At 66.4% G+C, this 57,039-nt stretch carries 47 protein-coding genes and 1 pseudogene (1 of these 48 only partly in view); 33 read left to right on the top strand and 15 right to left on the bottom strand.

All coding sequences use genetic code 11. From position 1 onward, the window contains the following. The 3 genes from ACMZ6R_RS06865 to ACMZ6R_RS06855 all read left to right on the top strand — a co-directional run. Window positions 1–905: the 3' portion of an ATP-binding protein gene (locus tag ACMZ6R_RS06865; protein WP_416110172.1), read on the top strand. Its footprint begins 1,051 nt before the window's first position; 905 of the gene's 1,956 nt are visible here — the last part of the coding sequence; the start codon falls outside the window, past its left edge; the stop codon is at window positions 903–905. Further along, window positions 902–1,114, top strand: coding sequence for a DinB family protein (locus tag ACMZ6R_RS06860; protein ID WP_416110171.1), 213 nt, complete (start codon window positions 902–904; stop codon window positions 1,112–1,114). Before ACMZ6R_RS06865 ends, ACMZ6R_RS06860 begins: the two co-directional genes overlap by 4 nt. A 72-nt stretch (window positions 1,115–1,186) precedes the next feature. Then, the gene (locus ACMZ6R_RS06855; RefSeq protein WP_416110170.1) at window positions 1,187–1,798 is read left to right on the top strand and encodes a LysE family translocator; all 612 of its coding nucleotides are present in this window, start codon (window positions 1,187–1,189) and stop codon (window positions 1,796–1,798) included. A 113-nt stretch (window positions 1,799–1,911) separates the two neighbouring features. Here the strand turns inward: ACMZ6R_RS06855 and ACMZ6R_RS06850 are convergent, their stop codons facing one another. The 4 genes from ACMZ6R_RS06850 to ACMZ6R_RS06835 form a co-directional block, all read right to left on the bottom strand. Continuing rightward, window positions 1,912–3,183 carry a glycosyltransferase family protein gene (locus ACMZ6R_RS06850; protein WP_416110169.1) on the bottom strand — a complete coding sequence of 424 codons (1,272 nt, stop codon included), beginning with the start codon at window positions 3,181–3,183 and terminating at the stop codon, window positions 1,912–1,914. An 8-nt stretch (window positions 3,184–3,191) separates the two neighbouring features. Continuing rightward, complete coding sequence (locus ACMZ6R_RS06845; RefSeq protein ID WP_416110168.1) at window positions 3,192–4,706, bottom strand: sigma-54 dependent transcriptional regulator; 1,515 nt, start codon at window positions 4,704–4,706, stop codon at window positions 3,192–3,194. 78 nt (window positions 4,707–4,784) lie between these two features. Next, the gene (locus ACMZ6R_RS06840; protein WP_416110167.1) at window positions 4,785–5,951 is read right to left on the bottom strand and encodes a glycosyltransferase; all 1,167 of its coding nucleotides are present in this window, start codon (window positions 5,949–5,951) and stop codon (window positions 4,785–4,787) included. Between the two features lie 14 nt (window positions 5,952–5,965). Continuing rightward, window positions 5,966–6,964 carry a polysaccharide deacetylase family protein gene (locus ACMZ6R_RS06835; protein ID WP_416110166.1) on the bottom strand — a complete coding sequence of 333 codons (999 nt, stop codon included), beginning with the start codon at window positions 6,962–6,964 and terminating at the stop codon, window positions 5,966–5,968. Window positions 6,965–7,156: 192 nt separating this feature from the next. Here ACMZ6R_RS06835 and ACMZ6R_RS06830 point away from each other — a divergent pair, with 192 nt between their 5' ends. After that, the gene (locus ACMZ6R_RS06830; protein WP_416110165.1) at window positions 7,157–7,612 is read left to right on the top strand and encodes a hypothetical protein; all 456 of its coding nucleotides are present in this window, start codon (window positions 7,157–7,159) and stop codon (window positions 7,610–7,612) included. On the opposite strand, the gene ACMZ6R_RS06825 is transcribed toward ACMZ6R_RS06830, so the two are convergent. From ACMZ6R_RS06825 to ACMZ6R_RS06810, 4 genes are read right to left on the bottom strand one after another with little or no spacing between them, the layout of a single operon-like run. Beyond that, complete coding sequence (locus ACMZ6R_RS06825) at window positions 7,606–9,630, bottom strand: O-antigen ligase family protein (protein WP_416110164.1); 2,025 nt, start codon at window positions 9,628–9,630, stop codon at window positions 7,606–7,608. The genes ACMZ6R_RS06830 and ACMZ6R_RS06825 overlap by 7 nt on opposite strands. Before the next feature lie 11 nt (window positions 9,631–9,641). Next, window positions 9,642–10,574: a hypothetical protein gene (locus ACMZ6R_RS06820; RefSeq protein WP_416110163.1), complete on the bottom strand. Its 933-nt coding sequence runs from the start codon at window positions 10,572–10,574 to the stop codon at window positions 9,642–9,644. Continuing rightward, on the bottom strand, window positions 10,575–11,336 hold the full coding sequence (locus tag ACMZ6R_RS06815) for an acetolactate decarboxylase (RefSeq protein WP_416110162.1): 762 nt from the start codon (window positions 11,334–11,336) through the stop codon (window positions 10,575–10,577). An 11-nt stretch (window positions 11,337–11,347) separates the two neighbouring features. Continuing rightward, a complete protein-coding gene (locus ACMZ6R_RS06810) occupies window positions 11,348–12,121 on the bottom strand; it encodes an ABC transporter ATP-binding protein (RefSeq protein ID WP_416110161.1) in 774 nt (257 codons plus the stop codon). Between the two features lie 211 nt (window positions 12,122–12,332). On the opposite strand from ACMZ6R_RS06810, the gene ACMZ6R_RS06805 reads away from it, so the two are divergent. Beyond that, window positions 12,333–13,445 carry an N-acetylneuraminate synthase family protein gene (locus ACMZ6R_RS06805; RefSeq protein WP_416110160.1) on the top strand — a complete coding sequence of 371 codons (1,113 nt, stop codon included), beginning with the start codon at window positions 12,333–12,335 and terminating at the stop codon, window positions 13,443–13,445. 105 nt (window positions 13,446–13,550) lie between these two features. Here the strand turns inward: ACMZ6R_RS06805 and ACMZ6R_RS06800 are convergent, their stop codons facing one another. Continuing rightward, window positions 13,551–15,917 (bottom strand): bifunctional diguanylate cyclase/phosphodiesterase, encoded by a 2,367-nt coding sequence (locus ACMZ6R_RS06800; protein ID WP_416110159.1) that lies wholly within the window; start codon window positions 15,915–15,917, stop codon window positions 13,551–13,553. 301 nt (window positions 15,918–16,218) lie between these two features. On the opposite strand from ACMZ6R_RS06800, the gene ACMZ6R_RS06795 reads away from it, so the two are divergent. The 13 genes and pseudogenes from ACMZ6R_RS06795 to ACMZ6R_RS06735 all read left to right on the top strand — a co-directional run bounded on the left by ACMZ6R_RS06795 (window position 16,219) and on the right by ACMZ6R_RS06735 (window position 31,742). Then, entirely contained in the window at window positions 16,219–16,638 is a 420-nt protein-coding gene (locus tag ACMZ6R_RS06795) for an NADH-quinone oxidoreductase subunit A (RefSeq protein ID WP_416110158.1), read from the top strand. After that, window positions 16,608–19,007: pseudogene (locus ACMZ6R_RS06790) on the top strand (NADH-quinone oxidoreductase subunit B/C/D); the annotation flags it as partial. The gene ACMZ6R_RS06795 and the pseudogene ACMZ6R_RS06790, both read left to right, overlap by 31 nt. A gap of 339 nt (window positions 19,008–19,346) precedes the next feature. Further along, window positions 19,347–19,844, top strand: a complete 498-nt coding sequence (nuoE, locus tag ACMZ6R_RS06785; protein WP_416110157.1) for an NADH-quinone oxidoreductase subunit NuoE — start codon at window positions 19,347–19,349, stop codon at window positions 19,842–19,844. Next, window positions 19,835–21,199 (top strand): complex I 51 kDa subunit family protein, encoded by a 1,365-nt coding sequence (locus ACMZ6R_RS06780; protein WP_416110156.1) that lies wholly within the window; start codon window positions 19,835–19,837, stop codon window positions 21,197–21,199. The genes nuoE and ACMZ6R_RS06780 overlap by 10 nt, the downstream gene beginning before the upstream one ends. Beyond that, window positions 21,187–23,526, top strand: a complete 2,340-nt coding sequence (nuoG, locus tag ACMZ6R_RS06775; protein WP_416110155.1) for an NADH-quinone oxidoreductase subunit NuoG — start codon at window positions 21,187–21,189, stop codon at window positions 23,524–23,526. Before ACMZ6R_RS06780 ends, nuoG begins: the two co-directional genes overlap by 13 nt. Window positions 23,527–23,529: 3 nt before the next feature. Next, window positions 23,530–24,522, top strand: coding sequence for an NADH-quinone oxidoreductase subunit NuoH (nuoH, locus tag ACMZ6R_RS06770; protein ID WP_416110154.1), 993 nt, complete (start codon window positions 23,530–23,532; stop codon window positions 24,520–24,522). A 12-nt stretch (window positions 24,523–24,534) separates the two neighbouring features. Continuing rightward, the gene (gene nuoI, locus ACMZ6R_RS06765) at window positions 24,535–25,098 is read left to right on the top strand and encodes an NADH-quinone oxidoreductase subunit NuoI (protein ID WP_416110153.1); all 564 of its coding nucleotides are present in this window, start codon (window positions 24,535–24,537) and stop codon (window positions 25,096–25,098) included. A 9-nt stretch (window positions 25,099–25,107) separates the two neighbouring features. Continuing rightward, the gene (locus tag ACMZ6R_RS06760; protein ID WP_416110152.1) at window positions 25,108–25,629 is read left to right on the top strand and encodes an NADH-quinone oxidoreductase subunit J; all 522 of its coding nucleotides are present in this window, start codon (window positions 25,108–25,110) and stop codon (window positions 25,627–25,629) included. Next, window positions 25,626–25,934: an NADH-quinone oxidoreductase subunit NuoK gene (gene nuoK, locus ACMZ6R_RS06755; RefSeq protein ID WP_416110151.1), complete on the top strand. Its 309-nt coding sequence runs from the start codon at window positions 25,626–25,628 to the stop codon at window positions 25,932–25,934. Before ACMZ6R_RS06760 ends, nuoK begins: the two co-directional genes overlap by 4 nt. Then, complete coding sequence (locus tag ACMZ6R_RS06750) at window positions 25,934–27,805, top strand: NADH-quinone oxidoreductase subunit L (protein WP_416110150.1); 1,872 nt, start codon at window positions 25,934–25,936, stop codon at window positions 27,803–27,805. Before nuoK ends, ACMZ6R_RS06750 begins: the two co-directional genes overlap by 1 nt. Before the next feature lie 12 nt (window positions 27,806–27,817). Beyond that, entirely contained in the window at window positions 27,818–29,356 is a 1,539-nt protein-coding gene (locus tag ACMZ6R_RS06745; protein ID WP_416110149.1) for a complex I subunit 4 family protein, read from the top strand. A gap of 18 nt (window positions 29,357–29,374) precedes the next feature. Beyond that, a complete protein-coding gene (locus ACMZ6R_RS06740; RefSeq protein WP_416110148.1) occupies window positions 29,375–30,775 on the top strand; it encodes an NADH-quinone oxidoreductase subunit N in 1,401 nt (466 codons plus the stop codon). Window positions 30,776–30,821: 46 nt separating this feature from the next. Beyond that, window positions 30,822–31,742, top strand: coding sequence for a class I SAM-dependent methyltransferase (locus ACMZ6R_RS06735; protein WP_416110147.1), 921 nt, complete (start codon window positions 30,822–30,824; stop codon window positions 31,740–31,742). A 216-nt stretch (window positions 31,743–31,958) separates the two neighbouring features. Here ACMZ6R_RS06735 and ACMZ6R_RS06730 read toward each other — a convergent pair whose 3' ends face one another. Beyond that, on the bottom strand, window positions 31,959–32,597 hold the full coding sequence (locus tag ACMZ6R_RS06730; protein WP_416110146.1) for a hypothetical protein: 639 nt from the start codon (window positions 32,595–32,597) through the stop codon (window positions 31,959–31,961). Between the two features lie 210 nt (window positions 32,598–32,807). Further along, complete coding sequence (locus tag ACMZ6R_RS06725) at window positions 32,808–35,072, bottom strand: Rossmann fold nucleotide-binding protein (protein WP_416110145.1); 2,265 nt, start codon at window positions 35,070–35,072, stop codon at window positions 32,808–32,810. Window positions 35,073–35,277: 205 nt separating this feature from the next. Between ACMZ6R_RS06725 and ACMZ6R_RS06720 the strand changes: the two genes are divergently transcribed. Next, on the top strand, window positions 35,278–36,498 hold the full coding sequence (locus ACMZ6R_RS06720; protein WP_416110144.1) for an HDOD domain-containing protein: 1,221 nt from the start codon (window positions 35,278–35,280) through the stop codon (window positions 36,496–36,498). A 58-nt stretch (window positions 36,499–36,556) separates the two neighbouring features. Further along, a complete protein-coding gene (locus tag ACMZ6R_RS06715) occupies window positions 36,557–38,248 on the top strand; it encodes a bifunctional sulfate adenylyltransferase/adenylylsulfate kinase (protein WP_416110143.1) in 1,692 nt (563 codons plus the stop codon). A 447-nt stretch (window positions 38,249–38,695) separates the two neighbouring features. Here the strand turns inward: ACMZ6R_RS06715 and ACMZ6R_RS06710 are convergent, their stop codons facing one another. Next, on the bottom strand, window positions 38,696–39,214 hold the full coding sequence (locus ACMZ6R_RS06710) for a hypothetical protein (protein ID WP_416110142.1): 519 nt from the start codon (window positions 39,212–39,214) through the stop codon (window positions 38,696–38,698). After that, window positions 39,211–39,978, bottom strand: coding sequence for a hypothetical protein (locus ACMZ6R_RS06705; RefSeq protein ID WP_416110141.1), 768 nt, complete (start codon window positions 39,976–39,978; stop codon window positions 39,211–39,213). Before ACMZ6R_RS06705 ends, ACMZ6R_RS06710 begins: the two co-directional genes overlap by 4 nt. Before the next feature lie 749 nt (window positions 39,979–40,727). On the opposite strand from ACMZ6R_RS06705, the gene ACMZ6R_RS06700 reads away from it, so the two are divergent. The 9 genes from ACMZ6R_RS06700 (at window position 40,728) to ACMZ6R_RS06660 (ending at window position 49,139) form a co-directional block, all read left to right on the top strand. After that, a complete protein-coding gene (locus ACMZ6R_RS06700) occupies window positions 40,728–41,507 on the top strand; it encodes a response regulator (RefSeq protein WP_416110140.1) in 780 nt (259 codons plus the stop codon). A gap of 164 nt (window positions 41,508–41,671) precedes the next feature. Then, on the top strand, window positions 41,672–42,775 hold the full coding sequence (gene msrB, locus ACMZ6R_RS06695) for a peptide-methionine (R)-S-oxide reductase MsrB (RefSeq protein ID WP_416110139.1): 1,104 nt from the start codon (window positions 41,672–41,674) through the stop codon (window positions 42,773–42,775). 223 nt (window positions 42,776–42,998) lie between these two features. Beyond that, window positions 42,999–44,822: an ATP-binding protein gene (locus ACMZ6R_RS06690; RefSeq protein WP_416110138.1), complete on the top strand. Its 1,824-nt coding sequence runs from the start codon at window positions 42,999–43,001 to the stop codon at window positions 44,820–44,822. Between the two features lie 72 nt (window positions 44,823–44,894). Then, complete coding sequence (locus tag ACMZ6R_RS06685; RefSeq protein WP_416110137.1) at window positions 44,895–46,547, top strand: sensor histidine kinase; 1,653 nt, start codon at window positions 44,895–44,897, stop codon at window positions 46,545–46,547. 125 nt (window positions 46,548–46,672) lie between these two features. Further along, on the top strand, window positions 46,673–47,068 hold the full coding sequence (locus tag ACMZ6R_RS06680; protein WP_416110136.1) for a response regulator: 396 nt from the start codon (window positions 46,673–46,675) through the stop codon (window positions 47,066–47,068). Window positions 47,069–47,102: 34 nt separating this feature from the next. Next, window positions 47,103–47,969 carry a sensor histidine kinase gene (locus ACMZ6R_RS06675; RefSeq protein WP_416110135.1) on the top strand — a complete coding sequence of 289 codons (867 nt, stop codon included), beginning with the start codon at window positions 47,103–47,105 and terminating at the stop codon, window positions 47,967–47,969. Window positions 47,970–48,000: 31 nt separating this feature from the next. Continuing rightward, window positions 48,001–48,390, top strand: a complete 390-nt coding sequence (locus ACMZ6R_RS06670; RefSeq protein ID WP_416110134.1) for a response regulator — start codon at window positions 48,001–48,003, stop codon at window positions 48,388–48,390. Window positions 48,391–48,501: 111 nt separating this feature from the next. Further along, a complete protein-coding gene (locus ACMZ6R_RS06665) occupies window positions 48,502–48,783 on the top strand; it encodes a type II toxin-antitoxin system RelE/ParE family toxin (protein ID WP_416110133.1) in 282 nt (93 codons plus the stop codon). A gap of 44 nt (window positions 48,784–48,827) precedes the next feature. Further along, complete coding sequence (locus tag ACMZ6R_RS06660) at window positions 48,828–49,139, top strand: HigA family addiction module antitoxin (protein WP_416110132.1); 312 nt, start codon at window positions 48,828–48,830, stop codon at window positions 49,137–49,139. Between the two features lie 516 nt (window positions 49,140–49,655). On the opposite strand, the gene ACMZ6R_RS06655 is transcribed toward ACMZ6R_RS06660, so the two are convergent. Continuing rightward, window positions 49,656–50,648, bottom strand: coding sequence for an NAD(P)H-dependent glycerol-3-phosphate dehydrogenase (locus ACMZ6R_RS06655; RefSeq protein WP_416110131.1), 993 nt, complete (start codon window positions 50,646–50,648; stop codon window positions 49,656–49,658). 199 nt (window positions 50,649–50,847) lie between these two features. Here ACMZ6R_RS06655 and ACMZ6R_RS06650 point away from each other — a divergent pair, with 199 nt between their 5' ends. After that, window positions 50,848–51,336, top strand: a complete 489-nt coding sequence (locus ACMZ6R_RS06650; RefSeq protein WP_416110130.1) for an Lrp/AsnC family transcriptional regulator — start codon at window positions 50,848–50,850, stop codon at window positions 51,334–51,336. Here the strand turns inward: ACMZ6R_RS06650 and ACMZ6R_RS06645 are convergent. Beyond that, the gene (locus ACMZ6R_RS06645; protein ID WP_416110129.1) at window positions 51,333–52,166 is read right to left on the bottom strand and encodes an enoyl-CoA hydratase/isomerase family protein; all 834 of its coding nucleotides are present in this window, start codon (window positions 52,164–52,166) and stop codon (window positions 51,333–51,335) included. The two genes, ACMZ6R_RS06650 and ACMZ6R_RS06645, sit on opposite strands and share 4 nt — an antisense overlap. 225 nt (window positions 52,167–52,391) lie before the next feature. On the opposite strand from ACMZ6R_RS06645, the gene ACMZ6R_RS06640 reads away from it, so the two are divergent. From ACMZ6R_RS06640 to ACMZ6R_RS06630, 3 genes are read left to right on the top strand one after another with little or no spacing between them, the layout of a single operon-like run. Next, the gene (locus tag ACMZ6R_RS06640; RefSeq protein ID WP_416110128.1) at window positions 52,392–55,109 is read left to right on the top strand and encodes a GNAT family N-acetyltransferase; all 2,718 of its coding nucleotides are present in this window, start codon (window positions 52,392–52,394) and stop codon (window positions 55,107–55,109) included. 4 nt (window positions 55,110–55,113) lie between these two features. Beyond that, window positions 55,114–56,334: a hypothetical protein gene (locus ACMZ6R_RS06635; RefSeq protein WP_416110127.1), complete on the top strand. Its 1,221-nt coding sequence runs from the start codon at window positions 55,114–55,116 to the stop codon at window positions 56,332–56,334. Window positions 56,335–56,353: 19 nt separating this feature from the next. After that, complete coding sequence (locus ACMZ6R_RS06630) at window positions 56,354–56,758, top strand: hypothetical protein (protein ID WP_416110126.1); 405 nt, start codon at window positions 56,354–56,356, stop codon at window positions 56,756–56,758. The last annotated feature ends 281 nt before the right edge of the window (window positions 56,759–57,039 follow it).

Genomic DNA, 57,039 nt, shown 5'->3' with positions numbered 1-57,039 from the left:
CGGCCCGGAAAAAAGGGCTGTCCCTGTCCTTTTCCGTAGCCCCCGGCCTTCCGGACGATCTCCAGGGCGACGCGGTCCGGATCAGGCAGATTCTGTTCAACCTCATCGGCAACGCCATCAAATTCACCACCCAGGGCACAGTCTCCCTGGCCGTCGAACCCATACGGGTCGAGGAACGACGCATCCGCCTGCTGTTCACCGTGGCCGACACCGGCATCGGCATCCCGGAAACGCTCATGGCCCGTATCTGCGAACCCTTCACCCAGGCCCGTCCGGACACGCTCCCTCCCACCCAGGGCGTGGGGCTGGGGCTTTCCATCGTGAAAAAGCTCACCCGCCTCATGGACGGCGAAATCACGCTCGAAAGCCGAGAAGGCCATGGCACGACCGTTTCCCTGTCCCTGCCGCTGGAACTCCCGCAGCAACCGGAAACGGCCGTGCCCCGGGACGCGCCCCGCCCCGCCGGAACACCCGCACCCGGGCTGCGGATTCTCCTGGCCGAAGACGACCGAATAAGCGCCCTCGCCTGCCGGCATATCCTGGAACACCTGGGGCATGTGGTGGTGACGGCCGAGGACGGCCGGCAGGCACTGGACCTGTTCGCCAAGGAGGATTTCGACCTCGTCTTCATGGACATCCAGATGCCGATCCTTGACGGCGTGCGGGCAACGCAGGAAATTCGGGACCGCGACGCCTACGGCGACAAGGCGGACACGCCTATCGTGGCCATGACGGCCTATGCCATGGATGGCGACGGGCAGCGCTTCCTGGCCGCCGGAATGGACGGCTACATCGCCAAGCCCGTGGAAAAGGAAGTGCTGAAGGAAACCATCGCCCGCGTGCTGCGGGAAGCGGGGACGGGCCGTCGCCGGACCGCGCCCGCCGCTAAGGAGCCGCACCCGTGAAAGATATTTTCGTGACCCTTTCCCGCTACAACCGCTGGGCCAATGCACGACTGTACGCCGAGTTGGCCAAGCCACTGGCCCTGTGCCTGGCCCACTTCTTCAACCACCAGACGCATCACCGCGGCCAGATCCACGGTTTGCTCGGCGTCTGCGGCATCAAGGCGGCGGACATCGACCTGTTCGGCTACACGCGGGAATCCCGGGAGTGACGCCACGTTTGCGGCAACGCCTCAAGACCACTGCGCCTTGCCCCGTGGTTGAAAACCAGATAGCCCTTTGACATGTTTGCATTCTTTCTCAAAGGCGTGGCCATCGGGGCCATTATCGCCATGCCCTTCGGCCCGGTCGGCATGCTGTGTCTTGGCCGGGCCATCACCATGGGGCTGCGGGTGGGCCTGCTCTCCGGCGTGGGCGCGGCTGCGGCGGACGCCTTTTACGGCGCCGTCGCCGCTTTCGGCCTGACCTTCGTGTCGGATTTCCTGGCCGCGCATGCCCAGGTGCTCCAGGCCGGGGGCGGACTTTTCCTGATGGGCATGGGGCTGCGCCTGGCCCTGTCCAAGGCCCCGCCCCGGCCGGCGGAAACGCCCCCCAAAAAGCGCTATGCCGGAGCGTTCGCCTCCATCTTCCTGCTGACGCTGACCAACCCTTTGACCGTGGTCGCCTTTCTGGCCATTTTCGCCGGATTCGGCCTGGGCCAGGTCAATGCCCACGCCAGCGAGGCCGCGATGGTGGTGGCCGGCGTTTTCTGCGGCTCCATGATCTGGTGGGCGGCCATCGCCTTCGGCGGCAAGCTGCTGCGGTTGCGGCTCCTGGCCCACATGCGCACCATCAAACGCGTCTCGGGCTGGCTGATCGCCGTCTTCGGCCTCTGGGCGGTCTTTTTCGCGCATTAGGATGGAGGAGCGAGAGGAGAAGAACGTGCGAGAGGGGAACCCTTTTTGAAAAAAGGGTTCCCCTCTCGCGCTCTCCCCTCCCAAAAACTTTTAACGGTGACGGGCTGTTACCGTTATGAGTCTTTGGAAAGGGGGTCCGGGGGGAGAACCTTTCTGCAAGAAAGGTTTCCCCCCGGCTCTTCGCCCGCGCGGCGCAGGCCTTGGCGAAAGCAGGCCAGGCGTTCGGAAATGACGGTCAGGCCGGTAAAAGGGAAACCCGCCATGGCCGCCTTGTAGGGCTCCGGCGCGTCGAGGAGCCGGGTGAGCTTCTCGCGCAGGGTCTCGGGCGAGAGGCTGTCCCAGGACAGGTATTCGAGCAGCCCGCGAGCGCTCAGGACCTCGGCCCGGATGCGCTGCTCCAGGCGCGGCACCTCCCGGGGCACGACCAGCGATGGCTTGCCCTGGCACAAAATCTCGCAGGTGGTGTTGTAGCCGCCCATGGTCACCACCACGTCGGCCAGGCCGATCAGCGTCTCCATGCGGCGGTAGAAGTGGTAGAATCGGGCCCGCAACCGGCCGGCCCGCTTGGCCACGTTTTCCCGCTCGGGGCGCGGCATGAAGGGCCCGGTCACGAAAATCACCCGGTGGGCCGGGGCGTTGCCGGCTTCCAGCATCGAGAGATACGCGTCCATGAGCGGAAAGCCGTCCCCGCCGCCGCCGGTGGTGACCACCACCAGCCGGTCGTGGCTGGAAAGCCGCTCCTCGCGTCTGGTGCGGGCCATGGCCTGGCTCGTGGGCACATGGCGCGGGATGTAGCCGGTAAAGACCATCTTGCGGCTGATACTCTCCGGGATGGCATATTCAGCGATGGGATCGTAGAGGTCCCGGTCCCCGTAGACCCAGATTTCCGAATAATACTGGTCGAGCACCTCGTAGACGCCTTTCTCGCGCCACTCCCGGGTGGTGGAGGCGGCGTCGTCCATGATGTCGCGAAGCCCGAGGATGGTACGCGTACGCGGCATGCAGCGCTTGAGCCACTTGAGCGTCGGCATCACCTCGCGCCGCAGTCCCATGGGCGCCTTGTCCACGATGAAAAGATGGGGCTGAAAGGCCTTGGCCGTGGCCACGATGATGTTGCGCCGGATGTTTAAGGCATGGCGGGCGTTGATCTTGATCGAAAGGGGCAGGTATTCCTCGTTGGTCTTTTTGATCATGCCCGGAATGCGCACGAAGTCCACGCCTTCGGGCGTCTCGTAGCGGCCGGCCAGGGGCGAGCCGGTGAGGATCAGGATATTGACCCCGCGCTGGCGCAGGTGCTCGGCGATGGCCATGGTTCGCCGCAGATGCCCCAGACCGTAGGTGTCGTGGGAATACATCAGGATATTGTAGGTGGTGGGGGCGCCCATCGGAAACGTCAGGGAACTTCGATGCCGAGCTTGCGGTATTCGTTTAATTTGTTGCGCAGCGTGCGCACGGAAATGCCGAGCAGTTGGGCGGCCTGGGTGCGGTTGCCCTCGGTGCGGTCCAGGCTTTTGATGATCATGTGGCGTTCCATGACATCAAGCGGCATCAATTCGCCCACGCCGGCCGCCGGCGTCTGGTCGAACAGGCGGGAGGCCTCGGCGAAACTGTCGTCCCTCCCGGCTCCCCCGGCCGCGCCTTCGCCCCCGGGTGCGCCGGAAGCGTTTTCGGATGCGTTCCCGGGCGTGTCCCCGCAGGCCTCGCCGGTGCCGTCCTGCCAGCCGTCGCTGTCGCCGTCGAGCAGGAAATGGGACTTGTGGATGGGGCCGGCGCCGGCCAGCAGCACGGCCCGCTCCATGAGATTTTGCAGTTCGCGCACGTTGCCCGGCCAGTCGTAGGAGAGAAGCCACTCCTTGGCGTCGGCGGCAAAAGCCAGCGGGGGCAGTTCGTAGGACTTGCGGAACTTGTCCACGAAAAAGGCGGCGAGCCTGGGCACGTCCTGGCCGCGTTCCCGCAGCGGCGGGAGCTTGAGCGGGATGACGTTCAGGCGGTAATAGAGGTCCTGGCGAAATTTCCCTTCGGCCACGGCGTCTTCCATGCGCCGGTTGGTGGTGGCCAACACCCGCACGTCCACGTGCACCGTCTCGGTGCCGCCGACCCGGTCGAACTCGCTTTCCTGCAACACGCGCAAGAGCTTGGCCTGGAGCCCGAGGTCCATCTCGGAAATCTCGTCGAGGAGCAGCGTGCCGCCCGAGGCCATCTCGAACTTGCCGAGCTTGCGGGCGATGGCTCCGGTAAATGAGCCCTTTTCGTGGCCGAACAGCTCGGATTCGAGCAGATGTTCGGGCAGGGCGGCGCAGTTGATGGCGATAAAGGGGCCTTCGGCCCGGTCGGAGTTGGCGTGCAGGTAGCGGGCGAACATCTCCTTGCCGGTGCCGGATTCGCCGGAAATGAGCACCGTGGCCTTGGACCGGGCCACCTGCCGGGCCAGGGCCAGGACCCGGAGGATGGCCGGGTGTTCGCCGACGATGGCGAAGCCCTTGCCGGAGGGCGCGGCTCCCGCGCCGTGGCGGGCGGACGCGGCTTCCGGGGCCGGTGTCGGTTCGAGCGGCTCGGCCTTCTCCGGCATGACGGCCTGGATTTTCTCCCAGGTCAGCGGTTCGAGCCAGTAGTCCCTGGCCCCGAGTTCCAGGCAGCGGGCGGCCTCGGCGGCGGTGCCCCGGTCGGTGAAAACGATGACCGGCGGAAACGCCTCGTCCTTTTGCCCGGCGGCAAGCAAGGCCTCGGCGGTGTAGATGCCTATCTTGGCTTGGGAAAAGACGAGGCAGGGCGACGACTTGCGGATGGAGGCCAGGGCGGCGGCCAGGGAATCGGCGATGCCTGCGGCGATGCCCGCTTCCTTGAAATACGGGAAGAATTGGGTCACCGCCTGGGCCGGGGCGACAAAAAGTATCGTCTTTTCCGCCATCGGCGACCTATTAGCCCGAAGTCAAACGATTTTCAATCAATTCGGGAACAATTCCCCCCAATCGTCGCAAAGCGGGCCTCAGGCCAACCCGCATTCCTTCAGGAGCCCGGTGAGGACCTTGTCGCTGTCGAAATAGTCGCCGGCGATCTCCCGGGCCGCTTTGCCCGCCCGGAGGGGGTCGGCCTCCACCGCCCGAAGCGCCGCCACGGCGGAATCGGGCCCTTCGAAGGGGAAAAGCCCCTCCCCCACCGGCAGGTAGTCGCCAAAGCCCGTGTCCTCCACCACCGCCGGCCGGCCGGCCGCCAGATACGTGGCCGTGCGGTCGGAAAACCAGCCGCTTTTGAGCACCACGTTCTGGTCCTTGGCGATGGTGAACTCGCCCCGCGAGCCCCGGATGTAGTCGCGGTATACGTCGGGATCGCGCGAAACGTCCAGGGCGTCGCGCACGATCCAGCCGGCGTTGGCGTAGCGCCAGGCGTCGTCGCACATGCCGCCCATGGCCATGCCGAGAGGAATGTCGCGCAGCGTGGTCGGCAAATCGAGAATGGCCTCGTACTTCACGTTCTTGCGCCAGGAAAGCCTGCGCCCGGCGATCTCCACGTCCCGGTCCTTGGCCTCCCAGGTGCCGATGGTGGTAAAGCTGTCGCCGGAACCGACGCCCACCGGCCAGTCGTCGAGGACCACCGGCGGCAGAAGCGGCTTCCAGTCCACGCCCGAAAGCGGCACTTCCGTCCGGCCGGTGGGCAGGTTGTAGCCGTAGGTGAAGCAGACGTCGTGGGCGGCGTAATAGTCGCGGGTCCAGGGGTCGCGCTCCACCTTGACCTGGGTGAAGACCGGGTCGGTGTCGATAATGGCCTTGACCGGGGCCTGGAAGTACTCTTCCTTGAAGGGCGCGATGCCCGAGATGTTGAGAAAAAAGTCGGCTTCGCGCAGATGGCGGTCCAGGGTGGCCCGGTCCATGCCGTAGAGCTTGTCCTCGATCTCGCTGACATAGGCCCAGCACCCGGCCAGCCCCGCCCGGCGAAACAGGCGGTCCACGGTGGCGCGGCCGCGCACGGACTCGCACACCGGATAGCCGAGCACCGGATCGAAGGGGTAGGCCCAGTTGGACGTATCTTCGAGGAAGACCACCTCATGACCGAGGCGGCGTAAGCCGGAGAGGAAATGCAACATCATCCACAACTGGCCGCCCAGGGGAAATCCAATGGCAAAACCGGCGACCAGGATGCGCAGGGGGCGTTTCACCTGTACGTCCTTTTTTAAATGCGGGGCGTTCCCTTGCCCGCGAACCAGAGTTTGACGCCCTGGTCGACGGTGACCACGGGCACGGCCTGTTTTTTGAGAAATTCCGCCAGTTCGGCCAGTTTGCCCGCATCCCAGGGCTCCCAGCCCAGATCCGAACCGATGCCGTGCATGCAGAAGATGACCCAGGCGTCCTCGCGTATGGCGTGCTGTTTGACCAGGGCGATGAGGGATTCCGCCGTGTCGTCCGCGTGCACGGTATAGCGCTTGAGCCAGAAGCGGTCGGTCGACCCCTTGCGGTTGCAGTCGTCCCCGCCGTCGGCCACCTGGGAATAGAACTTTTTGGAGAGCGCGCTCATCTCCGGGGTCCAGTAGTTGTGCGGGGTGATGTAGGTCGTCACGGCAAAGCCCATACCGGTAAGCACGGCCTTGGACTGGTCCATCTCCCTTTCGTAGGAGATGGCCAGAATCCGCTGCTTTGCGACATCGGCCGGCTCGAAGGGATGCACGAGGACCTCGCCGATGAGTTCGTCGTAATAATAGCTGCCCGGCTCGGACCGCACGAGCGCGTCATTGGCGTGTTCCCGCAGCAGCCGCCCGTTCTCCACCAGACCGGCCAGTTCCTCGTACTTGTACTTGGCTTCGTACACGGCGCGCTGGCCGCGCACGGGCTTTAAGAGCAGGCATTTTTCCTGGGAGTAGAACTTGGGGATGTCGATGGGCCGCTTGTGGGTCAGGCTGTGGGAGGCCACTTCCCAGCCGGCCTTGGCCAGATCGCGAATCTGCGCCACGGTCATGAAGTCCGGGTCGCCCCGGCCCACCCGATTGGCGATGATGCCGACGGTTGCCGGCAGGCCGAGCTTTTCGAGGACCGGAAAGGCATACTGGTAGACGCTTTCCAGGCCGTCGTCGAACACGATCGAGACCATGCCCGCCCGGGCCGGGGCAGGCGGCAAGGACAGCAGGGCGACAAAAAACAACAGGCCGGCGACGCGGAAGAAGGCGGTATGTTTCATGGCTGGTCCAGACGGCGTAAAAGTCCTGACGCTTGGAAATCGCGGCATTCCTATCCCAAAAGCGCCAAAAGTCAATGCGCCGCCGGCCGACCCTCCGGAGCCCCGGCGCTTTGACGCCCGGGCAAAAACTGGTATGTGGCGCTTGCCGCCTGGAGCACGTCCGCTGGCGGCCCCTTTGTCAACGGAGTCCGCATGCGTACACAACTGTCATCTTCCTGCGCCCTGTGCCTGGCCATGCTCCTGGCCGCCGCGCCCCCGGTTCTCGGCGCGTCCAGGCACTTTCGCGCCTCCTACGAGCACTTCAACGAATACGCCACCAAGGCCGCCGACCTCTACTTCAAGGCGTCCCAGACCGGCGAGAAGAACATCCTGTCCCACCTGACCGCCGTTTCCGCCATCTACGCCGAAAAAGCCTACGTGATCCTGAATCTGGCCGATGTCCTCGAGCACATGGCCGCCAAGCGCGACCGGACATACGTCAAGGCCCGGCTCGACGACGTGCGCAAGGTGATCCTGGCCGGCATTCCCCAGGACATCAAGCTGTTGGGCGATCTGGTGGAAAACCAGGACAACGAGCAGGTGCGCGCGATCGGCAACCTGGTGGTCAACGAAATGCGGGTGTTCGAGCGCAATACCGACAATCAGTGATCGCCGGGGACGCCGACCGCCAGGCCGAGACGCCTGGGATCGGGCGCGCCGGAGACCGCCTGGGGCAAATACGTCCGGGCGGGCGCCAGGAAGAGCGGCACGGCCCGGCCGCCGCCCGCCTCGGGCACGGGCAGGGTCAACGTCACCGGCCGGCTGTCGAGGCGGACCGTGGCCCACAGCCCGGCCGGCGAAAAAAACGTCGCTTCGGTCGGTGACACGGCCGCAAGGGACAGCGTCAGGCTGCCGGTTCCCGGCGGCACGAGCAGCACAGCGTCCCCGGCGCTCCAGCGAAAGGTCCGCCCCCGTCCCTGCTCGGGCGGATAAAACCCCTCGAAAACGACCTTGTCTCCGGGCGGCAGCCAGTCGTAGAGCCCCAGGCGCGCCGCCGTGCCGCCAAGCCCGATATCCAGGCCGTAGGCCAGGATGCCGCACAGGGCCACGCCCGTGGCCGCCGCCCCGACCCAGCCCGTCCTGTCCGCCCGGCCGGCCCGGCCCTGGCGCGCCGCCCTGACCTCCAGGGCCATGGCCCGGGCCAGGGGAATGAAAAGCAGGAACAAGATCGCCGGCACGTAAAACATTTCCTGAAAAAACGCATAGATATGGAACGCAGCCAGGGAAAGCAGCATGGCCGCGTCCGGCAGGCTGGCATAGTCGCGCGCCCGCCGCCACAGCACCCAGCCCGCCCGGCCGGCCATGGCCAGCCAGACGAACAGCCCAGCCACGCCGAGCCCGGCCACAAGCTGGACGTACAGGCTGTGCGGCGTCTCGAACACCTCGGCCCTGGCGTCGCCGTACCGGTTGAGCCAGGCCCCGGGCGTGGCCAGAAGCACCGGATAGTGCCGGGCGTAGCTCGCAAAGCCCATGCCGAAGACCGGCCGCTCGGCCGCGATCAGAAGCCCGGAGCGAAAAAGCGCCGGACGCGGCGAATCGGTGAAATTGTCCACACGCTGGGCCAAAAGCGCATTGATGGGCCGGCTTACGGCCGAAAGCTCCCGGCCCGCGCCCCATAACGCGATGCCCACCACCAGCGCCCCGGCCACGGCCAGGGTCGGCAGATGCCCATAGGGCCGGCGGAAATGCACAAAGCGGTTCTCGCGAAAATAGAGCCAGCCGGCCGCGAAAAAGGTCAGGCTGCCGGCGATCCAGCCGGCCCGGGCGAGTGTCAGGACCATTGCCGCGCCGCAAAGGGCCAGTCCCAACGCGGCCAATCCGCGCCGCCGCCAGCCGGAGCCCGCCAGCAGCGTGAGCAGATACGGCGCGGCCACGGCGGCGTATTCGGCAAACCAGCCCGGATTGGCGAAAAGCGAGGTGAACCGGTAGTGCAGCAGATAATGGTCGCCCTGGAAATGCTCGTGGAGGCCAAAGACGATGGCGGTAAGAAGCCCGCCCACCAGCCCCCGGATCAGGCAGCCGAAGCGGTCCGGAAAATCGAGCCGGGCAAGTTCCCCGGCCAGCACGGCGAAAATGGCCAGCCGCCAGGCCCCGGCCAGGGCGTAGCCCGGCGCGTCGGCCGGGGAAAAGGCCATGGCCGCGAAAAAACCGCCCGGCCCGAAAAGGGACAGCTCCTGCCAAAACCTGGCCCAGGGCAACAGCAGCGTGGAGCCAAGGGCCAGGGCGGCCAAGGCGGCCAACAGCGCGCCCGTGGGACCGGCGCGGCCAGGCGTCGCGGCATCCCGGCCGGCGTTTCGCCAGCAAAAGGCCAGGGCCGCCACATCCGCCAGCAGGCCGAAGGCCACGCCCGGATAGACGTAGGCCTGGGCCCCGAAAAGAAACGGGGAAAAACCGAGCAACGTCAGTCCGAAGGCGAGGCCACGCCGGGAGACGGCCATGGCCAGCCCCCACAGCCACAAAAAGGCCACAAGTCCCGCGGCCGACCAGCCGGCCCGGGCGAGCGGCAGGGAGGTAAGCAGGGCGTGCGGGGCCACGAGCAGCACGCCGGCGAAAAATCCGGCCCCGGAGACGGCCCGGGAAAAGGGGGATGCGCCCTGGGCGGCGGCAACGGGGGAAGAAGCGTCCATGCGCCGGGCCCCTACTTCGGGCAGAAGGCGTTGGGGACGGCCGCCTGGATGTCGTCGCCGTCGCCGGCCAGCCCGTTTTGCCCGGCCGTGGCGAAGGTATCGGGCAGGCAGGGGAAATCCGGGCTTTCGCCTTCGTTTTCATTGAGCAGATAGGGCGCGCCCCAGGGATCGCGCGCGAACCGGGCCAACTCCTTGTCCGAGGCGCCGGCGGCATGGCCGATGCGGTCAAGCGCTTCGCGCCACTGCCGCACACACTTGTCGCCGTCCGGGACGGTGCGCAGGTCGCGGCCCTGGCAGCCGCAGCGGGAACAGTTGCGACCGGTTACCGCCCAGAGGGGCCGGCCCGTGGCGGTCTTGGCCCGCACGGCCAGCCTGGACAACGCGGCCAGGGCTTCAGTCGCCGCCGTGCGCTGATGCTCCAAGGTCAGGCCGGCGATAAAGGCGCGGCGTTTCTTGGCCACGGCGTCGCCAAAAAGGATCGCCCCGGCCAGGACAAGCACCAGCACGACCAGGGACAGTCTGGCCCGGCGCATGGCCCGGGCGGTGAAGCGGTCGGCGTCCGTACGCCAGGGACCGGCGATACGGCTGGCCAGCTCTTTTTCCAGGAACGTCAGCCGCGCCCGCGCCTTGGCGGCGAAAGCGGCCAGATCGGCGGCGGCGGGCAATGGCCCGAGCATGGCCCGGGCCTCGGCCAGGGGCAGGCCGGCATCCCGGGTCAGAATATCCCCGGCCGCGTCCAGGTCCTCGGCCAAAAGCGCGGCCACCAGGGCGGCGTCGCGCCGGTCGTCGGTTTCGAGCAGGGCGGAAAGGCCGTCCAGCCGCAGTCTGGCCCGGGAGAGGTACTCCCCGGCCATGGAGCGGGCGGCCAGTATCCCGGCATCGCGGGCGGCCGGAGCCGGACGACGTTCGCCGGGCATGAAAAAGGCGAAAAGATCCCAGGCCATCTATTCGGCTCCGGCCTCCGGCCGAGGCGCGTCGGGACACGGAGCGGGATGCTCCGGGAAAATAACGGTCATGGCGTCGATGCGGTCGCCGCGCGCCTTGACGGCCTCGGCCCGGGCCGCCAGCACATGGCCGCCGTGCCGCCGGTCGGCGGTCAGGAAATGGAAATGCCAGCCCGTGGGCGAAAGCGCCTGCATCCCCGGGGGGGTGTAGATGCCGACCAGCGTGCCCTGGACGTTTTCCATGGGGAAGCTGGCCTGGCCCCTGATGGCCGTGGCCAGGGGCGGCCAGGGCTTGGCCTGGGCCCGCACGCTTCTGGTCGTGATGGCGGAAAAAAGCCCGTCCGCCCGGACCGCGTACTGGCGGGCCGGGTCGGGCAGCCGGGAAGTCAGGGCGGCGGCGATCGCTTTGAGGTCCAGGCCGTCCAGCCGGCCGCAATCGAGGCTGCCCCGGGAAAAGACCACCTGGGCAAAGGGCGTCCTGCGGCCGGGAGCGACGGGCCGGGCCACGCCGTCGCTCGTCACCTGGTAAAACCCGCCGTCCACGGCCACCATCTCGCCGTCGAGGTTTTCGAAGGTGCCAAGCCCGAAATCGCCGTGGCGGGCCAGGGTGGCGAAGGTCTCCCGGCCTTCGTAGTCCCCGGCGGACAGGGAGGCGATGGTGCCGACCTGGTACAGGACGGCGGCAAGGGCCGGGACCGAAAGAACAAGCCAGAGGGCGGCGGCAAGAATCGCCACGCGCCGACAGTGCGCACCGTTTCGCATAAAGCCCCCTGTCAGCCGGCTTGGGCGATCCGCTCCGCCTCTTCCGGTTCCGGCTCGCCGGCCAGGAACCGACGCACCACCGGATCGTCGCAGGCGGTGATGGCCTGGGGAGAACCCTCCCAGACGATACGGCCGCCGTCGAGCATGGCCACATGGCCGGCCACCTCGAACACGTCGGGGATGTCGTGGCTGACCAGGATGGCCGTAAACCCGAATTGTCGCCGGGACTGGTCGATGAGCGCCAGGACCGAGGCCTTGCGGATGGGATCGAGACCGGTGGTCGGTTCGTCGAAAAGGATCAGCCGGGGCTCGGTAACCAGCGCCCGGGCCAGGGCGACGCGTTTTTGCATGCCGCCGGAAATCTGGGACGGATATTTGCCGAGGATGCCGGTAAGTTCCAGCCGCCCGGCCATGGCCCGCACCCGCTCCCCGGTTTCCGTTTCGGACAGCCGGGCGGTTTCCCGAAGCGGCAAGGCGATGTTGTCGTAGACGGTCATGGAATCGAACAGGGCCATGTTCTGGAACATGTAGCTGCACCGCCGGCGGAATTCCCGCTGGTCGGCATGGCTGGCCGCGGCCAGGGGCGCGCCGTTAAAAAGGATGTCGCCGCTGTCGGGGGCAAGCAGGCCGATGATGTGCTTTAAAAGCACGCTCTTGCCCTCGCCCGACTTGCCGATGACCGCCGTGACTTCCCCTTCGGGCACGGTCATGTCCACGCCGCAAAGCACGGGTTGTCCGGCGAAGGCCTTTTTGAGGCCGCGTATTTCGATGAAGGGTTTTGTCATGGCGTTTTTTTGCGTCCGTTTAGCGAAATCGAAGCATCTTGAACGCAAACGCGGCCAAAGGCAAGAACCCCCGGCACGGCACGAGGATTGCAAAATTCATGGCCGGGCGGCAATTTCCGCCGTTTCACAGGCCCGGCTTGTGCTGTCCTCGTTTCGAGGCTAGCATCACAAGGCGCGGCGCGTTCGCCGCCGCTTGGGAGACAAACGCTTCATGCCCACCGCCGCACCGCTTATCCGCCTCCGTTCCGGCCAGCTGATCGGCCCGGGCTGTCCCGCCTTTCTGGTGGCCGAAATCGGCAACAACCACCAGGGCTGCCTGGATATGGCCCGGGAGATGGTCCGCGCCGCGGCCGCCAGCGGTGCCTGCGCCGTCAAATTTCAAAAACGCGACATGGCCGCCCTTTTCACCAAGGCCGGATTGGACGCACCATACAACGGCAAAAACAGCTTCGGTGCGACCTACGGCCGCCACCGGGCCGCGCTGGAACTCTCCGGCGAAGCCCTCGCCGAACTCAAGGCCCTGGCCGAATCGCTGGGCCTCACCTTTTTCGCCTCGGCCTGGGACGCGCCCAGCCTGGCCCTCTTGGTGGATCTCGGCGTGGAACTGCTGAAGATCCCGTCGGCCGACCTCGTCAACCTGCCGCTTTTGCGCCTGGCCGGCGCGACCGGCCTGCCCGTGATCCTGTCCACCGGCATGAGCGGCCTGCCCGAGGTGGACGCGGCCGTGGCCGAACTGCGCCGCTACCACGACCGCATCGTGCTGCTGCACTGCAACAGCTCCTACCCCTGCCCCGACGAGCAGGTGGGGCTGCCGCTGATCGATGCCCTGCGCCGCCGCTACGGCCTGCCGGTGGGCTATTCCGGCCACGAGCGCGGCCTTGGCCCGACGATCGCCGCCACGGCCTTCGCCCCGGCGGTCATCGAGCGCCATTTCACCCTGGACAAGACGCTGCCGGGCACCGACCACCAGGCGTCGCTGTCGCCTGCGGAGTTCGCGGCCATGGCCGCCATGGTGCGCGAGGCCGAGGCGGCCATGCGCGTCTTGCGCAAGCGCGTTTTCCCCGGCGAGGCGGGCGCGGCCGCCAAACTGCGCAAGTCCGTGGTCTTTTCCCGAGACCTGCCGGCCGGACACGTGCTCGCTCCCGAGGACCTGACCGTCAAATGCCCGGGCACCGGGCTGTCGCCGCTTCTGCTCGACGCCGTGGCCGGCTGCCTGCTCACCTGCCCGGCGCGCCAGGACGACATGGTGTCCTGGGACATGCTGGCCACCAGGGAAACCACCGAAGCGCCGCGTTCCTTGAAGGCCGCCCAACCCGGCCTGTAGCCGCAGCCGCCGGACGCGACCGTCAGACGCGCCCGCGCCCCCAAGGCGGCGGCCGCCCGGAAAACGCAGTCGCCCGTCCTCCGACGGTGGAGCGGCCAAAGCCAATCAGATCGTATCGTGTGGGGGCGGACAGACGGCCCTTTCGGCCTCCTGCCCCGGCGCATCAGGCAGCCCCAGGGGAGCGCGGCGGTCGCGCACGAAGGAATTGCCGGACTGGGACTTGGCGTATTTTTTCACCGCCGCCGCCCGCAGCCCCAGTTCGTCCATGGTCACGGGCACGGCAAAGGCGCAGTCGATGACGCCCATGGAGATGGTGAGCAGGTCGAACCGGCCCACCCGGCCGTCGCGGCCCTGGCCCTCGATGTAGCCGCGTTCGCGGTCCTCGGCGCTGTAGAGGGCCGAGGAGGCGGCGGCGAAGGATTGGGCCACGGCCCGGCAGATCGGTTCCGCCGAAGGGCCGTCGCACAGGATGATGAAATCGTCCCCGCCGACGTGGCCCAGGAAATCGTCCTGGCCGCCATGGGCGCACAGCGCCTCGCCAAGGATGCGGGCCGTCAGCAGGATGGCCTTGTCCCCATCCTTGAAGCCGTAGACGTCGTTGAAGACCTTGAAGTTGTCGAGATCGGCGTAGACGAAGCAGGTCGGCCGGCCGGCGGCGGCGCGCCGTGCTATCTCGCGCTCGATGGCCACGTTGCCGGGAAGGCCGGTCAGCGGATTGGCCCCCTTGGCCATCTCCACCTGGACGCTGGCCAGGGCGTCGAGGATTTTTTGCACCGATACCAGCCCGGACAGCCGGCCCCGGCAGGTGACCAGGATCGGATCGTACAGTTTGTCCCGATCCCGGGCCATGGCCGCCTGGGCCGCCACCTCCACCGGCGTGTCCCACTCCACGGCCAGGGGCGAGGGGTCCATGATGCGGCCCACGTCGCGGCGCAGGAACAGGGACAGCCCGTACTGGGAGCTCAAGAGCTTATCCAGGTGCTGGCCCATGATGAGCCCCTCGGGCCGGCCGGCCTGGGTCACCACCACGGCGTGCACGGATTCGTTGCCGTCGAAAAAGTGTTTGACCTCGCCAATGGTGGCATTTCGTTCCACTTGATGGGGCCGCTCGGCCAGATCGTTGATGGGCGAGGAACATTTGAGCCCGTCGGCGGCCCGGTTCGCGCCGCGCACAATGGCCAGACGCGGCCCCTCGGAAAGGGGCGTGGGCGTTTCCGCCGGCCGGCCCAGGAAAAAGCCCTGGCCGAAATGCGCGCCGAGCCGGATCAGGCAGGCCAGCTCCGCCTCGGTCTCGATGCCCTCGGCCACGATGCGGCAGCCGACCTTTTCCGAAAAAGTGAGCAGCGTCTCCATGAGCGCCCGTTTGACCGGATTGGCGTCGATGCCGCGCACCAGCGACATGTCGATCTTCATGAAATCCGGCTGGATCTCGGCGATGGAGACGAGCCCGGAATAGCCCGTGCCCACGTCGTCCACGGCCACGCCGTAGCCGGCGTCGCGGTAATGGGCCAGCGTCCGATGAAACAGGTTGAAATCCTTCACGCTGTGGCGTTCGGTGATCTCCAGCACCACGTCGTGGGGCTCCATGCCGTACTTGTCCAGCAGCCGCCGCGTCTCGCCGGGGGTGAACTGGGGATCGAGCAGGGTGCGGGGATGGACGTTGCAGAAGAGCTTGGCCCCGGGCTCGCGTTTGGCGAATCCCCGGATGGCCGCCTCCCGGCAGATTTTCTCCAGGGCGAAGATCGCCCCGGCCTCCTCGGCCACGTCAAAGAGCATGGCCGGGGATTCCAGCGTGCTTTCCCGGGGTCCCCGGGCCAGCGCCTCCCAGGCGAAGACCGAACCGGCCCGCAGGTTGACGATGGGCTGGAAAACGGCCCGCACCCGGCGCAGCTCGAGAATCTCGCGAAATTCGCGCAAAGCGGGGGCCAGCGCGCCGCCTCCGCCGGCCCGGCGCGAGGCCTCGGCCACGGCCGCGGCCAAGGCCATGTCGAGCCCGACCGGCCCCCGGCTTATGACCCTGGCCGCGCCGCAGCGCAGTTCCAGGGCCTGGCCGGTCAAACGCACCGACTCCTGGCGCAGCCGGCCCCGCGCCTCCAGGCGCAGCACCGCGGCCAGGCGTTCGAGAGCCTCGGCGTCGTCATCCTCGCAGCCGACAACCACCAACACCCGGGACGGCTCGAGCACCTCCATCAAGCCCAAGGGATGCTCCCGGGTGCGCCGCTCGGCCACCCGCAGCACCTCCCGGGCCATGGTTCCGGCCAGGGCCTCGGCCACCTCGGGCCGAAACAGCCGGCGGAGCAAGGAAAAATCCTGGATCTCCAGCAAGACGAGACCGAGAAAGCCGCCTTTGGCGACATGCCAGGCCACGCGCTCCCGGTGCTCCCGCTGTAACAGGCCAAGGAGTTGGCAGCCCTCGAGGGGACCACCATCCGGGATACGTACATCTTCTTTCAGACACGGCGAGAACTGCATAGACTTCCTTCGCGTGCGCTGCGGCCGGGCGCCCGGCAAGATCTTGGGCGGAATCGTCTTTCGCTACCCCGCTCCCTGTCGTGCTTGGCCGCGCCTTTCCGACATTGCCATGACGTTTTCATGACGCCAGGCCACGGCCGCCGCGCCCGCCCCGTCGCCCATGCGGCACACCCATCCCGCCGATCTTCCTCCCTTTCCGACCATGGCGGCTTGCAAAAAAAAGCGTTGCGGGTATTATCGCCTGCAATCGGCCCTGTAAGCTTCATTCGGGAGCGCATCCGGAGCCGGCACACGAGGGCCCATGCAGCCGCAGATACCGTTTACCCCCCTGGCCTCCCCGTTTTCCCCCTGGGAGCCGGGCGCGCTGGCCTTTCTGGTCTTTTTCGTCCTGGTGCTGGCAGTTTTGGCCCTGATCCTTTTTCTTTCGGGCTTCCTGGTGCGCCGCCGGCCCACCCCGGACAAGCAACGCCCCTACGAATGCGGCATCCTGCCCACAGGCGACGCCCGGTTTCGCTATCCGGTGCCGTTTTTCCTCATGGCCGTCTTTTTCCTCATCTTCGACGTGGAAACCGCCTATATCGTGTCCTGGGCCGTGGCCTGGCCGGAACTCGGCCTTCCCGGTTACCTGCGCATGGCCGCTTTCATCGTGATCCTGGGCCTTGGCCTGGCCTACGCCTGGCTTAAAGGCGGCCTCGACTGGAACGAGGAGGAAGGCTTGTGACCGGCCCCCTCGACGCGGTTTTCTCGCCCACGGACCACATCATCAACTGGGCGCGCAAGAATAGCCTCTGGCCCTTTTTCTTCGGCCTTTCCTGTTGTTTCGTGGAGGAGGCCACGGCCTGGGGACCGCGCTACGACATCGCCCGCTACGGTTCGGAAGTCTTCCGGGGCTCGCCACGGCAGGCCGACGTGCTCATCGTCTCGGGCACGATGTTTAAAAAGATCGCCCCGGTGGCCCTGCGGCTCTACGAGCAGATGAGCGACCCCAAGTGGGTCATCTCCATGGGCTCGTGCAGCAATTCCGGCGGCATGTACGACGTCTATTCCGTGGTCCAGGGCTCGGATCAGATCCTGCCCGTGGACGTCTATATCCCGGGCTGTCCGCCGCGCCCCGAAGCGCTGTTCGACGGACTGCTGCTGCTCCAGAAAAAAATCGCCGCCGGCGAAAAGCCCACCCGCCCCGTGCTGCACCTGCCGGGCGGCAGCGAAGGCGGCCGGCGCGACCACCTTGTGGACGGGGTGAGCAAATGCCGCGACACGCGCGGCCCCGGCTACACCGGCATCCCCGTCCGGGGCACGGCCGCGACCGAACCCCGCTTTTACGGCTCCCGGGCGGAAGGCATGTGGACGCCGCCCGCGCCGCGCTACTCCCTTCGCGACGACCAGCAGGCCGTGGCCACGGACCTTGCCGCCGCGTTCGGCGACGCCGTGGCCCTCGCCCCCGATACCCAGGACATGCCGACCTACACAGTGGCTCCGGAGCGCATCACCGAGGTGCTGGCGCATCTGAAGATGAAAGCGCCCACCCGCTTCGAGCGCCTGGAGGACCTGACCGCCATCGACGAAACCATGCGCCATACGCCGCGCGGCCACGAGGCCAGCGTGGTCTACACGCTCACCTCGCTGTCCACCCCGGGCATGGTGCGCCTGACCTGCGCGCTCCCCACACGCGACAGCGCCATCGCCACGGCGACGGGCGTGTGGCCGAGCGCCACCTGGTACGAACGCGAGGCGGCCGAGATGTTCGGCCTGCGCTTTACCGGGCATCCCGACCCCAGACGGCTGCTCACCCACCGCGACTGGGTCGGCCATCCCCTGCGCAAGGACTACGAGGGCCGGGCCACCAACATGCCGCCCTTCACCCACGAGGACTGCCGCCGCCTGGAGCCCGTGGACGCCCGGGAAATCCTTGGGGCCCGCGCCGACGCCGGAGACTACCTCCTCAATTTCGGGCCGCACCACTACGCCACCCACGGCATCTTCCGCTACGTCCTGGCCATGCGCGGCGAGCGGATCAAGGCCCTCGGCATGGACATCGGCTACCACCACCGGGGCGTGGAGAAAATCGGCGAGCGCCAGACCTGGCACCAGTTCATCCCCTACACCGACCGGGTGGACTACCTTTCGGGCGTGGCCAACAACCTGTCCTACGTCACGGCCGTGGAGACGCTTACCGGCATCGAGGTGCCGCCGCGCGCCGCCTATGCCCGGGTCATGCTGTCGGAGCTTTTCCGCATCGCCAACCACCTCATGTACTTCGGCACGTTTCTCCAGGACCTCGGCATGATGAGCCCGATTTTTTACGCCCTGCGGGAACGCGAGATGGTCCTCGACATCATCGAGACCATCACCGGCGGCCGGCTCCATCCGTCGTGGCTGCGCATCGGCGGCATGGCGGCCGATCTGCCCGAGGGCTGGAAGGAGCAGGTCGACGCCTTCATCAAGATCTTCCCTGGCCGGGTGCGGGAATACCACGCCGGGGTGACCAAGAACCCCATCGTCAAGGCCCGCTGCCGGGGCGTGGGGACCATCACCGCCGCCGAGGCCATCGACTGGGGCATCACCGGCCCCAACCTGCGGGCCACGGGGGTCGCCTGGGACCGGCGCAAGAAGATGCCCTACGGCGCCTACGCCGATTTCGATTTCGACGTGCCGACCCGCGACGCCGGCGACTGTTTTTCGCGCTACCTCGTGCGCATGGACGAGATGCTCGAGAGCCTGCGCATCATCAAGCAGGCGGCTGATAACATGCCCGGCGGCCGGTGGCTGGCCGAAGACGCCCGCTACAGCCTGCCCCAGAAGCGCGAGGCGCTTACCGACATCGAAAGCCTGATCCACCATTTCGTCAACGTCACGCGCGGCCCCAGGCTCCCGGTCGGCCAGGCCTACGCCGCGACAGAAGCCCCGCGCGGCGAGCAAGGCTATTACGTCGTCTCCGACGGCGGCTGCCACGCCTACCGCATGCGGGTGCGCACCCCGGGTTTCGCCAACATCCAGGCCCTGCCGCTTCTGGCCGAGGGGCTGCGCATCGCCGACTTCGTGGCCGTGCTCGCTTCGTACGATTATATTCTGCCGGATATCGACCGATGAGACATATTGACATGAAAAAGTTGGAGAAATTTTTGTTGGCTGGCCGGCGGGGGGCTGTGACGGCCGCGCGCGGCGCATATTTGAAGAATACGCCTTCGCGTCCGCCACAGCCCCTCGCCGGCCCTGGCAATCCGCAGAGCCGCTTCATGTCTCTGGTCGTCGGAAGCGTACCTGTCATGTTTTCCTTTCACCCCCCCTTTTTTCCATCCCTTTTTCCCCATTCGGGGGGTCCGGGGGGCCCGTGGCCTCCCGGCGGGGTAGTCCAGAAGGGGCAGCGCCCCTTCTGGCGGAGAGGTCCAGGAGAGGCGGAGCCTCTCCTGGACGCCGGAGGCGCACAGCATGGCATTGCCTGACGAACTGGTCGCGGACCTCAAGCGCATGATCGCCCAGGCGGAGCATCCCCGCGAGGCGGCGGTGGACGTGATGTACGCCTTGCAGCGCCACTACGGCTATCTGTGCGACGAGGCCATGCATTACGCCTCGACGCTGCTTGGCATGACCACGCTGGAACTGGAGTCCCTGGCCACCTTTTACGACTATCTCTACCGACGGCCGGTGGGGCATTACGTCATCCACGTGTGCGACTCGGTGGTATGCTGGATGTTCCACCAGGATTCCATCTTCGACTATCTGTGCCGCACGCTCGGCGTGCCGCCCGGCGGCACGACCGAGGACGGCATGTTCACGGTGCTGCCTTCGGCCTGCATCGGCAACTGTCACAACGCGCCGACGATGCTCATAAACGGCCGCTTCTACAACAAGCTCACCCCCGAGCGCATTGATGCGGTCCTTAGGGAACTGCGCGAGACCACCGAGGAGCCGGTTCGATGCAAGTAGACGCGCCGCAGGTGCTTTTCAAAAACCGCCACCTCGGCCGGCCGGCCACCTTCGACGAATACCGGGCCGGCGGCGGCTACGAGGCGCTTTACGCCACCATCGGCAAGCGCACCCCCCATGACGTGCTGGACATCGTTCTGGCCTCGGATTTGCGCGGCCGGGGCGGGGCGGGATTTCCGGCCGGGCGCAAATGGCAGGGCATTCCGGCCGATTACGTCGGGCCGCGCTACGTGGTGGTCAACACCGACGAGATGGAGCCCGGCACCTTCAAGGACCGCGTGCTGGTCAACGTGGACCCGCATCTGGTCATCGAGGGCATCATCCTTTGCGCCTACGCCGTCTCGGCGACGCTCGGCGTCTGCTTCATCCGGCCCTCCTACGAAGCCGACGCGGTGCTGCTGGAGCGCGAAACCCAGGTCGCCCGGGAAAAAGGGCTTCTCGGCAAAAACATCCTGGGCACGGATTTTTCCTTCGACATCCACGTGCACAGAAGCGCCGGCCGCTACATCTGCGGCGAGGCCTCGGCCCAGATCAAGGCCATTTCGGGCCTGCGCCCCAATCCGCGCAAGGGCGGGCCGCGCACCAGCGTCAAGGGACTCTGGGACTGCCCGACCATCGTCAACAACCTGGAAACCCTGGCCAACCTGCCGGGAATCGTCAAAAACGGCGCGGACTGGTTCAAGTCGCTCGCCCGCACGCCGGGAAGCGCCGGCACCAAGCTTTTCAGCGTGTCCGGCCGTATCGCCAAGCCGGATTGCTACGAGCTGCCCATGGGCATCCCCTTGCGGGAGATCCTTTTTACGCACGCCGGCGGCATGCCGCCCGGGCGGACCATCAAGGCCGTCATTCCGGGCGGGGCCTCGACCCCCTTCATGCCCGAGAAGCTGCTCGATTTGCCCATGGACTTCGACTCCATGAAAAAAGCCGGCCAGCGCCTGGGCACGGCCTCCATCATGGTCTTCGACCAGAACACCTGTCTGGTCGGGGCCACGCTCAACCTGATCGAATTTTTCACCCGCGAGTCCTGTGGCTGGTGCACGCCGTGCCGCGAGGGCCTGCCCTACGTGCGCCATCTGCTGCGGCTCATAGAGTCCGGCGAGGGCAAGGAAGAGCACATCGGCATGATCCGCGACATGGCCAAGGTCATGCAGTCGGCCTACTGCGCCTTCGCGCCCGGGGCCGCCGAACCGATCCTGAGCCTTTTGACCCATTTCGAGGCGGAAGTGCGCGAGCACCTGCACCAGCACCAATGCCCCTTCGGCAACCCGCCGCCAGCCCTGCACGGCAAGGCCTGCGGCACGCGCCCCGTGGCCTTCGGCCCGACCCCCTGCCCGGAGGACCAATGCCCGATCTGATTATCGACGGACGCCCCGTAACGGTCGCCAAGGGGACAACGGTCATCGAGGCGGCCGAGGCGCTCGGCATCGTCATCCCCCGCTTTTGCTGGCATCCGGCCCTGGGCGCGGCCGGGGCCTGCCGCATGTGCGCCGTGATGTTCACGGGCGGCCCGGTCAAAGGGCTGGAGATGAGCTGCATGACCCCGGCCGCCGACGGCATGGTGGTGGAGACCTTCCACCCCGAGGCCGTGGCTTTTCGCCGGCATATCATCGAACTGCTCATGGCCAACCATCCCCACGACTGCCCGGTGTGCGACGAGGGCGGGCATTGCCTGCTCCAGGACGAGACGATTTCGGGCGGCCACAGCCTGCGCCGCTGGCCGGGGACCAAGCGCACCTACCTCGACCAGGACCTGGGACCTTTCATCCAGCACGAGATGAACCGCTGCATCCACTGCTACCGTTGCGTGCGGTTCTACCAGGACTATTGCGGCTATCGCGATTTCGGCCCCATGCAAAACGCCAACCGGGTCTATTTCGGCCGGTTCGAAAACGGCGCGCTTCAAAGCCCCTTTGCCGGCAATCTGGCCGACATCTGCCCCACCGGGACGCTCACCGACAAGACCGCGCGCTTCACGTCGCGGCGTTGGGACTGCGAACGCGCGCCCTCGGTGTGCCCGCATTGTTCGCTTGGCTGCAACACCGTGGCCCTGTCGCGCTACCGGGCCGTGGCCCGCATCGAGGCCCGGGAAAACGCGGCGGTAAACGGCTTTTTCATCTGCGACCGGGGCCGGTTCTCCCATGGCTTCGCCTCGAGCCCCGAGCGGCCGCGCGAGGCCAAAATCGACGGCATGGCCGCGTCCGTGGACGACGCCCTTGCCACCGTGGCCGCCCGGCTTACGGAAACGGCCAAGGCCCACGGCCCGGCAAGCGTGGCCATAGTGGGCTCGGCCCGTTCCACCCTCGAAACGCAGGCCGCGCTGACGGCCCTGGCCAAAGCCGCCGGCTGGACCGGACCGGTTTTTTTTGAAAGCCGCTCGCAGCAGGCGGCCGTGACCGCGTCGCTGGCCGCCCTGACGCCGACGCGCGCCCTGTCCCTGGCCGATATCGGCCGCTGCGACGCGGTGCTGACGCTCGGCGTTTCGCCACTTTTCGACGCGCCCATGCTGGCACTCGCCCTGCGTCAGGCCACGCGCAACGGCGGGACGGTCATCGTGGCCGACCCGAGACCCGTGTCCCTGCCGCTGCCTTTCACGCACCTGTCGGTCGCGCCGCGACAGCTTGCCGCCGTGGCCGCCATCGTCACCGCCGGTCCGACCGAGGCCGCCGCCCTGGCCCAAAAACGCCTGCCGCTTTCGCCCCGGCTGTGGCCGGCCCTGGAACTGGCGGCCAGGGCCCTGGCCGCAGCCAAGCGCCCGGCCGTGGTCTTCGTCGCGTCCCTGGCCTGGGCCTTGCCGACCGACGACCGCTTTGGCCTGTTCCCGGTTCTTGCCGGCCCGGGCAGCGCCGGCGCGGCCCTGTGCGCCGCCCCGGACGCGCCGGGACTGGCCGATCTGGCCGCCGCCATCAATGCCGGCCGCGTGAAAAGCCTGCTCGTGGTCGAGGCTGATCCGGCCGCGCTTTCGTCCCGGCTCTTCGCCGCCTGCGCCGGGTTGGACACCCTTGTCGTGTGCGACTGCCTGCCCACGCCGACCGCGGCCAAGGCCACGATTTTTCTGCCCACGACCACGCTGTTCGAGTCCGGCGGACTTTTCCTCAACAACGAAGGCCGGCTCCAGCGCGCCGCCCCGGTGCAGCCCGCGGGCGATCCCGTCTCCCGCGACGGCGGCGGCAACCATCCGCCCCGGGCCTACGACCGCAGGCTCCCCGGCACGGACCCGCGCCCGGCGGACCGGCTTTGCCGCGACCTCGCCGCCGCGCTGGCCCTGGACCTGCCCGAAACACCCCTGGAAGGCATCGCCGGGCTGGGCCCGGAAGGCAGCCGCGCGGATTTCGCCGCCCTGGCCGGCAGGGCAAAAGAAGCCGGCCTACCCTTCCCCGCATCCGAAGGGCTGACGGTGGTCTTTGACGAGGCCCTGTTCGGCACCGAAGAGCTTGGCCGCTACGCCCCGCTGCCGGCAAAGCTGGCCGCGACCGAGCCGACGCTGACGCTCCATCCCGAGGACGCCACTTCCCTGGGTTTTGTCGACGGCGACAACGTCGGCGTGGCCGTGCTCGACCGCTTCATCCAGGCCGTGGCCCGCGTCACCCCGGATGTGGCCCGGGGCGTGGCCATTCTTCCCCGGCTGCCGCAGTTCGCCGGCCTGACCGCAACCCTGGGTCCCTGCGACCTGCGCCGGAGATAGGCCATGCTCGATATCCTCGTCGGCATCCTGGTCATGCTGGTCAAAATGGCCCTCGTTTTGGCTGTGGTCTTCGGGCTGGCCGCCTACATGATCCTGCTCGAACGCAAGCTTCTTGGCCGCATGCAGGTACGCTACGGGCCCAACCGGGTCGGCCTCTTCGGCCTGCTCCAGCCCATCGCCGACGGCCTCAAGATGCTGCTGAAAGAAGACATCATCCCCGACGGCGTGGACAGGCGCATCTTTCTCGTCGCCCCGGCCATCGTCGCCGGCACCGCCCTTTTCGCCTTTGCCGTGGTGCCCTTCGGCCCGGATTTCACCGCCTTCGGCGTGACCGTCCGGCAGGTGATCGCCGACGCCAACGTGGGGGTGCTCATCGTCTTCGGCCTGTCGTCGCTGGCCGTTTACGGCGTGGCGCTTGGCGGCTGGACCTCGGACAACAAGTACAGCCTCTTGGGCGGCCTTCGCGGCGCGGCCCAGATGATCAGCTACGAGCTGGCCCTGGCCCTTTCCCTGGTCCCGGTGGTCATGCTCTCCCGCTCCCTAAGCCTCTCCGACATCGTGGCCGCCCAGGCGCGGCTTCCCTTCGCCCTTGTCCAGCCCGTGGCCTTCGCCATCTTCATTGTCAGCTCCCTGGCCGAGACCAACCGCATCCCCTTCGACCTGCCCGAGGCCGAAAACGAGTTGCAGGCCGGCTACCACACCGAATATTCCGGCATGCGCTTCGCGCTTTTCTTCGTCGGCGAATACGTCAACATGATCCTTTTAGGGTCCATCACCGCCGTCTTTTTCCTGGGCGGCTGGCATGGGCCCTTTTTGCCGCCGATCGTCTGGTTCCTCATCAAGGTCCTGGCCGTGCCGGTCTTTCTCATCTGGACCCGGGCCTCGCTGCCGCGCCTGCGCTACGACCAGCTCATGGCCGTGGGCTGGAAGTTCCTGGTGCCGCTCGGGCTGGTCAACATCCTCGTCACCGGCGCAATTTTAGCCGCCGGGATGTAAGGAGCCGTGCCGATGGAAGATAAAAACGACAAGCCGGGCCTGTTGCGCGAGGTCATCGACGGCGCGGCCGGGATCATCGGGTCCTACGCCGCGACGCTGACCCATCTCTTTCGCAAGCCCGTCACCGAACAGTACCCGGAATACAAACGGCCCATGCCGGCCCGCACGCGCGGCCGTATCATTCTCACCCGCTCCCCGGACGGCAAGGAACGCTGCGTGGCCTGCTACCTCTGTTCCGGCGCCTGCCCGGTCAACTGCATCTCCATGCAGTCCGAGGAAGGCCCGGACGGCCGGCGACGCGCGGCCTGGTTTCGCATCAACTTCGCCCGCTGCATCTACTGCGGCCTGTGCGAGGAGGCCTGCCCGACGCTGGCCATCCAGCTCACGCCCGAATTCGCCTTTTCCAAGGATTCCATCGAGGCGTTCGTCTATGAAAAAGAGGATCTGCTCGTGGATCACGGCGGCAAGGACCCGGATTACGACTTCTACGCCCATGCCGGCGTGGCCGCCGGCAGGCCCAAAGGCGAACACATCGGCGAGGACGAACCCGTGGATGTCAAAAGCATTCTGCCGTAGGATCACATCATGACCGCTCTTGGCGCACTTTTCTACCTTCTCTCCGCCGTGCTGCTCATCGCGGCGGGGCTGGCCGCCACACGGCGCAATCCCGTCCATGCCGTGTGCTGCGCCGTAGTGGCCTTTATCGCCACGGCCGGCCTGTTCGTGGTCCTCGGCGCGCCGCTGCCCGGCGTGCTGGAGGTGGTGGTCTACGCCGGGGCCATCATGGTGCTCTTTCTTTTCATCATCATGCTGCTCGGGCTGCCGGTCGGCGTTGGCGCGGTGCCGGCGGCGCGGCTGGTCGTTCCGGGCGTCATTGCCGCCGCGACCCTTGTGGCGCTTTTCGCCCTGATCGGCGTCGATCCCGTGGGCCGGGGCCTGCTGCCGGCGGCCATGGCCAGCCCGGCGGCCGTCGGCACGGTGCTTTTCGGCACCTACTGGCTGGCGGTGGAGGCTGTTTCCATCATCCTTTTCGCCGCGCTGGCCGCCGTGCTGCTTTTGGGCCGGGCCGAACGTGACGCAGGGCAGCAGGGAGGCAGCGCCGCATGAACGTGCCCCTGTCCCACGTCCTGGCCGTGGCCAGCCTGCTTTTCGCCATCGGGGCGCTGTGCGCCGTGGCCCGGCGTTCGATCCTCATGATCCTCGTCGGCGTGGAATTCATGCTCACCGCCGCCGGTATTGCCTTTGTCGGCGCGTCGCTGGCCTGGGGCAACCTGGACGGCCAGGCGGCGGTGCTGATCGTCATGGGGCTGGCCGCGGCCGAGGCCGGACTGGGGCTGGCCCTGCTCGTCCACGGCCGGCGCTCGGGCGGAACCGCCTCCATTGACGATTACAACCGGCTTACGGGGGAATGATGGCCGAACTCCTTGCGCTCATGCTCCTCTTTCCCCTGGCCGGGGCGGTGTTCCAGGCCGGCTGGGGAGCGAAATGCGGCCGTCGGGCCAGCAACATGGCCGCCGCCGCCGCCATTGCCGGAGCCCTGGCCATGGCCGTCGTCGCCATCTGGGGCCTTGGCGTCGCGCCGCACCGCATACGCTACGGCTCCTGGTTCGCCTTCGACGACTTTTCCTCGGCCTTTTCGCTCCTCTACGACCGCGTAGCCGGGGTCATGACCGTCACCGTCACCTTCGTGGCCCTGCTCATCCACCTCTACTCCGCCACCTACATGCGCGAAGACAAATCCTTTGCGCGCTATTTCTGCTACTTGAACCTCTTTGTCTTCTTCATGCTGGTCATCGCGTTGGCCGACGACCTGATTTTTCTTTTCATGGGCTGGGAAGGCGTGGGATTTTGCTCGTTCGCGCTCATCGGCTTCTGGCACGAGGAGCTGCCCAACGTGGACGCCGGGCGCAAGGCCTTCATCATGACCCGCATCGGCGACCTGGGCTACGTGGCGGCGCTCGGCATCGTCATCGCCCTTTTCGGCCACGCCTCACTCTCCGATCTCGCCGCCAGGGCCGAGACCCTTTCGCCGGGCATGGCCGCGGTCATCGGCTTTTGTTTCCTCTTTGCGGCGCTCGGAAAATCGGCCCAGCTGCCGCTTTCGGCCTGGCTGCCCGACGCCATGGCCGGCCCGACACCGGTTTCGGCGCTGATCCACGCCGCAACGATGGTCACGGCAGGCGTGTACCTGCTCATGCGCCTGGACCCACTGCTCGCCTTCGCCCCGGACGTCGGCGCGGCAGCGGCCCTGATCGGCGCGACCACGGCGCTTTACGGCGCGATTTGCGCCCTCGGCCAGCGCGACGTCAAACGCATCCTGGCCTATTCGACCATAAGCCAGGTCGGGTACATGTTCCTGGCCGCCGGCTGCGGCGACGTGACGGGCGCGCTTTTCCACCTGCAAAGCCACGCCTTTTTCAAGTCCCTGCTCTTCATGTGCTCCGGCGTCATGATCCAGGCCTTTCACGAGGAACACGACATCTTCCGCATGGGCGCGCGGTTGCGCAAAAAAATGCCCGGACTGTTCCTCCTTTTCACCTGCGGCGCGGCCGCGTTGGCCGCCCTGCCGCCCACCTCCGGCTACTTCAGCAAAGGCCGGACCCTGGCCGACGCCCTGGCCCACCCCAACGACATCTTCCTGCTGTCCTTCGTGCTCGGAACCGTGGCCGCGCTTCTCACCGCCATCTACGTCTTTCGCATGTACTTCGTGGCCTTTTTCGCCGATCCGGCCGACCCGGCGCCCATGAGCGACGATCCGGCCCTGTTCCGCATGGAACGTCCGCTTTGGCCCCTGGGCGTCCTGGCCCTGGTGTACGGATTCATCAACCTGCCGGAATTTTTTCACATAAAGCCGCTTCTCGACAGCTTCCTGGCCGGGACCGTCGCCCCAAATCCGCCCGAGGTGGAAAACGCCGAGGTGCTGGTCATGGCCCTCGACGCGGTCATCGCCATCGGCGGCCTGCTCATCGCCTGGGCCATCTACCGTCCGGCGCGCCGTCACATGGCCGCGCCGGACGGATGCCTCACGGCCGGACTCGGCCTGGACGGCTTTTACCGGAAATGGCTGGCCGCGCCGTATGTGCGGGCGGCGGCCTTCCTGTGGCGCGGGGTGGATGAGGATATGTTAAACGGCACGGTCCTGGCCGCGACATCCGGCATCTCCGGCCTGTCCGACGGCATCCGCCGGCTGGGAGGCGGGCGCATCGCCGTCTCCCTGGGCACCGTTTTCGCCCTGGCCGCCGTCATCTTGACCTGGCTCGCGGTGGGCTGGACACAAGGATAAGGAAACGCCGCCATGATGCCCACGACGTCCATGCTGTCCATGCTGCGGGACCTCCCCTGGCTGACCCTGCTCATTTTCTGGCCCCTGGCCGCGGCCGTGGTCATGCCGCTTTTCCGGCGCTCCCGGGAGGCCTGCCGCTCCTTCGCCCTGGCCGCCGCCCTGATCGAAGTAGCGATGGCCCTGCTCGTGATCCTTCTTTTCGCCGTGGGCCGCTCCTCCCTGCCCGCCAGCGAAGACGTCGCCTGGATACCACAGCTCGGCATCCGCTATACCCTGACCTGCGACGGATTGAGCCTCGTCTTCGTGGCGCTCACCGCCTTTATCGGCGTGTGCTGCATGCTGGCCTCGCGAAGTGACGACGCGAAACGTCCGGCCCTCTATTACGCCCTGATCCTCTCTTCGCTCGCCACCGTCCAGGGCGTGTTTCTGGCCACGGACCTCTTTCTTTTCGCGCTCTTCTGGGAAGCCCAGCTCATCCCGGTCTTTTTCCTCATCGGCATCTTCGGCCACGGCGACCGCATGCGGGTGGCCATCAAATTTTTCCTGTTCTCGGCCGTGGGCGGCCTGCTCATGTTCCTGGCCGTCATCACCCTCGGCATCCACGCCGCCGACGGCCCCACCGGCCCCACCTTCGCCCTGTACGACCTGACACGGCTCCATCTGCCGCTTGCCACGGCGCGCTGGCTTTTCGCCGCCTTCGTGCTGTCCTTCGCCATCAAGATTCCGCTGGTGCCGGTGCACATATGGCTGCCCGACGCCCATACCGAAGCCCCCACGGCCGGCAGCCTCATCCTGGCCGGATTGCTGCTTAAAACCGGCGGCTACGCGCTGATCCGCTTCGCCCTGCCCCTTTTCCCGGAAGCGGCCGTGGCCTATGCCCCGGTCCTGACCGTGCTCGGCCTGATCGGACTCTTCTACGCCTCGTGGGTGGCCCTGGCCCAGGAAGACGTCAAACGGCTCGTCGCCTATTCGAGCATCGGGCATATGGGGCTCGCCGTGGCCGCCATCGTCTCCGGCAACCGGCTGGCCCTCGGCGGCGCGGTGGTCATGATGCTAAGCCACGGCCTGACCTCGGGCGGACTTTTCGCCCAGGCCGGCATGATCGGCGAGCGCATGGGCAGCCGCCGCTTCGCGGTGCTGGGCGGCCTCTGGAACAAGGCCCCCCGGTTCGGCGCGGCCTTTCTGTTGTGCGTGCTGGCCTCGGCCGCCCTGCCGGGGCTCTCCGGATTCGTGGGCGAGGCCATGATCGTCTTCGGCCTGTTCCGGGTCGATGTCGTCACGAGCGCTTTCGCCGTGCTCGGCATGGCCGCGACGCTTATCTACCTGCTGCGTCTGGCCCGGGACACGCTCTTCGGCCCGCCGCGCTCGAACGCCCCCTTTCCCGACCTTTCGCCCCGGGAAACCGCGCTCATGGCCTCCCTGGTCCTGGCCATGCTGTGGATCGGGCTTTTTCCCGGCCCCGTCCTGTCGGTCATAAGCGCCCCCCTCGACATCATCGCCGGACAGGTCTGGCCGGCGGTGGCGACAGTGACAACCGGGCTTGGCCTGTAAGACAGAAAAGGACTCCCCATGCCCGCCCAAATCACCGGACTTTTTCCCGACCTGATCCCCCACATGGCCTTGGCCGCCGGGGGACTGGCCACCCTTGGCGCGGCAATTTTCCGCCGGGGCGCGCCCAAAGGGCTGCTCCCGATCCTTGCCGCGCTCTTCGCCCTCGTGCCGGGCCTCTGGGCCTTCTGGCCGGGCCCGGACGCCAGCGGCATGACGCGCTTTTACGCCGGGCTCCTTAGCGCCATCACCCTAGGCACGGTGGGGCTGCTGGCCCGCTATGCCGACGAGCGCGAATTTTCCGACGACGCCCTGTACGGCCTGACTTTGTGGTCGGCCCTCGGCATGTTGCTTTTGGCCGAAGCGACCGACTGGCTGATGCTCCTTTTGGGGCTTGAGCTGGCTTCCCTTTGCCTCTACGCCCTGGTGGCCGCGCGCCTAAACGACAGGCTCGGGGCCGAGGCCGCGCTCAAGTATTTCCTGCCCGGGGCCGTGGCCCTGGGCACCCTCACCTTCGGCATCAGCCTGATCTACGCCGGCAGCGGCACCCTCGACATCGCCGACTCCCTGGCCGCCGGCGGCCCCATCGTCACCGCCGGGCTGGCGCTGGCCCTGGTCGGCATCGGCTTCAAGCTTTCCCTTGCCCCGATCCATCTCTGGACGCCGGACACCTATCAAGGCGCGCCGGCTCCTGTCGCCGCCTTTCTCTCCACCGGCTCCAAGGCCGCCACGGCCGCCGCGCTGCTCCACCTGTGCGCCGACGCCTCCCCGGACGCCATGGCGCTCCTCTCCCCGGCCCTGGTCGCCGTCTCGGGGCTCTCCATGGCCGTGGGCAACATCGGCGCGTTGCGGCAAAAAAGCGTCAAGCGTCTGCTGGCCTATTCCTCCATCGCCCAGATGGGCTACATCGCCATGGCCGCCCTGGCCGTCGAGGCCGCCGGGGGCGAGGCCGCGCTTTTCTACCTGGCCGCCTATGCGCTCATGGACCTCGGCGCCTTCGGCGCGGTGGGGGCGCTTTCCGGCGACGCCGCCGACCGTGACGCCATCACCTCCTACCAGGGGCTCGGCTACGACCATCCCTGGCTGGCCGGTTCCCTGGCCTTCTGTCTGCTGTCCCTGGCCGGACTGCCGCCAACGGCCGGGTTCATCGGCAAATTTCTGGTCTTCGGCGCGGCCCTTCGGGCCGGTTACACGGGGCTGGCCGTCTTCGGCATCCTCATGGCCGTCATCGGCATCTTTTACGCCCTGCGCCTGGTGGCCACCCTCTACATGCGCGAGGGCGTGGAAGCCTATCCGGGCACTCCCGCCCCGGCCGGCCCGGCCGCCGGTCTCACCCTGTGGGCCGTGGCCGCCGGCCTGCTTTGGCTCGGCGTCTGGCCCGGGCCGCTCATGGCCGCCATCGCCACATTGGTCGGGGGGTAAGGGGAGCGAGCCCCGATCCCCCATATAAAGAGAAAGGGGAAACAGCATGCACACCCGCCTGCTCGATATGCTCGTCTGTCCGGTCTGTCTGCCCGAGGAACATCCGCTGCTCTTAAAAGACCACAGCCACAACGGGGAGGACATCACCTCCGGAACCCTCACATGTCCCGGCTGCGGCGCGGCCTACGCCATCACCGACGGGCTGGCCGACCTGGCCCCGCCCGAAAAGGCCGTGCCCACGGCCCAGGAGCGTTACGACACGGACAGGCTGGCCGCCTCCTACCTGTGGAGCCACTACGCCGATTTGTGGGAGGACCGCGAAGCCACGGACGCGTATGCGCGCTGGCTGGAGATGGCCGGAGACTGCGCGGGCCCGGCCCTGGACGCCGGCTGCGCCGTGGGGCGTTTCACCTTCGAGATGGCCGCGAAAACCGGCTTCGCCGTGGGCGTCGACCTGTCGCGGCCCTTCATCACCCTGGCCCGGCGGATCGCCCGGAAAAAGGAAATGGTCTTCACCGCTCCGCGCCAGGGGCTCCTGACCACGCGCTTCGGCTTTTCCCTACCCAAGCGGCTGCAACAGGGCACGGTGGAATTCGTGCGGGCCGACGTCGCGCGCCTGCCGTTTCGCGCCGCCAGCTTCGGCCTTGTCGCCTCGCTCAATGTCGTGGACAAGCTGCCGCGCCCGATGCTCCACCTGGTCGAGGCCAGACGCGTGTGCGCACAGACGGCGACCCTGCTCGTGGCCGACCCCTTCTCCTGGTCCGAAACCGTGGCCAGACCGGAAAACTGGCTCGGCGGCACGGCGGACTCCGGCGACAGCGCCGCCGTTATCGCCAATATGCTCGATGCCGGACCGGGCTGGCAGGCCCGCATCGCGGGCTCGGTCTGGTGGGCCATCCGCGACCACGCCAACCGCTACGAACGCATCCGCAGCGAAGTCATCGTCGCCCACCGCAGTGCGAAGTAGACTTTTTTAAGGCTATGCGGGGGGAAACTTTGTCTTACGAAAAATTTCCCCCCGCACCCCCTTTCAAAAGACTTTAACGGTTACAGCGTGTTATCATTGTCACAGCCGTAACCGGGCAAAAGTTTTGGGGAGGGGAGAGCGCGAGAGGGGAACCCTTTTTTCCAAAAAGGGTTCCCCTCTCGCATCTTCTTTTCGAAACGAATTTGGAAACAGGCCCTAGTTCGCTGGAGGTTCTCCCTCTTTGAGCGTAATCGTGAGGACGTCATTCGATCCAGACTGCACATCCCGCTGTATATTGCATATGCGCTCCTTCTGGGCTGGACCAATTTGCAGACTTGGACATGGAGGATTCCCGATTAATTGAATACAATCAGTGCAGTTTACCGGGTAGACGCCAGGGTTTCCACTATTACATCCCAACGCCTTATTCGAGATAGAACTGATAGGTGTATTCTGTGGACCATACCCCCAACCGGATCCCGTCACCGTCATTTCCATCCAGCAGTTCACGCCATTGACGCAGCTGATGTCGAAAGCTTCCTGTCCCCCAGTGACGTTCAGGGTGAACTCGCCGATATTTGTTCCATACTGCCCGTTGGGAAAGTTCGCGCCTGGAACCGGACATTGCGGCATGATGTAAAATCCAACGATTGCGCTAAAACATCTCCCCTTTGGGTCCAATTCGAGGGCTTGGCCGGGCGATATCCCTATCGTGCCCACGTGATTGCCAATGGCAAGCAGCGCTGGAAAGTCCGGCACGTCTACCGGGTTTGGACAGACAGGTCCGGCGACGCCGAATATAACGTAGATGTCGGGGCTGTCTTTCGTTGCATTGTGAATCGCTACCCTGGTCATACTGTTCCCTCCTGATATGAAGACATTAAGAAGTCCAGGCACATATACCCTTAGAGATACATATACATGTTTAACGATTCCATGTATAGCATTTTTCTATAATTTATTTATAAACTGATTTCTGGAAAAAGAAAAAACCGAGGGGAACCCTTTTGTCAAAAAGGGTTCCCCTCTCGCACTTTCTTCACTCTTCCTCCTTCCTCTCTACCCTCACTCTCCAAGCGCTTCGTCGATGCAGGGAGGGATGGGCATGCCGGCCCGGTGCAGGTTGTCCCGGGCCTGTCGCACCTTTTCCATCGGGATTTCGCGTTCGCGCCAGTAGGCGGCGGGATCGTCCAGGAAGGCGGCGATGACGTCGTAGCCCTGCTCGTAGCTCGTCACCTCGTGGCAGCAGTTGACGATCCAACGCGGCCCGAGCGGCCCGAGGTCGTAGCCGCCCCCGGACAGGTCGCTCGAGAGCGTGCGGAACTGGCTCAGCGTCTGCCGCCAGAACGGCTCGCCCCCGGGTCCGAGCCCCACCGGATCGACGAAGATGTACGGCGCGGGCAGGCACTGGCCGATCTTCATGAAGGTGAGCGCCATGTTGACCTCGTAGCTGGTGCCGAAGCCGCCGAGGTTGAAGACCTTGAACACCGAACGCCTATCCAGGATGTCCTGGCGCGTGTTCATGGCCAGATTGGTGAACTGGGCCACGGCTTCGGGCTCGAAATTGGTCTTCTGCCCGATTTCCTCGGCGTTTATGCCGACGCCGATGCGGAAGATGCCGAGGGCGGCGGCCGCGTTGTCCACGGTCTGCATGACCCCGGGCCCGGAACCGTGGGCCACGGCGAAGCCCTCGCCAAGGCGCGGGTGGTCCCGCAGCCGACGCAGAAAATCCGTGATCGGCGCTTCGAGCACCGGCCCCAGCACGTCGCAGGACGAGCCGAACATGGCCATGGTGGTGTGCACGTGCGGCAGGCGTTCCTTGCCCTCGTGCGTCACCCACAGGCCCCGAAAAAATTCCCGTACCTGGGCGTGGCCGTTGTAGTCGAGCAGCAGGTAAAACCGCATGCTCTCGTTTTCCAGGCGCACCAGCTCTTCATAGAGCGTCTGGTCCATGCGGAAGTGCGGCAGCCGACAGAGCTCGCCAACCGAGCAGCCCATGCCCCGGGCCGCCACCACGCCGATGCCGTTTCGCTTGAGCACCCGCAACGTGTCCACCGGCGGCAAGGACTCGGCCACGAACACCTTGGACAGGTTCTGCTCGCCGCCGACATAGCGCAGCCCCTCCAGAAACGGCCGCAGCCGCTTGGGGATCTCTTCGCCCATCAGCACGCCCTCCGGGATATTGCCCCGGGCGTACTCGTAGACCAGCCGCCACTGGAACTCCTGGAGCCAGCCCCCTTCCTCCTGTTCCCAGGGGATGGCGAGCATCCTGCCGGGCATGAATATCCGGCCGTAGCTGCCGCCTTCGTCCGGTCCGGCCGTGATCTCGTCCAAAAGCCCCCGGGCGACGGCCGGATCGAAAATGCCGGTCAGGTCCGCGAAATCCACCCCGGCCGCCAGCACGTCCCTGGCCCGCCCGGGCGGCAGCACCCGCTCGGCCAGCCCGGCCAACCGCACATCCGGTGGGTACAGCCGCATCCGCACGGCCAGGCCATCGGTGGGCACGGCCTCCTCGCCGCCGTTGTAGAGTTCCACCTGGCGCGGCGTGGTAATGCCCGTGGTGCGCACGCCGTCGAGCAGCCGCGAGGCCAGATGGAACACGTCCAGGGACGACGTCTGACGCTCGATCAAAGCCACGAAAGGGCCGATGGCGATGTGCATGGCCCCGACCAGAAACTCCTTGGCGGCCAGGGCCGGCGGCATTCCGGTTGGCGAAAGGCACTGGAAAATGCTCAGGCCGTGCTTGCCCTTGACCAGCATCTCCGCGAAATTGCGCCCCACGCCGAGCAGACGCGAGGAAAGCACGTAGCGCATGTCAAGGAGCGGGATTTCCATCACGCCGTCCGCGTCGATACGGTGCCGCTCGGGCAAAAGCAGCCAGCCGCGCGAAAGCGCCTCCTCGATCTCGTCCCGGCCGAGGGCCGGCCCGCGCGGGATGAACAGGCGGCCGAAGTCCACGCCCCCCGCGTCGCACAGACAGCGCAGGTCGGCCAGGGATTCGGCCAGAACGGCGTTGAGCGCCGTCAGCGCCACCGGCACGTCCACGGTCCGTTGCCCGTCCGACACTTCCGGCGGTTCGCCGGTCAGGCGCACGTCGAGCCCAATGCGGGAGTGACCGCTGCGGCCGCTTATTTCCATGAACCGATGCAGCGGCAGGGAATCGCGGGCGGCCCGGTCGCGCAAATCGCGCACCAGCCCGCGCAAGGCGTCGCTGGTATGGGAAAACCGCATGACGCCAAGCGCCTGGGGCGCGGCCAGTTCCTCGTTGAAATGAACCTCGCCGACGCTGACGAGTTGACCGTCTCCGGTAACGAGCGGGGATGTGAGCATGATGCCTCCGAAAGATGGCGTGGTTGCGGCGGAGGGAATACGGACCTCCCTTATAGGCCAAGCGCCTTTCCGGGGAAAGCCCCCATCCGCGCACCCGCTTGCCCATCCGGCTTGACGTTGGTAATGAAATGCAAAGAACATCGGCCGGTTCGGCCGCAAACCTTCACGACCCAGGCCGGCGGCACGCCCGGCCAGGTGACGGCCCATGCCATTACGTTCCCTTGCCGACCTGCAGCCGGGCATGGTCCTGGCGGCAGACGCCGAAAGCCCCGACGGCAATCATCGCCTGACCAGCGGCACTTCCCTGACGGAAACGCACATCCGTATGCTGCGCGGCTGGCACCTCCGGGAAATCGAGGTGGAAGCCCCGCACCAGCCTCAGGACGCGTCAACGGACGCGCCCGAGGACGCCGCGCAAGCCGTCCTGTCCCGGTTCGTCCATCTGCCCGGGGACAACCCCTTCGTGATCGAGTTGCGCCGCCAAGCCCTGGCCCGGGCGGACACCCGCGTCCCGCCCAAGGCCTGTCGGCCGGCGCACCGCAAACCCGATGCGCCGGCCGGCGTGCCCGCGCCGGAAAAAATCCTCACCGGCGATCCGGTCCTCGTCTCGCTGCCCGAAGTCTTCATGCGCATCCGGGAAGTCCTAAGCGACCCCTCCTCCACCATCGAAGAGGCGGCGGCGGTCATCGGCAAGGACCCGAGCCTGACGGCCAAGCTCTTAAAGCTCGTCAACAGCGCCTTTTACGCCCGCACCCTGCGCGTCTCCGGCTCCCTGCCGCCGGCCTCCGTGGACACCCTGACAAGGGCGGTCATGCTGCTTGGGCTCAACCAGCTTTCCACCCTGGCCATGGGCGTTTCCGTGCTGCCGCTTTTCCGGGACATTCCGGCGGACTGCGTGGATCTGCGCCAATTCTGGCAGCACAGCATCGGCGTCGGGCTCGTGGCCAAAATCCTGTCCGCCCGCCTGGGCGACCCCAGCCCGGAACGTTATTTCGTGGCCGGGCTGCTCCACGACATCGGCCGACTGGTGCTCTACAAGCGCATTCCCGACGTCTCCGGCGAGGCGCTGGCCCGGGCCGCCGAATCGGGCCGGCATCTGGTCGTGGTGGAACGCGAGACCTTCGGCTTCGACCACGCGACACTTGGCGGCATGCTGTTGCGCAAATGGCGCTTCCCCGAAAGCCTGGAACAGACCGTCTGGCGGCACCACGACCCCATGGCCGCGGATGTGCCCCTGGAGCCGGCCATCATCAACGTGGCCGACATGGTGGCCGTGGCCACCCTGGCCGGCGGCAGCGGCGAACGCCTCATCCCCGAGTTCATTCCGGAAGCCTGGCGACTGGCCGCGATTTCCCCCCCCGACCTGCCCGAAATCGTGGCCATGGCCGAAAGCCACCTCGAGGTTGTCTGCGCCATGTTCGCCTAGTGTCGCGCCCGGCCGCCGACCGCCCCTGTCCTTCCACCGCAACGCAAGTGAGGGTCGTATGGACAACCACGCGCAAAATCTCCTCGTGCATTTTCGGCACGCCGAGGAAATCAAGGCGGAATCCCTCGCCTACAAATCCTTTAACCTCTCCCCGCTCCAACTGCTCGATCTGGAGCTCCTGCTGTCGCGGGCCTACTACCCGCTGACGGGATATCTCGGAAAGGACGACTTCGAAGCGGTACTGGCCTCCATGCGCTTGGCCGACGGCACGCCCTGGCCCATGCCGGTGAGCCTCGACGTGCCCTCCCCCCTCGGCGAACGCCTCGAATCCGGGGACAAGCTGGCCCTGCGCGACCAGGAAGGCTTCATGCTGGCCGCCATGACCGTCGCCGAGGTCTGGCCGGCCGATCCCGAAGGCGAGGCCCGGGCCATTTTCGGTGTCCAGGATATCGCTTCCCATCCGGGGGCCCGCGCCCATGTCCGGCACACAGGCGCATACCGGGTGGCCGGCCCCGTGGTCGGCCTGTCCCTGCCGCCCCATGTCGATTTCCCCGAGATGCGCCGCAGCCCGGCCGAAGTCCAAGCGGTCCTCCAGCAACGCGGCTGGCGCAAGGTGCTCGGCTACCAGACGGGCTCACTGCTCCACTGCCGGCACAGGTCCATGCTCCGTCAGGCCGCCATGGACGCCGGGGCCAGCGTTCTGCTGCTGCGGGCGGCCGGCGACGCCATGGCCGAAGGCGCGGCCCACTTTGCCGGCATCCGCTGCGCCCGCATCTTCGCCGACGCCTTCCCCAAAAACATGCTGCTTTTAAACCTGTTGCCCCTGCCCCTGCGCACGGCCGGCCCCAGGCAGGCCCTGTTCGAGGCGCTGATCCAGAAAAACCACGGCTGCACCCACGCCCTCGTCGGCCAGCGCCACGCCGACCCCATGCCCCCGGAGGCCGCGCCGCTCTATCCCGCCGGGCAGGCCCAACGCCTGGTGGCCGACTTCGCCGACGAAACCGGCATCGCCATGGTTCCGGAGACCCCCATGGATTACGTGGAGGAAAAAGCCCAGTATATCCCCCGCGCCCAGGTCGGGCCGGAAATGACCGTCAAAACCATTGACGCCGCGGAATTCCGCCGCCGGCTGGAATTCGACCTGGATATCCCGGACTGGTTCACCATGCCCGAGGTGACCGCCGAACTGCGCGCCGTCTTTCCCCCACGGTCCAGACAAGGCTTCACGCTCTTCATGACCGGCCTCTCCGGAGCCGGCAAATCCACCCTGGCCAAAATCCTCTACGTCAAGTTCATGGAACTGCGCACCCGGCCCGTCACCCTGCTCGACGGCGATATCGTGCGCCGCCACCTCTCCAGCGAACTGACCTTCACCAAGGAACACCGCAACCTCAACATCGCCCGCATCGGCTTCGTGGCCAGCGAAATCACCAAAAACGGCGGTATCGCCATCTGCGCCCCCATCGCCCCCTACGCAAGCTCGCGCAACGAAGCCCGCAGCCTCGTCGCGCCCCACGGCGGGTTTGTCGAAATCCACATGGCCACCCCGCTTGCCGTCTGCGAACAGCGCGACCGCAAAGGCCTCTACGCCAAGGCCCGGGCCGGCATCGTCAAAGGCGTCACCGGCATCGATGACCCCTACGAAATCCCCGAACACCCGGAAATCACCCTCGACACCACAAGCCTCGCCCCCGGCGAAGCCGCCCAGGAAGTGCTGCTCTACCTCGAACGTGAAGGCTACCTCGCGTAGGCGCAGGCAGAAGCAGAGGCAGAGGGAGGAGAAGGCTGGGGCTCTGCCCCAGACCCCGCCGGGAGGCCACGGGCCCCCCGGGCCCCCCTTCCGGTGTGCTTTGGTTGGGCGGGGGAGGCGTTGGCTGGCGGGAGGGCGGAGTGTGGAGAAGATGGCGGCGGAATTTGTCGGGACGGTGCCGCCGCTTCGCGGCAGGCTCGTCCCGGGCAAATTCCGCCCCCACCGCGCCGGTCGCCCCTGCGGGGCGACATTCGGAGAACGTGTTTTTTTCGAAATGCGGCGCTTCGCCGCCGGGCCGATCGCGGCAACAAATACCCGATCGTCCGCCAACCCGCGAAGTCCCGCTCGATCAAAGCGTAAAGGGGGGTCCGGGGGGCATCAAGCCCCCCGGCGGAGGGGGGCTCGGGGGAGGCAGCGCCTCCCCCGACCAAGCCCGAGCCCGAGCAGCTAGTTCAACTTCCCGTGCCCATGCGCGCGCTGGTATTCCGCAGCCTTGCGGCGTCCTTCCTGGCGTCGTTTTTCTTCGGCCTGGGTCAGGCGGCGGCAGACTTCGGCGGCCAGATCGCTGCCGTCCTTGCCGGACGGCAGGTCGCAGGCGGCCAGGTCTTCGGCCATCTGCTTTTCCATGCGTTCGGATTCGAGGAACATCACGTAGGCCAGGGCCAAGGCGGCCTCGTTTTCCTCGCTCTCGTCGCAGAGGATTTCGAGCTGGGGCAGGGGCACGGTTTCGAAAAGCCGGTCCACGAACATACCGATCCACTTTTCCGTCAATTGCGGCAGCAGGCGGGGCGTTTTTTCGGCCAGGACCAGGGCCGCCTCGGGCCCGAGGTCGGGCCGGGCCAGGTTAACGAAGGCGGACAGGGCTTCGGCGCGGCCGACGTCGTCGGTCCTGGCCACGCGGCGAAGGAGCGCCACGCGGGCTTTTTCCCGCAGACTGGCGGCGGCATTGTCGGGTGTTGTCGTCATGGGGCCTCCTTGTCCGCATCGGACTCCCCGGGCGGCAGCACGTCGATGACGCGACCGGGCAGGGCCTTTTGGTCGCACACGGTCCGGCCATCGGCGGTGATATGCTTTTGGCCGTCGACGATGACGATGCCCGTGCGTTCGAGGACCTCGCGCCGGAAGGCGTATTCCTCCTGCATGCGCCGGGTTTTGTAAAGAAACCACATGCGCACGAGGTAACTTAAGCACCAGGCCGCCACGAGTCCGAGCATGACCCACGGCGCGATGACCTCCACGTGGTCGCCGATGCGCAGGAGCATCTGGATGACCGCGTCGAGGTAGTAGAGCGCCACGCCGAGAAGCATCAGGCCGCCGAGCAGGATGACGGTGGGCAGGCCGCGCGACAGGCTGATGATTTTTCGCAGCCGTTCGGGCATATAGCGCAGGTGTTCCTCGTCCATGGCCGGATCGCCCTTGAAAAAGCGGTTGAAGCCCAGGCCGATGATGTTGACCACGAGCATGATGGCCGCCGGAGCGAGGATCAGGGCCACGCCGTAGGGAATCCAGGGGAAGCGGAACTGGGTCGTGCCGTCCGGGAGTTTGTGGGAGTTGATGATGCCGTAGCACACGGCCGCGATGGTGACGGCGAATTCCACCAGGATGACCCCGATGGAGAGGAAGGTCAGCAGGTTCTTTTTTTCCCTGTCGGACAGGGTCATGCCGAAACCGCCCAGGCTGGCTGCGCCGCCCTTGGCTTCGGTCGCGTCGTTGTCTTGCGGGTTATCCATAGGAGGGTCTCTTCTGCCTTGCCCAGTGAGCGGTCCGTCGGGCCATAACCGAAACCGTCCCATTCCCAGCGGTTGCGGGGACGGCGGCGCGACGGGGACGAGGTTACGGGAAAAACCGGGGTGGGAACGGTTCCGGGCCGGCCGCGTCATCGAAGCCGCACGGCTTGCGCCGCTTCACGCCCGACGCAGCAACGTACAAGCGCCCCGGAACAGTACGCCAGCCGGGACGCCAATCGGGGCACCTCGGGGCGAGGTCTCCGCACAACGCTGTGTTCGTAGTATGCAGCATCCCAGCCACGCCATCAGGTAAGGGTTAACCGTCGAGATGGCAAGTCCCCCGGGGGCAAACCCAAGCCTGTGCCTCCTTTTTCAGAGCCGGGCGGCAGGGATTGGAACGGCTTTTTGCAGCGACGCAGGGGACGTCGCGGACACGTTGTCGTTTTTCCCGCGTTCCATTATGAAATTCTCTTCACGTTCCTGGCAGGCGCCCCCTCCGGGCACCCGCAGGCGGGACCTTCCCCATGCCGACTCGCCAACCGCTGTTTCCGCTCCCGCCGGCCGCGTCCGGGGCAAGGCCGCTCTGCTCGCCGCCGGTTTCACCGTTGCCGCCGCCGAGGCCGCCGTAAACCCGGGCGGGAACACCGGTTTGCCCCCCGGTTGAATTCATTCGGCTTTATGCTATCGTCCGGCTCTAGCAACTGAGCAGCCGGCCGGTCGTACGGCGAGGCGAAGGATTTCAGGAAACGCGTATGAGCGCAGGCGGGCCGGATCAGGCCAAGTCTTCCCTGTCCGTGCTGGTGGTGGACGACAACGACGTCAACCAACTCTACATGCAACACCTGTTGCGCAGGCTCGGCCACGTCCCGGCCGCGGCCTGTGACGGGCGGCAGGCCCTCTCCCTCCTGGCTTCCCAGCGTTTCGACATCATTCTCATGGATATCCAGTTGCCGGACACCAACGGCCTGGACCTGACCCGGATCATCCGCGACGGCAAGGCCGGAACCGTCAATGCGCCGGACATTCCCATTTTAGCCACCACCGCCTTTGCCCTGCCGGAAGATCGCGCCCGATGCCTGGACGCGGGCATGAACGACCACCTGTCCAAACCCCTGCGCGGCGAGGACCTGCGCCAGGCCCTCGATTACTGGGCATCCATGCCCCAGGGCAAAGGGACCGGCCCGCAAGCCGCCTTCGACCTGACCGCCTTTATCCGCGAAAGCCGGCAGGAATTCGCCACGGAAATGCTGACGCTTTTTCTGGAACTGGCCGAGTCCCGGCGATGCGCCCTGCGCCAGGCCCTGGAGAGCGGCAACCTGCAAGCCGCCGTGGCCGCGTCCCACGACCTGGCCGGCATGGCCGGTCCCATACGGGCCTACCAGTTGCTCGAGAGCATGAAAGCGGTCCAGGAAGCCTGCCTGATGGGCGATCTGGATGCCTGCCGCGCCCGCTACATCCGGGCCGACAGCGAGTTGGCCACCGTGCTCGGGGTCGTGCGCGCCCACCCCTACGTCGCCGCCAAGGATTGCTAAGCCCCCCCATTGCGACCGGCCTCCCCTTCCCTGCGCCGTTTTCTGTCTTATTCCAGAAGATGGAACCTGCGGCGTAGGAATTTACTGCCCGACGGAATGCCGCAAGGGAGGTCGCCATGCCCCCGCGAAAATGCATTGTGCCCGCACGGTCCCGGAGAGCCGCCATGGCCCTGGGCCTTCTTGTACTGCTTTTTTCCGCTGTCTCCGCCTTCGGAGCCGGCCAAACCGCAACCAGGACGGAGACCGCCATGACCAGCCACAACGATGCCACGCAACACGTGGCAACCCTTGCCGGCGGCTGCTTCTGGTGCGTGGAATCGGACCTGGAAAAGCTCCCCGGCGTCCTGGACGTCGTTTCGGGCTATACCGGCGGGGAGGAACCCCACCCCGACTACGAACAGGTCTCCGCCGGCCGCACCGGCCACTACGAGGCCGTCCAGGTCTTTTTCGATCCCGCGCGCGTAAGCTACCGCCAGATCCTCGACGCGTTTTTGCGCCACATCGACCCAACCGACCCAGGCGGCCAGTTCGCCGACCGGGGCCGGCAATACCGCACAGCCATTTTCTACCACACCGAAGCGCAAAAAAAGGAAGCCGAGGCCGCACTGGCCGCCCTTGCCGCCACGAACCGTTTCGATAAGCCGCTCACCACGGCCGTTTTGCCTTTTACCTTCTTCACCGACGCCGAGGCCTACCACCAGAACTATTACAAGACCCACAAGCTCCAGTACCAGACCTACCGGCGCTTTTCCGGCCGCGACCAGTTTCTGGCCCAGGTCTGGGATAAAAAGCCCGACACGCCGGAACCGAAGGCGGACGGCGACTGGCGGCACTTCAAGAAGCCCGACGCCGCCGCCCTGCAAAAACGCCTGACGCCCTTGCAGTTCGAGGTCACCCAGAACGAAGGCACGGAACGGCCCTTCGACAATGCCTACTGGGACAACAAGGCCCCCGGCATCTACGTGGACGTCGTGTCCGGCGAGCCGCTCTTCAGCTCCCGCGACAAGTACGATTCGGGCACGGGCTGGCCGAGCTTCACCCGGCCGCTGGTCCCGGACAACATCACCACCCACGAGGACAAAGGCCTTTTCACCACGCGCACCGAAGTGCGCAGCCGCCACGGCGATTCGCACCTGGGCCACGTCTTCAAGGACGGCCCCGCGCCGACCGGCCTTCGCTACTGCATGAATTCCGCCGCCCTGCGCTTCATTCCCGCCAAGGAGATGGCGGCCGCCGGCTACGGCGAATTCGAAAAGGACGTGCAGTAACCCGCCGCCGCTTCCACCGCCTCTCCCCAAAACGTCCCGGAATGGTCCCGACCGCTTCGGGACGTTTTTCGTCAGCCCTGCCGTCGCATGTGAAACAGGGAACAATCCACTGGATAACCCAGGCCGGTTGCGCTACGGTTTGCCGAGCAGTTCCGACTGCGACGCCGCGCGGCCGGGACCGGCGGCAACCGCCATCGGCCCCCAGGCGGGGAGGGAGACGGTCGTGACAAGACCCGGGGCGACATTCGCGGCCATAAGCGTCAAGCATAAGCTGCTGGCGCTTTTCGGCTGCATTCTGGCGGGCTTCCTGCTGGTCTTTACTGTTGACCATCTGGAAACCCGTCTTACCGAGCGCACCCTGGAGCTGGAACGTCTGGCCGTGTCCGCCAAGATCGCGGTGCTCGGCATGCGGCGCCAGGAGAAAAACTACTTCCTGCGCCACGATTCCGCCTCTCTGGCCGCCGTACGCCAAGAAAAGCAGGCGGCCGTCCGGGACGTGGAAACCATCCGCGGGCTCGACCCGGCCCATGCCGCCTCCTGCGACGCGGCCCTGCGCCTGCTGCGCGACTATCTGACCAGCTTCGAGGCCATGACCGGCAATCCCGACGCCACGGGCGTCGATGCGCCGGCCGCGCTTTTTTTGGATCGCTCCCTGGACCTGGAGCACCTGGAAAGGGCCGATCCGGCGCTCGCCGGCGGCCTTGCCCGGCTGCGTCTGCTGGAAAAGCGCTGGCTCGTCTCGGGTACAGGGCTGCCCTTGCAGGGCCTGGAGACGGCGGTGGACGACCTGACCGCCAAGGCCCGGGACAACGGCCCGGCCGGCGAGGCTGCGACCACCGCGCTCGCGCGCTACCGCGAAGCCCTGGCCGTCTATGCCGGCCGCCTGGAACAGGTCGCCTCCACCACCACCGCCTTCGTGGCCGCCGCCCGGGCCCTCGAACCCATGACCGAGGCACTCGAGCGGCACTATGAAACCCGCCGCCGGGACATCGTGCGGGAATCCGCCCTGATCGGCTGGAGCATCCAGGGCGCGGTCCTTATCCTGGTGGGCCTGGCCGCCTGGGCCGTGTTCCGGTCCGTGGCCATACCCCTCGCCGCCATCGGCGAACATGCCCGCCGGGTGGCCCGGGGCGAGGCGTCCGACCTGAATCCGACCGCGTTCTCAGGGGAATTTCACGCCCTGGCCGAGGACATCGGCCGCATGGAAACCCATCTGCTCGCCACCATCCTCGACCTGGCCCGCAAGGAGCGCGAGGCCGCCGAAGAGGCCAGGCACGCCCGGGAGGCCTGCCGGCGCGCCGAGGATCTCGGCCGGGTCAAGGCCAATTTTTTAAGCCTCGTCTCCCACGAGCTCAAGACGCCGCTGACCTCCATGGTCGGCTTCGCCCAGGTCATGCGCAAACGTCTGGAACGCGGCCGCCCCCTGCCCCAGGCCGTGGCCGGCCGGCCGGAGCTTGAGGCCGAGCTGGCCCGGTTTCGCGAAAACCTGGACATCATGCTCGGCGAGGGACGGCGGCTGGCCCAGATGATCGACAACGTGCTGGAGCTGTCCTCCCTGGAGGCCGGGGAAACACCACTCGCCATGGAGGCGGTCCGCGCGGCCGAAGTCGTGGAGCGGGCCGTTTCGCCCTTCGCCGGAGCCATCGCGGAAAAGGGGCTGCAGTACGTAAGCGAGATCCCTGCCGACCTGCCGCCGCTTCGTTGTGACCGTGAGCGCCTCGTCTACGTGCTGCGCCATCTTTTTTCCAACGCCGTCAAGTTCACCGAATCCGGGCACATCGCCTGCCGGGTGACGCGCGAAGGGCCCATGGCCGTCATCAGCGTGGAAGACAGCGGCCCGGGCATTCCCCCGGAAAAGCGCGAGGCGGTTTTCGAAAAATTTCTCCAGCTCGGCGACAACCTCACCGGCAAGATGCCGGGGCTCGGCATCGGCCTGGCGGCGGCGCGGGCCGTGGTCGAGTACCATGGAGGCTCCATCCGAATCTCCGGCGAACCCGGAAAAGGCAGTACGGTGTCCGTCACCGTGCCGCTGGCCGAAGCCGCGTAAGCGACAGCGCTTTTCATCGCGGCGGGCCTGGGCTATTTTCGTTCCAGGCGGCATAACCAGCGAGGCGTCCGTATGATACAGGATCAACTCAGCAAATTACGCCTGAAACTCATCGCCATAACCTTGGCGTTCTCGTTTATTCCCCTGTTCAGTCTCGGCCTCGTCCTCTACGATCGCTTTTATGTGACCTACACCGACAAGGTCTACGACAATTTAAGCAACCTGGTGGAGAACAAAAAGGTCACCATCGACCTCTTTCTGGCCGAACGCGTGGCCCAGCTCTCCAATCTGGCCCAGACCGAATCCTACCGCGACCTGTCCCAGGAAGACTACCTGGAGCACATCTTCAGCGTGCTCCAGCTGCACAGTAAATCCTTCCTCGATTTGCAGGTCATCGACCAGAACGGCATCTGCGTCTCCTACATCGGCCCCTACAAGCTGCGCGGCGTCGATTACGGCCACGAAGAGTGGTTCAAAAAGGTCATGGCCAAGGGCATCCACGTCAGCGACGTCTTTCTGGGCTTTCGCAAATACCCCCACTTCAACATCGCCGTCAGCCGCCGCGAAGGCAACCGGACCTGGGTGCTGCGGGCGGCCATCGACTCGGACATCTTCGATTCGCTGGTGCGCAGCATCCATCTGGGCAAATCCGGCGACGCCTTTCTGCTCTCCGCCGACCACGTGTTCCAGACCAAGCCGCGCTTCGGCCACGCCACGTTCGACACCCTCGATTTTCCGGACATTCCCCGCTTCGCCGGCACCCGCGTAAGCAGCCTGACCATCGACGGCCAGACCTCGCTTTTCGCCATGACCTGGCTCAACCACAAGGACTGGCTGCTGGTGATCAAGGACGATCCCCGCGAGGAGCTTTTGCCCGTGACCCGGGCGCGCTGGCTGCTCATCCTGCTTCTGGCCGGCGGCACGCTGCTCATCATCGGCGGGGCGGTGCTGGTGGCCGGCGGCACGGTCAAGGCGCTGATTTCGGCCGAGCGGGAAAAGGCGACGCTCGACGCGTCGCTGACCCAGTCGAGCAAGATGGCCGCCCTTGGCAAGCTGGCCGCCGGCGTGGCCCACGAGGTCAACAACCCCCTGGCCATCATCATGGAAAAGGCCGGCTGGATGCGCGACCTCTTAAGCGAGGAGGACATCAAGGCCAGCCCCAACTTCCAGGAATTCGCCGACGCCGTGAACAAGATCGAGTTCCACGTGCGCCGGGCCAAGGACGTCACCCACCGCCTGCTCGGCTTCGCCCGCCGCATGGAGCCCACCCAGGAGGACATCGACGTCAACCTGCTCTTGAACCAGACCCGCTCGTTTCTGGAAAACGAGGCCAGTTTCCGGGGCATCGCCTTTGTCAGCAACTACCAAAGCGACCTGCCCCGCATCGAATCCGACACCTCCCAGCTCCAGCAGGTCTTCCTCAACATCATGGACAACGCCATAGACGCCATCGATAAAAACGGGACCATCACCGTGACCACGCGGTCCCTGCCCGAATCCGGCGAGGTGGACATCGCCGTCGCCGACACCGGCAAGGGCATCGCCAAGGAAGCCCTGGAAAAAATCTTCGACCCCTTCTTCACCACCAAGAAGGTCGGCGAGGGGACCGGGCTCGGGCTCACCATCAGCTACAGTATCATCGAGAAACTGGGCGGCCATATCCGTGTGACCAGCGAGGAAGGCCAGGGCACCACCTTCCACATCACGCTGCCGCTGCACGCCTGAAACCGTGTTTGTAAAAGGCATCGGCTTTTTTTGAAAACAATGGATTCCAACGGCGGCTGTGCCCTGAAAACGCCGTGCGCACCGCGCCGTGGGAAAAAACTTCAAGCGCGGCAGGGGAGGAACGGATGGGACTTCGCGTACTGGCCGTGGACGACGAGGCCGATTTCATCGAAACCCTGGTCAAGCGCTTCACCTATCGCCAGATTCCGGTCACCGCCGCCGCAAGCGGCGCGCAGGCCCTGGAGCTGATGGAAAGCCAGGACTTCGATGTGGTCATCCTCGACATGCGCATGCCGGGCATGGACGGGATGACGGTGCTTCGGGAAATCAAGAAACGCCACCCCCTGGTCGAGGTCATCATCCTGACCGGCCATGCCTCGGTGGAAGCCGGCATGGAAGGGATGTCGCTCGGGGCTTACGATTACGTGCTCAAGCCCGTGGACTTCGGGGAACTGCTGGGAAAGGCCCGCAAAGCCCATGAACGCAAAAAGCTCAACGAAGCCCGTACCCGGGAGGGTTGATCCGGGCGCTTTCGCGCCCCTTTGGCCCTACACCGTGCTGTCCCCCGCCCTGGCCGGCGCGGCGGTGGTGGCCACCCTGGCGACGCCCCCGGCCGTGGACGTCGCCCTGGCCCTTTTCGCCGGCGCCGTGTGCATCGGCTCGGCCCTGATGCTGGCCCAGCGCACCCGCCGCCACGAACACGAACTGCGCGAAATGGACCTGCGCCTGCTCCAGTCCCAGAAGCTCGCCTCCATCGGCGAACTGTCCTCGGGCATTGCCCACGAGATCAACAACCCGCTGGCCATCATCACCCAGGAGCTCGACCTGGCCCGGGAGCTTCTGGCCGGCGGGCCCTGCCTCGCCGAGGCGGATCTGGCCGATGCCCGCGACAGCCTGCGCGAGATCGCAAGCCAGGTGGACCGCTGCCGCCAGATCACCCACAAGCTTTTGAATTTCGCCCGCAAGATGGACCCTGTGCTCCAGGAGGAGGCCCTGGACCGGGTCATCGAGGACATGGCGCTGCTCGTCGAACGCGAGGCCCGGGGCCGGGACGTGGTCATCGTGCGCGACTACGCGGCCGATCTGCCTCCGGTGCGCACCGACGTGCCGCTCCTGCGACAGGTGATTTTGAACCTCCTGACCAATGCCCTGCACGCCACGCCGAAAGGCGGCTCCATCACCCTGTCCACGCGACGCGAGGGGAAATGGGCCGTCGTCGCCGTGCGCGATACGGGCAGCGGCATTGCCCCGGCGAACATGGACAAGATCTTCGATCCCTTTTTCACCACCAAACAACCCGGCCAGGGCACGGGACTGGGCCTGTCGCTTTCCCACGGCATCGTGGCCCGCCTCGGCGGAACGCTTGTCGCCACGAGCCCGCCCGGGGAAGGCGCGACCTTCACCGTAACCCTGCCACTGTAACGCTACGTCCCTAACCAAACGGAGCCCCCCCATGGCCGACCCCATCCGCGTGCTCATTGTGGACGACGAGGAACGCTTCCGCGACACCCTGGCCAAGTTGCTCTCGCGCCACGGCTTTTCCGTGCGCACGGCCGGCGGCGGCGAAGCGGCGCTCGCCCTTCTGGGCGAGGCCCCCTGCGACGTGATCGTGCTGGACGTGAAGATGCCCGGACTCTCGGGCGAAGAAGCCCTGCCGCTTTTGCGCCAGGCCTGCCCCGAAGCCGAAGTGCTGGTGCTCACCGGCCACGCCTCGGTCGACATCGCGTCGGTCATGATCGCCGGCGGCGCGGCCGATTACCTGCTCAAGCCCTGCCCCACCGAGGAACTCGAAGGCGCCATCCGGGCCGTGTTCGACCGCCGGCAGGCGACAAAGCCACGATAGGCGCACTGCTTGAAATGTCGCTCCAGGTCCTTTACGACACCGCCTTGACGTATTACGTCAAACGTAGCGATATTCGGAACACGCGGATGGCGAAGGCCTGATGAGGGAACGATGATCCAGTCCTTTCGCTGCAAGAAGACAAAGCAATTATTCGAAACCGGCGAGTGCGACAAACAGTTCCGAGCGATCGCGCGGCCGGCCGAGCGGGCGCTCAGACGCCTGGAAGCGGCCCAGGAACTCTACGATTTACGCAATCCGCCAAGCAACCACTTCAAGGCGCTCGAAGGAAAGAGAAAGGGACAGTACAGCATCCGCATCAACGATACCTGGCGCATTTGTTTCACCTGGACCCCATCCGGTCCGGAAGGCGTCGAAATCGTCGATTATCACTAAACATCCCTTTTCCCCCATAGCGTAAGCGCCAAGAGAGGTTCAGTATGCGCACACCGATTCATCCCGGTGAGATATTGGCAGAGGATATGCGGGAGCTGGCGCTCAGCGCCAACCAATTGGCCGCGCAACTCAAGGTGCCCGCCAACCGCATCACACAGATCCTCAAGGGGCAACGGTCCGTCACGGCGGACACCGCCCGACGTCTGGCGCGATTTTTCAAAACCACGCCACAATACTGGCTGAACCTGCAACTGATCTACGAACTCGACCGCGATGCGCTTGAACAGGACAAGACGCTGGAAATAAACGCCATCCAGCCGTTTGACGTGCAAGACGCCCACCCGTCCTCCCTTTAAGAGGAAGAAATGCCTCCGGCGGCCAGGGGGAAACTTTTTGAAAAAAGTTTCCCCCTGGACCCCCTTCAAAAACTTTCAAAGGGGTGACGTAACACGCAAGAAAGGGGGGATATTCTCCATCGTTGGGGGAGATGGTGGAAGGCCCTGAACAAGGACAGGGATGCATCGTTTCTGGCGAAAGGATAGTTCGTTCGGGGGGAACGTTTGCCGGCAAGCCCCAGCGTGTCGTCTCGCGTGCAGGGACATGCGCCATTCGGTCCTGACGCACGGACGGGGCAACAGAACGGCTGCCTAGAGATGAGGACGTGCGGCCGAGGCGGCAGGACGACTTCCGGAGATGGGGCGCGTGACCAGGGCCGGCGGGGGCGGGCAGGTCGGACGCGAAGGCGTATTCTTCAAATATGCGCCGCGCGCGGCTGCCCTGCCCACCCCCGCCGGCCACGCAACCATTCACCCACTCAATCAATTAACCAATCAACGAATCAACCCAGCAACCCACTCAGAAAAAACTAAAAACTATTCGTCCTTGAGCGAACGGGTCATCAACTCATAAACGGCCTCGGACGGGTCCTTGTCTTTATATAAGATGGCGTAGACCTGCTCGCTCAACGGCATGTCGATGCCGAGCTTGGCGCACAGGGCATGGACCGCCTCGGTGGTCTTGACGCCCTCGGCCACCATTTTCATCTCGGCCAGAATGTCGAGGAGCTTTTGGCCCTTGGCCAGGCGCAGGCCGACCTGCCGGTTGCGGGACAGGTCGCCGGTGCAGGTGAGCACCAGATCGCCCATGCCCGAAAGCCCCATGAAGGTCTGCCGTTCGCCGCCCATGGCCTTGCCGAGCCGGCTCATTTCGCTAAGCCCCCGCGTGATGAGCGCCGCCCGGGCATTGCCGCCGAACCCCAGCCCGTCGGCCACGCCGGCGGCGATGGCGATGATGTTCTTGATCGCCCCGCCAAGCTCCACCCCGCGTACGTCCGTGGAGGTATAGACCCGGAAGTAGGACGTGGAAAGCGCCTCCTGCACGTCCTTGGCCGCCTTTTTGTCCTTGCAGGCCAGGGTCACCGCCGTCGGCATCTCGCGGATGACCTCGTAGGCGAAAGACGGTCCGGAAAGCATGGCGAAACGGGGCTTGACCGCCGCCAGGGCGTCCTCGCACACCTGGGACATGGTCATGAGGCTGTCGAGTTCGATGCCCTTGCTCGCGCAGATGATCACCGCGCCCTTGGGCAGGTACTTGAGATAGCGCTGGTAGGCATTGCGGATGAACTGGCAGGGGACGGCGAAAACGAAGTGCTTGACCCCGTCGGATACGGCCGCCGCGTCGGTGCTGACCTCGAGGTTGTCGGCCAGTTTGCGGCCGGGCAGATACCAGGAATTCTCCCGGGTGGTGCGGATCTCGCTCATGACCGCCTGTTCACGCACCCAAAGCCGGGCATCGTGGCCCTTTTTCGCCAGCAGGTCGGCCAGGGTGGTGCCCCAGCTGCCGCCGCCCAACACCGCTATCTTCATGAAATGCGCCTCCGACGGGTACGCCCCCGGGCGTCACGCCTGTTGCGCGCGCCCCTGGCCGGCCCCCCCGTTTCATAATCGCCGATCGCCCGCCCGAAGTCCGAAATATGCCCCCCAGGCGCGACGCCGCGTGGAGTTGCCTCTAGCATACAAAGCCGGTAGAGACAAAGGCTTTCCAACGACGCAAGCGGGAGCGGCCATGACCACGAAAGCGACGAAAATCGAACTGACGGACACCGACAGGGAAATTCTCAAACGGGTGCAGGGCAGCCTGCCCGACTCGGCCACGCCCTATGCCGACATCGCCGCGGCCGCGGGCACGGACGAAGCCCATGTCATCGCCCTGCTCTCCCGCATGACCGAGACCGGGGAGATCCGGCGGTTCGGGGCCACGCTCAAGCACCAGAAGGCCGGGTTCGGGGCCAACGTCATGGTGGCCTGGTACGTGCCCGAGGAAGACGTGGACCGCATGGGCGCCATCATGTCCAAGCGCCCGGAGATCAGCCACTGCTACCACCGGATCAACTGCCTGGACTGGCCGTACAATCTCTACACCATGATCCACGGCCGCAACCAGGACGATTGCCAGGCCGTGGTCGAGGCGCTTTGCCGCGAGACGGGCCTCGACGACTACGCCATGCTTTTCAGCCTCAAGGAACTCAAGAAAGTCAGCATGCGCTATTTTTAGTCCGTTTCCACCCCGGCCGAGGACACCGTTTTCCCGGACTCCCGGGCAGCCCGTCGTTCGGCCATGGCCTTCTTGAATTCCGGCGAATTCACGCGGTTGAGAATCAGCAGATCCTCGAGTTCCAGGGACCGGCGCAAATCGCCCAGGTCGCTTTTGAGCAGCTTGCGGATGGCCAGCATGGTGGAAACCTGCGGCTCCCGGTAGTTGTGGGCGACCTTGATCGCTTCTTCCTCGATGCGGTCGGCGGGCACGATCTTGTCCACGATGCCGAGGTCGAGCGCCTCTTCGGCGGAAAAACGCGGCCATTGGAGCACTTCGCCCGCCTTGCCGCCGCCGAGCAGGCGCGACAGGAAATAGCCGCCGCCGCCCTTGGGAACCGTGCCGAGCTCGGCAAAGGCGTTCTCGAACAACGTCCCCTCGCCCACGATGCGGTAGTCGCACGACAGCGCGCCGTTTAAGTGGAAAAACGAAACATGGCCCCTGTCGGCGTGGATGGTGACCTTGTTGAGGCCGGCCATGGTCACGGTATAGTTGTTGACGAGGTTAAAAAGGCGCTGGATGAGGAAATCCTCCCGCCGCGAGGTCAGGAAGTCGTCGAAAAACTTCAAGGTGTCGCCGGCGCCGCTTGGCTGGTGGGGGCCGACGAAAATGACCACGCTCACCTGGTCGGTATGGGCGATGATCTCCAGGTGATCGAAAAAGGTGTCAATCTTTTTGAGGTCCCGGGCGTGGGTGACGAAGTGGGGCTTGGCCCGCACGATCAGCAGGTTGTCCCGGCGTTCGGAAGAGAAAAACTCGTTGTCGGTAACCAAGCTGGTGGCGACTTCCATGGAAACCTCCTTGCTGGCGCGCGGCGGGAAGCCGTGGTGCCCGGCCGCCGGTTCCCGGCGTCAACCCGCCGGCTTTATTGAAACCTGCCATCGCCGCCACGACCTGTCAACACGACCGAGCCTCTCTCCCGCCGGCAGCCCGAAAACGCCAAAACCCCTTGCTTTGGCCGGGCGAGCCTTCTATCCTTGCTCGAACCCTCCCTAACCTCTGCCGCGGAGCCCTGTTTGAGCGCCCGAAGCCTTGACGCCCTGTTCCGGCCCAATTCCGTGGCCGTCATCGGCGCTTCCGCCGATCCCGGCCATGTGGGCGCGGTGATCATGAAAAACCTGCTTGGCGGCAAGTTCCTGGGGCCGGTCATGCCGGTCAACCCCGCCCATGACGCCATCGCCGGGGTGCTTTGCTACAAGTCGGTGGACACGTTGCCCCTGACTCCGGACCTCGCCGTCATCACCACCGATCCGGACTCCGTGCCGGAATACCTGCGCGAACTCGGCCGCCGGGGCGTGGGCGCGGCCGTGGTGCTGCCTCCGGGCTGGGCCAAGCTGCCGCGCGAGGCCAAGCGCGCCTTAAGCGCCCGCATGCTCGAGGCCGCCGCGCCGTCGGGCCTGCGCATCCTGGGGCCGTCGGGGCTCGGGCTGGTCGTGCCGGGGCTCGGGCTCAACTGTTCCCTGGCCACTTCCGAAGCCATCCCCGGCCGCATCGCCTTTATTTCCCAGTCCGCCTCGCTTTTTTCCGCCGTCCTCGACTGGGCCGGCACCAAGGGCATCGGTTTTTCCCATATTTTGTCACTTGGCGACCGGGTGGACCTCAAGTACGCCGACATCCTCGACTACATGGCCCAGGACCCGCATACGCGCTCGATCCTGCTCTATATCGAGTCCGTCACCGACGCGCGTTCGTTCATGAGCGCCTCCCGGGCGGCGGCGCGCAACAAGCCGGTGCTGGTGATAAAACCCGGCCGCAAGCTCTGGAGCATCTACCCGCCGGAGCCCTCCGAGGGCCGCGACGAGGTCTACGACGAGGCTTTTCGCCGTGCCGGCATGCTGCGCGTGGGCGAGATCGACGCGCTGTTCGACGCCGCCCAGACACTGGCCCGCTCACGCCCCCTGCGCGGGGACACGCTTGCCATCCTGACCAACGGCGGCTCCATCGGCATCATGGCCGCCGACGCCCTGCTCGAAGGCGGCGGGGGACTCGCCAATTTCGACGCCGAGGCCAGCGAGTCGCTTTCCGCCCTGCTCGGCCCCAACTGGCTGCGCCACGGCGTGGTGGACATGAGCTTCGACGCCGCCCCGGCCGATTACGCCGACGCCTTGCGGGCGCTTTTGCGCTCGCCGCACATAAGCGCCGTGCTCGTCATCCACGTGCCCTTTCCCGGCATCTCGGCCGACGCCGCCGCCTCGGCCATGGCCGAGGTGCTGGCCAAGACCAACCGCACGGTGCTGGCCTGCTGGATGGGCTACGACCCGGCTTCGGGCGGGGCGCTGAAGACCCTAAACGACGCCGGCGTGCCCACCTACGAGACCCCGGACCAGGCCGTCTCCGCCTTCGTGCATCTGCTGCGCTACCGCCGCAACCAGGAACTGCTCATGGAGATGCCGGCGAGCCTGCCGAGCGAATTCGCCCCGGACCCGGACTCGGCCAGGGCCGTGGTGGAACGCGCCTTTGCCGAGGGGCGCCTCACGCTGACCGATCCGGAGGCCAAGGAAGTGCTCGGCTACTACGGTGTGACGGCCGTGGCCTCCCAGTTCACCGAGGACGCCGACGACGCCGTGGCCGCCGCCGAGGCCCTGGGCTATCCCGTGGCGGTCAAGATCGTCTCCCCGGACATTCCCCAGCCCTTCGACGTGGGCGGCATCGCCCTGGACATTTCCGGCGGGGAGGCCGTGCGCGAAGCGGCCGAGGCGGTCCGGTCGCGCGCCCTGGCCCATGTGCCCGAGGCCCACATCGAGGGCTACGTGATCCAGGAGATGGGCAAACGGACCGGCGCCCACGAGGTGACCATCCAGGCCCGGGTGGACCCGGTCTTCGGACCGTACGTCATCTTCGGCCAAGGGGGCATCGCCGCCAGGGTGACGCGGGACAAGGCCGTGGCCCTCACCCCGCTCAACATGTCCCTGGCCCGCGACCTCATCTTCCGCACCCGCGTCGCGGCGACGCTCAAGGGCGCGGCCGGCCAGCCCGGCGCGAACATCGAGGGGCTCTGTCTGACGCTCAACCAGATTTCCCAATGCGTGGCCGACCTGGAGCGCATCGCGGCCATCGACTTAAACCCCATCCTGGCCACGCCCGAAGGCGTGCAGGTCATCGGCGCGGCCATCCGGCTCACCCCGGAGGCGCAGCCCAATCCGCACCGCCTGGCCATCCGGCCCTACCCCCGGGAACTCGAGGAGTGCGTCACCCTCAAATCCGGCCGCCACGTCATGCTGCGCCCCATCCGGCCCGAGGACGAGCCGGCCCATTTCGCCTTTTTCAAGCACCTCTCGCCCGAGGACCTGCGCTTCCGGTTTTTCGGCGTGGTGCGCGAGCTCACCCATACCGAGATGGCCCGGCTGACCCAGATCGACTACGAGCGGGAGATGGCCTTTATCGCCACCGCTCCGGGCGACGACGACGCGCCCGAGACCCTGGGCGTGGTGCGGGCCTCGACCCGGCCGGACAACTCCTCGGCCGAATTCGCGGTCATCGTCCGCTCGGATTTGAAGGGCCAGGGACTGGGGCGGCTGCTCATGGAAAAAATCATCCGGTACTGCAAGGAACGCGGCACGCGGGAGCTGACCGGGCAGGCGCTCATGGAAAACGGCGGCATGCAGGGCCTGGCCGACAAGCTCGGCTTTTCGGTGGTGCGTAACTACGACGAGGAAGTGGCGGAAATGCGGCTGCCCCTAAACGATCCCGGCCCCGGGGAGGCGGCCCCCAAACCGCCCGCCAACGCCGGATAGCTCCATGCCGGCATCCGTCCCCTACGATCCCGACGCCTTCGACGACCTGCTTGCCCCGCGCGCCTGCTTCGCCATGCGCCGCGAGCCCGGGCCGCCGCGCCTGACCGTCTGCCTGCCCCATCTGCACCGGGAACACCTGTTCGGCGGCATGGCCTCGGCCCTGGCCCTGGCCGCCCATCTGGCCCCCCGTTACGCGGCCGTGCGCTGCCTCGTGCTCACGCCTCTGCCGGAGGCGTCCGGGCGCATCGACTGCGGCGCGGCCCTCGGTCGACCGGGGGAAGTAGTCGAGACCGTTTCCCTGCATGACGGCGCGGAAATCGTCTTTCACCCGGCCGACGTGCTCCTTTGCCCCAACTGGCGCACGGTGCTCGTCTGGGAGCGGGCGGCCGCGCTTTTCGCCGCCGCCGGTCTGCCCCCCCTTCCCTTTTATTATTTCATCCTGGACTGGGAGCCGGGGTTTTACCCCATGGGGCTCAAGCACCTGGCCGCCGAAGGAACCTACCGCCATGGCGAGGCCTGCCAGGCCATCTTTCATTCCCGGGAGCTGTACCGGTTTTTCGCCGCCAGAAACTATGCCTTCCCAAACCCCATCGTGGTGAAACCCTCCCTGGACGCGCTGCTCGGCGCCGTGCTCGGCAGCCTTGGCGGCAACGTTCCCGCCAGGCAAGGCGAACGCATAAACGTGCTCGTCTACGGCCGTCCCGGACACCACCGCAACTGCTTTCCGGCGCTTATGGCCGTCATCGCCGCCTATGCCGAAGCCTACGGACCGACCCAGGGCCGGCATGTCGCCTTCCTAAGCGCCGGCACGCCCCACGAGGATGTGAATTTCGGCCACGGCACGGTGCTTAGGAGCCTCGGCACCCTGTCCATGGCCGACTACGCCGCCGCCCTGCTCCAAAGCCATGTCGGCATGGCCCTTATGGCCTCGCCCCATCCGTCCTATCCGCCGCTCGAAATGGCCTGCTTCGGCCTGGAAGTCCTTACCAACGCCTATCCCCCGGCCAAGGACCTGTCCCGGGAACATCCGCGCATCCGCAACATCGACCCGACCGACCCGAAACGGGCGGCGGACGTTCTGGCCCAGGCCATCGAGGCGGCCCGGGCGCGCGCCGGCCGGGAGACGCCGATCGTCTTTCCGAAATCGGTCAGCCCGCTTCCCTGGAGCGCCAATTTCCGCCGGGCCGGCCTGCCCGTGCTCGGCATCGGGGAGCCCGCCGCCTGAAAGGCGGGGCGAAGAGCCCATGGACCGCTACGACCTGCGCCAGGCGACCTTTCTGCTCGCCGTCAGCTGCGACACCCTGGAGCGCGTGCGCAATCTCAAGGTCGTGCTGCGCTTCCTGCGGACTTCCTTCGACGCCGGCGTCCATGTTCTCGAAGCCGGCCCCGCGCCCGTGTTCAGGGACCACATCGCCGAGCACCTGCCCCATATCCGCTACGATTTCGTCCCGGACGACAGCCCCTTTTTCTACAAGACCCGGCTCCTCAATCGCCTGCTCGCCGCCTGCGACACCGACGTGGCCGTGGTCTACGACGCCGACATCCTGTGCCACCCGGCCAACCTCCGGCGCGCCTACGCCCTGGTGCGGCAAGGCTGCGACATCGCCCTGCCCTACAGCGGCGTGTGCCGGACGTGCCGGAGTCCGTAATCCCCCGGCTCATGGGGGAGCCCAGGGACTACCCGGGACGCGGGGAACTGCGGGTGCTCTACCCCTTTTCGCCGCGCCCCGCTGGCCCAAGTACGGCAACGCCTTGCGGGGTTTGCCACCGCGCCCGGGCCTTTGCCGACCGGTTCGCGGCCCGGCCCCCTTGAAAGTTTTTCGGGAGGGTGGGGGTCCGGGGGAGGGGAGGGAACCCTTTTTTTTAAAAAGGGGTTCCCTCCCCCGGATCTTCTCCCCTCTATCACGTATACACTTCATCAACGGGCAAA

Source organism: Solidesulfovibrio sp. C21, assembly GCF_047785625.1.
In the GTDB taxonomy this organism is placed as follows: Bacteria; Desulfobacterota; Desulfovibrionia; order Desulfovibrionales; family Desulfovibrionaceae; genus Solidesulfovibrio.
The sequence above is the reverse complement of the archived record's forward strand: the minus strand, read 5'-3'. Positions and strand labels throughout refer to the sequence as shown.

What these genes read in the sequence shown, in the direction of transcription:
- ACMZ6R_RS06855 (WP_416110170.1), top strand. Translation starts at nt 1,187, where the DNA reads ATGTTTGCATTCTTTCTCAAAGGCGTGGCCATCGGGGCCATTATCGCC.
- ACMZ6R_RS06850 (WP_416110169.1), bottom strand. Translation starts at nt 3,183, where the DNA reads ATGGGCGCCCCCACCACCTACAATATCCTGATGTATTCCCACGACACC.
- ACMZ6R_RS06845 (WP_416110168.1), bottom strand. Translation starts at nt 4,706, where the DNA reads ATGGCGGAAAAGACGATACTTTTTGTCGCCCCGGCCCAGGCGGTGACC.
- ACMZ6R_RS06835 (WP_416110166.1), bottom strand. Translation starts at nt 6,964, where the DNA reads ATGAAACATACCGCCTTCTTCCGCGTCGCCGGCCTGTTGTTTTTTGTC.
- ACMZ6R_RS06830 (WP_416110165.1), top strand. Translation starts at nt 7,157, where the DNA reads ATGCGTACACAACTGTCATCTTCCTGCGCCCTGTGCCTGGCCATGCTC.
- ACMZ6R_RS06825 (WP_416110164.1), bottom strand. Translation starts at nt 9,630, where the DNA reads ATGGACGCTTCTTCCCCCGTTGCCGCCGCCCAGGGCGCATCCCCCTTT.
- ACMZ6R_RS06820 (WP_416110163.1), bottom strand. Translation starts at nt 10,574, where the DNA reads ATGGCCTGGGATCTTTTCGCCTTTTTCATGCCCGGCGAACGTCGTCCG.
- ACMZ6R_RS06815 (WP_416110162.1), bottom strand. Translation starts at nt 11,336, where the DNA reads ATGCGAAACGGTGCGCACTGTCGGCGCGTGGCGATTCTTGCCGCCGCC.
- ACMZ6R_RS06810 (WP_416110161.1), bottom strand. Translation starts at nt 12,121, where the DNA reads ATGACAAAACCCTTCATCGAAATACGCGGCCTCAAAAAGGCCTTCGCC.
- ACMZ6R_RS06805 (WP_416110160.1), top strand. Translation starts at nt 12,333, where the DNA reads ATGCCCACCGCCGCACCGCTTATCCGCCTCCGTTCCGGCCAGCTGATC.
- ACMZ6R_RS06800 (WP_416110159.1), bottom strand. Translation starts at nt 15,917, where the DNA reads ATGCAGTTCTCGCCGTGTCTGAAAGAAGATGTACGTATCCCGGATGGT.
- ACMZ6R_RS06795 (WP_416110158.1), top strand. Translation starts at nt 16,219, where the DNA reads ATGCAGCCGCAGATACCGTTTACCCCCCTGGCCTCCCCGTTTTCCCCC.
- nuoE (WP_416110157.1), top strand. Translation starts at nt 19,347, where the DNA reads ATGGCATTGCCTGACGAACTGGTCGCGGACCTCAAGCGCATGATCGCC.
- ACMZ6R_RS06780 (WP_416110156.1), top strand. Translation starts at nt 19,835, where the DNA reads ATGCAAGTAGACGCGCCGCAGGTGCTTTTCAAAAACCGCCACCTCGGC.
- nuoG (WP_416110155.1), top strand. Translation starts at nt 21,187, where the DNA reads ATGCCCGATCTGATTATCGACGGACGCCCCGTAACGGTCGCCAAGGGG.
- nuoH (WP_416110154.1), top strand. Translation starts at nt 23,530, where the DNA reads ATGCTCGATATCCTCGTCGGCATCCTGGTCATGCTGGTCAAAATGGCC.
- nuoI (WP_416110153.1), top strand. Translation starts at nt 24,535, where the DNA reads ATGGAAGATAAAAACGACAAGCCGGGCCTGTTGCGCGAGGTCATCGAC.
- ACMZ6R_RS06760 (WP_416110152.1), top strand. Translation starts at nt 25,108, where the DNA reads ATGACCGCTCTTGGCGCACTTTTCTACCTTCTCTCCGCCGTGCTGCTC.
- nuoK (WP_416110151.1), top strand. Translation starts at nt 25,626, where the DNA reads ATGAACGTGCCCCTGTCCCACGTCCTGGCCGTGGCCAGCCTGCTTTTC.
- ACMZ6R_RS06750 (WP_416110150.1), top strand. Translation starts at nt 25,934, where the DNA reads ATGGCCGAACTCCTTGCGCTCATGCTCCTCTTTCCCCTGGCCGGGGCG.
- ACMZ6R_RS06745 (WP_416110149.1), top strand. Translation starts at nt 27,818, where the DNA reads ATGATGCCCACGACGTCCATGCTGTCCATGCTGCGGGACCTCCCCTGG.
- ACMZ6R_RS06740 (WP_416110148.1), top strand. Translation starts at nt 29,375, where the DNA reads ATGCCCGCCCAAATCACCGGACTTTTTCCCGACCTGATCCCCCACATG.
- ACMZ6R_RS06735 (WP_416110147.1), top strand. Translation starts at nt 30,822, where the DNA reads ATGCACACCCGCCTGCTCGATATGCTCGTCTGTCCGGTCTGTCTGCCC.
- ACMZ6R_RS06730 (WP_416110146.1), bottom strand. Translation starts at nt 32,597, where the DNA reads ATGACCAGGGTAGCGATTCACAATGCAACGAAAGACAGCCCCGACATC.
- ACMZ6R_RS06725 (WP_416110145.1), bottom strand. Translation starts at nt 35,072, where the DNA reads ATGCTCACATCCCCGCTCGTTACCGGAGACGGTCAACTCGTCAGCGTC.
- ACMZ6R_RS06720 (WP_416110144.1), top strand. Translation starts at nt 35,278, where the DNA reads ATGCCATTACGTTCCCTTGCCGACCTGCAGCCGGGCATGGTCCTGGCG.
- ACMZ6R_RS06715 (WP_416110143.1), top strand. Translation starts at nt 36,557, where the DNA reads ATGGACAACCACGCGCAAAATCTCCTCGTGCATTTTCGGCACGCCGAG.
- ACMZ6R_RS06710 (WP_416110142.1), bottom strand. Translation starts at nt 39,214, where the DNA reads ATGACGACAACACCCGACAATGCCGCCGCCAGTCTGCGGGAAAAAGCC.
- ACMZ6R_RS06705 (WP_416110141.1), bottom strand. Translation starts at nt 39,978, where the DNA reads ATGGATAACCCGCAAGACAACGACGCGACCGAAGCCAAGGGCGGCGCA.
- ACMZ6R_RS06700 (WP_416110140.1), top strand. Translation starts at nt 40,728, where the DNA reads ATGAGCGCAGGCGGGCCGGATCAGGCCAAGTCTTCCCTGTCCGTGCTG.
- msrB (WP_416110139.1), top strand. Translation starts at nt 41,672, where the DNA reads ATGGCCCTGGGCCTTCTTGTACTGCTTTTTTCCGCTGTCTCCGCCTTC.
- ACMZ6R_RS06685 (WP_416110137.1), top strand. Translation starts at nt 44,895, where the DNA reads ATGATACAGGATCAACTCAGCAAATTACGCCTGAAACTCATCGCCATA.
- ACMZ6R_RS06680 (WP_416110136.1), top strand. Translation starts at nt 46,673, where the DNA reads ATGGGACTTCGCGTACTGGCCGTGGACGACGAGGCCGATTTCATCGAA.
- ACMZ6R_RS06670 (WP_416110134.1), top strand. Translation starts at nt 48,001, where the DNA reads ATGGCCGACCCCATCCGCGTGCTCATTGTGGACGACGAGGAACGCTTC.
- ACMZ6R_RS06665 (WP_416110133.1), top strand. Translation starts at nt 48,502, where the DNA reads ATGATCCAGTCCTTTCGCTGCAAGAAGACAAAGCAATTATTCGAAACC.
- ACMZ6R_RS06660 (WP_416110132.1), top strand. Translation starts at nt 48,828, where the DNA reads ATGCGCACACCGATTCATCCCGGTGAGATATTGGCAGAGGATATGCGG.
- ACMZ6R_RS06655 (WP_416110131.1), bottom strand. Translation starts at nt 50,648, where the DNA reads ATGAAGATAGCGGTGTTGGGCGGCGGCAGCTGGGGCACCACCCTGGCC.
- ACMZ6R_RS06650 (WP_416110130.1), top strand. Translation starts at nt 50,848, where the DNA reads ATGACCACGAAAGCGACGAAAATCGAACTGACGGACACCGACAGGGAA.
- ACMZ6R_RS06645 (WP_416110129.1), bottom strand. Translation starts at nt 52,166, where the DNA reads ATGGAAGTCGCCACCAGCTTGGTTACCGACAACGAGTTTTTCTCTTCC.
- ACMZ6R_RS06635 (WP_416110127.1), top strand. Translation starts at nt 55,114, where the DNA reads ATGCCGGCATCCGTCCCCTACGATCCCGACGCCTTCGACGACCTGCTT.
- ACMZ6R_RS06630 (WP_416110126.1), top strand. Translation starts at nt 56,354, where the DNA reads ATGGACCGCTACGACCTGCGCCAGGCGACCTTTCTGCTCGCCGTCAGC.